Origin of the sequence: Lutimaribacter degradans, from assembly GCF_023703375.1 — a bacterium.
Lineage (GTDB): Bacteria > Pseudomonadota > Alphaproteobacteria > Rhodobacterales > Rhodobacteraceae > Lutimaribacter > Lutimaribacter degradans.
The window spans coordinates 53,508-109,349 of record NZ_JAMQGO010000002.1 but is presented as its reverse complement, the minus strand read 5'-3'; the positions used below and the strand labels follow the sequence as shown (position 1 = coordinate 109,349).

General features: G+C 65.0%; 55 protein-coding genes (2 of these 55 running past the window's edge). 31 read left to right on the top strand and 24 right to left on the bottom strand.

Going from position 1 to position 55,842, the window contains the following annotated elements; all coding sequences use genetic code 11:
* Together M8744_RS04975 and M8744_RS04970 are read left to right on the top strand one after the other, a co-directional pair.
* Positions 1–381 carry the 3' portion of a GNAT family N-acetyltransferase gene (locus M8744_RS04975; RefSeq protein ID WP_251410406.1) on the top strand. Its footprint begins 204 nt before the window's first position, so only the last 381 of its 585 coding nucleotides appear in the window; its start codon lies beyond the left edge, outside the window; the stop codon is at positions 379–381.
* A gap of 154 nt (positions 382–535) precedes the next feature.
* Positions 536–1,192, top strand: a complete 657-nt coding sequence (locus M8744_RS04970; protein WP_251410403.1) for a 50S ribosomal protein L25/general stress protein Ctc — start codon at positions 536–538, stop codon at positions 1,190–1,192.
* Positions 1,193–1,259: 67 nt separating this feature from the next.
* Here M8744_RS04970 and hmuQ read toward each other — a convergent pair whose 3' ends face one another.
* On the bottom strand, positions 1,260–1,583 hold the full coding sequence (gene hmuQ, locus M8744_RS04965; RefSeq protein ID WP_251410400.1) for a heme-degrading protein HmuQ: 324 nt from the start codon (positions 1,581–1,583) through the stop codon (positions 1,260–1,262).
* Positions 1,584–1,669: 86 nt separating this feature from the next.
* Here hmuQ and pth point away from each other — a divergent pair, with 86 nt between their 5' ends.
* The 3 genes from pth to M8744_RS04950 all read left to right on the top strand — a co-directional run bounded on the left by pth (position 1,670) and on the right by M8744_RS04950 (position 4,005).
* Positions 1,670–2,344: an aminoacyl-tRNA hydrolase gene (gene pth, locus M8744_RS04960; RefSeq protein WP_251410397.1), complete on the top strand. Its 675-nt coding sequence runs from the start codon at positions 1,670–1,672 to the stop codon at positions 2,342–2,344.
* Positions 2,345–2,463: 119 nt separating this feature from the next.
* A complete protein-coding gene (locus M8744_RS04955; RefSeq protein ID WP_251410394.1) occupies positions 2,464–3,627 on the top strand; it encodes a serine hydrolase domain-containing protein in 1,164 nt (387 codons plus the stop codon).
* Positions 3,628–4,005: a DUF2237 family protein gene (locus M8744_RS04950; RefSeq protein WP_251410391.1), complete on the top strand. Its 378-nt coding sequence runs from the start codon at positions 3,628–3,630 to the stop codon at positions 4,003–4,005. It begins immediately after the preceding gene.
* Positions 4,006–4,089: 84 nt separating this feature from the next.
* Here the strand turns inward: M8744_RS04950 and trpB are convergent, their stop codons facing one another.
* The 6 genes from trpB to M8744_RS04920 all read right to left on the bottom strand — a co-directional run bounded on the left by trpB (position 4,090) and on the right by M8744_RS04920 (position 10,219).
* Positions 4,090–5,343 carry a tryptophan synthase subunit beta gene (gene trpB, locus M8744_RS04945; RefSeq protein WP_251410388.1) on the bottom strand — a complete coding sequence of 418 codons (1,254 nt, stop codon included), beginning with the start codon at positions 5,341–5,343 and terminating at the stop codon, positions 4,090–4,092.
* Positions 5,344–5,451: 108 nt separating this feature from the next.
* A complete protein-coding gene (locus tag M8744_RS04940; protein WP_251410385.1) occupies positions 5,452–6,102 on the bottom strand; it encodes a phosphoribosylanthranilate isomerase in 651 nt (216 codons plus the stop codon).
* 7 nt (positions 6,103–6,109) lie between these two features.
* Positions 6,110–6,469, bottom strand: a complete 360-nt coding sequence (locus M8744_RS04935) for a lipopolysaccharide assembly protein LapA domain-containing protein (RefSeq protein WP_251410382.1) — start codon at positions 6,467–6,469, stop codon at positions 6,110–6,112.
* 3 nt (positions 6,470–6,472) lie between these two features.
* Entirely contained in the window at positions 6,473–6,754 is a 282-nt protein-coding gene (gene ihfB, locus M8744_RS04930; protein WP_251410380.1) for an integration host factor subunit beta, read from the bottom strand.
* A 278-nt stretch (positions 6,755–7,032) separates the two neighbouring features.
* The gene (rpsA, locus tag M8744_RS04925) at positions 7,033–8,715 is read right to left on the bottom strand and encodes a 30S ribosomal protein S1 (RefSeq protein ID WP_251410377.1); all 1,683 of its coding nucleotides are present in this window, start codon (positions 8,713–8,715) and stop codon (positions 7,033–7,035) included.
* Between the two features lie 214 nt (positions 8,716–8,929).
* The gene (locus M8744_RS04920; RefSeq protein WP_251411121.1) at positions 8,930–10,219 is read right to left on the bottom strand and encodes an MFS transporter; all 1,290 of its coding nucleotides are present in this window, start codon (positions 10,217–10,219) and stop codon (positions 8,930–8,932) included.
* A gap of 185 nt (positions 10,220–10,404) precedes the next feature.
* Between M8744_RS04920 and M8744_RS04915 the strand changes: the two genes are divergently transcribed.
* Positions 10,405–11,961 (top strand): AMP-binding protein, encoded by a 1,557-nt coding sequence (locus tag M8744_RS04915; protein ID WP_251410374.1) that lies wholly within the window; start codon positions 10,405–10,407, stop codon positions 11,959–11,961.
* Positions 11,962–12,127: 166 nt separating this feature from the next.
* On the opposite strand, the gene M8744_RS04910 is transcribed toward M8744_RS04915, so the two are convergent.
* The 4 genes from M8744_RS04910 to M8744_RS04895 all read right to left on the bottom strand — a co-directional run bounded on the left by M8744_RS04910 (position 12,128) and on the right by M8744_RS04895 (position 16,059).
* Entirely contained in the window at positions 12,128–13,126 is a 999-nt protein-coding gene (locus M8744_RS04910) for an aldo/keto reductase (protein WP_251410371.1), read from the bottom strand.
* Positions 13,123–13,743 (bottom strand): (d)CMP kinase, encoded by a 621-nt coding sequence (locus M8744_RS04905; RefSeq protein WP_251410368.1) that lies wholly within the window; start codon positions 13,741–13,743, stop codon positions 13,123–13,125. The genes M8744_RS04910 and M8744_RS04905 overlap by 4 nt, the downstream gene beginning before the upstream one ends.
* A gap of 110 nt (positions 13,744–13,853) precedes the next feature.
* Positions 13,854–15,197: a 3-phosphoshikimate 1-carboxyvinyltransferase gene (gene aroA, locus M8744_RS04900; RefSeq protein ID WP_251410365.1), complete on the bottom strand. Its 1,344-nt coding sequence runs from the start codon at positions 15,195–15,197 to the stop codon at positions 13,854–13,856.
* 172 nt (positions 15,198–15,369) lie between these two features.
* Complete coding sequence (locus M8744_RS04895; RefSeq protein ID WP_251410362.1) at positions 15,370–16,059, bottom strand: hypothetical protein; 690 nt, start codon at positions 16,057–16,059, stop codon at positions 15,370–15,372.
* Positions 16,060–16,198: 139 nt separating this feature from the next.
* Here M8744_RS04895 and M8744_RS04890 point away from each other — a divergent pair, with 139 nt between their 5' ends.
* The 8 genes from M8744_RS04890 to M8744_RS04855 all read left to right on the top strand — a co-directional run bounded on the left by M8744_RS04890 (position 16,199) and on the right by M8744_RS04855 (position 22,191).
* The gene (locus tag M8744_RS04890; protein ID WP_251410358.1) at positions 16,199–17,437 is read left to right on the top strand and encodes an NAD(P)/FAD-dependent oxidoreductase; all 1,239 of its coding nucleotides are present in this window, start codon (positions 16,199–16,201) and stop codon (positions 17,435–17,437) included.
* Entirely contained in the window at positions 17,434–18,357 is a 924-nt protein-coding gene (locus tag M8744_RS04885) for a hypothetical protein (RefSeq protein ID WP_251410355.1), read from the top strand. Before M8744_RS04890 ends, M8744_RS04885 begins: the two co-directional genes overlap by 4 nt.
* Positions 18,354–19,118, top strand: coding sequence for a LamB/YcsF family protein (locus M8744_RS04880; protein WP_251410354.1), 765 nt, complete (start codon positions 18,354–18,356; stop codon positions 19,116–19,118). Before M8744_RS04885 ends, M8744_RS04880 begins: the two co-directional genes overlap by 4 nt.
* Positions 19,119–19,197: 79 nt before the next feature.
* Entirely contained in the window at positions 19,198–20,094 is an 897-nt protein-coding gene (locus M8744_RS04875) for a carbon-nitrogen hydrolase family protein (RefSeq protein ID WP_251410351.1), read from the top strand.
* Positions 20,095–20,185: 91 nt separating this feature from the next.
* A complete protein-coding gene (infA, locus tag M8744_RS04870; protein ID WP_043918791.1) occupies positions 20,186–20,404 on the top strand; it encodes a translation initiation factor IF-1 in 219 nt (72 codons plus the stop codon).
* A gap of 1 nt (position 20,405) precedes the next feature.
* On the top strand, positions 20,406–20,981 hold the full coding sequence (locus M8744_RS04865) for a Maf family protein (RefSeq protein WP_251410348.1): 576 nt from the start codon (positions 20,406–20,408) through the stop codon (positions 20,979–20,981).
* A complete protein-coding gene (locus tag M8744_RS04860; RefSeq protein ID WP_251410346.1) occupies positions 20,978–22,000 on the top strand; it encodes a ribonuclease E/G in 1,023 nt (340 codons plus the stop codon). Before M8744_RS04865 ends, M8744_RS04860 begins: the two co-directional genes overlap by 4 nt.
* Complete coding sequence (locus M8744_RS04855) at positions 21,997–22,191, top strand: DNA gyrase inhibitor YacG (protein WP_251410343.1); 195 nt, start codon at positions 21,997–21,999, stop codon at positions 22,189–22,191. The genes M8744_RS04860 and M8744_RS04855 overlap by 4 nt, the downstream gene beginning before the upstream one ends.
* Positions 22,192–22,242: 51 nt before the next feature.
* On the opposite strand, the gene M8744_RS04850 is transcribed toward M8744_RS04855, so the two are convergent.
* The 5 genes from M8744_RS04850 to paaZ all read right to left on the bottom strand — a co-directional run bounded on the left by M8744_RS04850 (position 22,243) and on the right by paaZ (position 26,995).
* Positions 22,243–22,587, bottom strand: a complete 345-nt coding sequence (locus tag M8744_RS04850; RefSeq protein WP_251410340.1) for a DUF2794 domain-containing protein — start codon at positions 22,585–22,587, stop codon at positions 22,243–22,245.
* 27 nt (positions 22,588–22,614) lie between these two features.
* Positions 22,615–23,418, bottom strand: a complete 804-nt coding sequence (locus M8744_RS04845) for a PaaX family transcriptional regulator C-terminal domain-containing protein (RefSeq protein WP_251410337.1) — start codon at positions 23,416–23,418, stop codon at positions 22,615–22,617.
* Positions 23,419–23,554: 136 nt separating this feature from the next.
* Entirely contained in the window at positions 23,555–24,442 is an 888-nt protein-coding gene (locus M8744_RS04840) for a hypothetical protein (RefSeq protein WP_251410333.1), read from the bottom strand.
* Positions 24,400–24,624, bottom strand: coding sequence for a DUF6471 domain-containing protein (locus M8744_RS04835; RefSeq protein ID WP_251410330.1), 225 nt, complete (start codon positions 24,622–24,624; stop codon positions 24,400–24,402). Before M8744_RS04835 ends, M8744_RS04840 begins: the two co-directional genes overlap by 43 nt.
* Positions 24,625–24,982: 358 nt before the next feature.
* On the bottom strand, positions 24,983–26,995 hold the full coding sequence (paaZ, locus tag M8744_RS04830; protein ID WP_251410327.1) for a phenylacetic acid degradation bifunctional protein PaaZ: 2,013 nt from the start codon (positions 26,993–26,995) through the stop codon (positions 24,983–24,985).
* A gap of 119 nt (positions 26,996–27,114) precedes the next feature.
* On the opposite strand from paaZ, the gene paaI reads away from it, so the two are divergent.
* The 4 genes from paaI to M8744_RS04810 are packed head-to-tail and all read left to right on the top strand — an operon-like array spanning position 27,115 to position 30,621.
* Entirely contained in the window at positions 27,115–27,549 is a 435-nt protein-coding gene (gene paaI, locus M8744_RS04825) for a hydroxyphenylacetyl-CoA thioesterase PaaI (protein ID WP_251410324.1), read from the top strand.
* Positions 27,546–28,739: a 3-oxoadipyl-CoA thiolase gene (gene pcaF / locus M8744_RS04820; protein ID WP_251410321.1), complete on the top strand. Its 1,194-nt coding sequence runs from the start codon at positions 27,546–27,548 to the stop codon at positions 28,737–28,739. The genes paaI and pcaF overlap by 4 nt, the downstream gene beginning before the upstream one ends.
* Positions 28,739–30,049: a phenylacetate--CoA ligase PaaK gene (paaK, locus tag M8744_RS04815; protein WP_251410318.1), complete on the top strand. Its 1,311-nt coding sequence runs from the start codon at positions 28,739–28,741 to the stop codon at positions 30,047–30,049. Before pcaF ends, paaK begins: the two co-directional genes overlap by 1 nt.
* A complete protein-coding gene (locus M8744_RS04810) occupies positions 30,049–30,621 on the top strand; it encodes a TetR/AcrR family transcriptional regulator (RefSeq protein WP_251410315.1) in 573 nt (190 codons plus the stop codon). Before paaK ends, M8744_RS04810 begins: the two co-directional genes overlap by 1 nt.
* Positions 30,622–30,818: 197 nt before the next feature.
* On the opposite strand, the gene prpE is transcribed toward M8744_RS04810, so the two are convergent.
* Entirely contained in the window at positions 30,819–32,714 is a 1,896-nt protein-coding gene (gene prpE, locus M8744_RS04805) for a propionate-CoA ligase PrpE (RefSeq protein ID WP_251410312.1), read from the bottom strand.
* A 352-nt stretch (positions 32,715–33,066) separates the two neighbouring features.
* Positions 33,067–35,346, bottom strand: coding sequence for an NADP-dependent malic enzyme (locus tag M8744_RS04800; protein ID WP_251410309.1), 2,280 nt, complete (start codon positions 35,344–35,346; stop codon positions 33,067–33,069).
* 459 nt (positions 35,347–35,805) lie between these two features.
* Here M8744_RS04800 and M8744_RS04795 point away from each other — a divergent pair, with 459 nt between their 5' ends.
* The 6 genes from M8744_RS04795 (at position 35,806) to M8744_RS04770 (ending at position 41,875) form a co-directional block, all read left to right on the top strand.
* Positions 35,806–36,204 (top strand): cytidine deaminase, encoded by a 399-nt coding sequence (locus tag M8744_RS04795; protein WP_251410306.1) that lies wholly within the window; start codon positions 35,806–35,808, stop codon positions 36,202–36,204.
* A 5-nt stretch (positions 36,205–36,209) separates the two neighbouring features.
* Positions 36,210–37,517 (top strand): thymidine phosphorylase, encoded by a 1,308-nt coding sequence (locus tag M8744_RS04790; RefSeq protein ID WP_251410302.1) that lies wholly within the window; start codon positions 36,210–36,212, stop codon positions 37,515–37,517.
* Positions 37,514–38,722 carry a phosphopentomutase gene (locus M8744_RS04785; RefSeq protein ID WP_251410298.1) on the top strand — a complete coding sequence of 403 codons (1,209 nt, stop codon included), beginning with the start codon at positions 37,514–37,516 and terminating at the stop codon, positions 38,720–38,722. Before M8744_RS04790 ends, M8744_RS04785 begins: the two co-directional genes overlap by 4 nt.
* Positions 38,719–39,708, top strand: coding sequence for an adenosine deaminase (locus M8744_RS04780; RefSeq protein WP_251410295.1), 990 nt, complete (start codon positions 38,719–38,721; stop codon positions 39,706–39,708). The genes M8744_RS04785 and M8744_RS04780 overlap by 4 nt, the downstream gene beginning before the upstream one ends.
* 86 nt (positions 39,709–39,794) lie before the next feature.
* On the top strand, positions 39,795–40,427 hold the full coding sequence (gene upp / locus M8744_RS04775; RefSeq protein ID WP_251410292.1) for a uracil phosphoribosyltransferase: 633 nt from the start codon (positions 39,795–39,797) through the stop codon (positions 40,425–40,427).
* Between the two features lie 158 nt (positions 40,428–40,585).
* Entirely contained in the window at positions 40,586–41,875 is a 1,290-nt protein-coding gene (locus M8744_RS04770; protein WP_251410289.1) for an SPOR domain-containing protein, read from the top strand.
* Positions 41,876–41,953: 78 nt separating this feature from the next.
* Here M8744_RS04770 and M8744_RS04765 read toward each other — a convergent pair whose 3' ends face one another.
* A complete protein-coding gene (locus M8744_RS04765; protein ID WP_251410286.1) occupies positions 41,954–42,985 on the bottom strand; it encodes a serine/threonine-protein kinase in 1,032 nt (343 codons plus the stop codon).
* A 179-nt stretch (positions 42,986–43,164) separates the two neighbouring features.
* Here M8744_RS04765 and M8744_RS04760 point away from each other — a divergent pair, with 179 nt between their 5' ends.
* The 3 genes from M8744_RS04760 (at position 43,165) to M8744_RS04750 (ending at position 46,003) form a co-directional block, all read left to right on the top strand.
* A complete protein-coding gene (locus M8744_RS04760) occupies positions 43,165–44,580 on the top strand; it encodes a YcjX family GTP-binding protein (RefSeq protein WP_251410283.1) in 1,416 nt (471 codons plus the stop codon).
* Positions 44,581–44,690: 110 nt separating this feature from the next.
* Positions 44,691–45,014 (top strand): GNAT family N-acetyltransferase, encoded by a 324-nt coding sequence (locus tag M8744_RS04755; protein WP_251410280.1) that lies wholly within the window; start codon positions 44,691–44,693, stop codon positions 45,012–45,014.
* Positions 45,011–46,003 (top strand): YcjF family protein, encoded by a 993-nt coding sequence (locus M8744_RS04750; protein ID WP_251410278.1) that lies wholly within the window; start codon positions 45,011–45,013, stop codon positions 46,001–46,003. Before M8744_RS04755 ends, M8744_RS04750 begins: the two co-directional genes overlap by 4 nt.
* Before the next feature lie 33 nt (positions 46,004–46,036).
* Here the strand turns inward: M8744_RS04750 and phaZ are convergent, their stop codons facing one another.
* The gene (phaZ, locus tag M8744_RS04745; protein WP_251410275.1) at positions 46,037–47,314 is read right to left on the bottom strand and encodes a polyhydroxyalkanoate depolymerase; all 1,278 of its coding nucleotides are present in this window, start codon (positions 47,312–47,314) and stop codon (positions 46,037–46,039) included.
* Positions 47,315–47,429: 115 nt separating this feature from the next.
* Here phaZ and M8744_RS04740 point away from each other — a divergent pair, with 115 nt between their 5' ends.
* From M8744_RS04740 to M8744_RS04725, 4 genes are all read left to right on the top strand, one after another.
* Positions 47,430–49,235 (top strand): PHA/PHB synthase family protein, encoded by a 1,806-nt coding sequence (locus M8744_RS04740; protein ID WP_251410272.1) that lies wholly within the window; start codon positions 47,430–47,432, stop codon positions 49,233–49,235.
* Positions 49,236–49,370: 135 nt separating this feature from the next.
* Positions 49,371–49,817 (top strand): phasin family protein, encoded by a 447-nt coding sequence (locus tag M8744_RS04735; protein WP_251410269.1) that lies wholly within the window; start codon positions 49,371–49,373, stop codon positions 49,815–49,817.
* A 136-nt stretch (positions 49,818–49,953) separates the two neighbouring features.
* Complete coding sequence (gene phaR / locus M8744_RS04730; protein ID WP_251410266.1) at positions 49,954–50,523, top strand: polyhydroxyalkanoate synthesis repressor PhaR; 570 nt, start codon at positions 49,954–49,956, stop codon at positions 50,521–50,523.
* A gap of 6 nt (positions 50,524–50,529) precedes the next feature.
* Positions 50,530–51,495: a LysR family transcriptional regulator gene (locus M8744_RS04725; RefSeq protein WP_251410264.1), complete on the top strand. Its 966-nt coding sequence runs from the start codon at positions 50,530–50,532 to the stop codon at positions 51,493–51,495.
* A 48-nt stretch (positions 51,496–51,543) separates the two neighbouring features.
* Here the strand turns inward: M8744_RS04725 and M8744_RS04720 are convergent, their stop codons facing one another.
* The 4 genes from M8744_RS04720 to M8744_RS04705 all read right to left on the bottom strand — a co-directional run.
* On the bottom strand, positions 51,544–52,446 hold the full coding sequence (locus M8744_RS04720; protein ID WP_251410261.1) for an aminotransferase class IV: 903 nt from the start codon (positions 52,444–52,446) through the stop codon (positions 51,544–51,546).
* A 60-nt stretch (positions 52,447–52,506) separates the two neighbouring features.
* The gene (locus M8744_RS04715) at positions 52,507–53,706 is read right to left on the bottom strand and encodes a DegT/DnrJ/EryC1/StrS family aminotransferase (RefSeq protein ID WP_251410258.1); all 1,200 of its coding nucleotides are present in this window, start codon (positions 53,704–53,706) and stop codon (positions 52,507–52,509) included.
* Positions 53,707–53,830: 124 nt separating this feature from the next.
* On the bottom strand, positions 53,831–55,135 hold the full coding sequence (locus M8744_RS04710; protein ID WP_251410255.1) for an NAD(P)/FAD-dependent oxidoreductase: 1,305 nt from the start codon (positions 55,133–55,135) through the stop codon (positions 53,831–53,833).
* Between the two features lie 92 nt (positions 55,136–55,227).
* Positions 55,228–55,842, bottom strand: the 3' end of a protein-coding gene (locus tag M8744_RS04705; RefSeq protein ID WP_251410253.1) for a glutamine synthetase family protein. Its footprint extends 744 nt past the window's final position; only the last 615 of its 1,359 coding nucleotides appear in the window; its start codon lies off the right edge, out of view; it ends in the stop codon at positions 55,228–55,230.

The window sequence follows — 55,842 nt, the reverse complement described above, 5'->3', positions numbered from 1 at the left end:
GCCACCGGCACACCGATGGAGGATCACGCCGATGATTTCGCCGCGGCCTTCGACGGCATGGTGCTGGATTTGACATCCATCTTTTATTGCGCCGAATCCGTCCTCTTGCCCGAGTATCGCGGGCAAGGGGTCGGGCATCGTTTTTTCGATCTGCGCGAGAACCATGCCCGCGAGATGGGCCGTGCGACATCGGCCTTTTGTGGCGTGGTGCGGCCCGACGACCATCCGCTGAAACCGGCCGGTTACGTCCCGCTCGATGCCTTCTGGCGCAAGCGCGGCTATGAAAAGCTGCCCGGCGCGGTGGCACATTTCGGCTGGAAAGACATCGACCGGGCGGAAGAGACGAAAAAGCCGCTGCAATTCTGGACGCGGGAATTGTAAGGCCTGTTCCGGCGCGGCTTGTCCCGCTGCCGCGCGCCATGGCCGCCTATCGGTGTTTTACCTCTTTCCAAACCGCCCCATCCGGTCTATACGCGCGACTTCACGCGGGGTGACAGCCTTGGAGGCACCCCGCCCTAGCTTATGGAGAATTCAAATGGCTGGAGAAATTCCTGATCTTCACGCCCAAGTCCGGACGGGGACAGGCAAGGGCGCCGCTCGTCAGGCACGGCGCGACGGCATGGTACCGGGTATCGTTTTCGGCGGCGACGTCGATCCGCTACCCATCAATATTCCCTTCAACGCGCTGCTCAAGCAGTTGAAGGCTGGTCGCTTCAAGTCGACGCTGTTCAACCTGAAGGTCGAAGGCCATGACGACGTGCGCGTGATCTGCCGCGACGTGCAGCGCGACGTGGTAAAAGACCTGCCCACGCACCTGGACCTGATGCGCCTGCGCCGCACGTCCAAGATCAACCTCTTCATCCCGGTCGAGTTCCTGAACGAGGAAGAGGCACCGGGCATCAAGAAGGGCGGCGTTCTGACCGTTGTCCGCCCCGAGGTCGAACTGATGGTGACAGCGGGCGATATTCCCGAAAAGATCACCATCGACCTGGCCGACATGGAAATCGGTGACACCGCGACGATCTCGATGGTGGACCTGCCGCAAGGTGCCAAGCCCACGATCGACCGTGATTTCGTGATCGCCAACATCTCGGCCCCGTCGGGCCTGCGCGCCGCCGAAGACGAGGAAGACGGCGAAGAGACCGCAGCTGACGAAGTGCCCGCCACCGAGCAGGACGAAGACGAAAACTGATCTTTCCCATCTCGAGGGACAGTCTTGAACGGCGCGGGGCAATCCATCCCCGCGCCGTTTTTCAGTGTCAGGCCCCCTGGTGCAGCACCGTTTCGAACCCTTCGAAATCGGGCGGTCCGTCGATCACGCCCTCCATACGGTTGCGGCCCGCGTTCTTGTGGCTGCCGCGAAACTGGCTGGATGTCAGCCAGCCGCGAAAATCTTCTTCGCTGGCCCATGTCGCGTGCGAGATATAAAGGCGATGCCCGTCCTTCTCGGGCCCTTTCAACATTCTGAATTCCACGAATCCCGGCATTTCCGACAGCTTGCTTTCGCGTTCGCGCCAGATGGTTTCGAATGTTTCCTCCTGTCCGGGCAGCACCCGAAAGCGGTTCATCGCGATATAAGCCATGCAGCCCCCATTGTTGTGCCGCAGTTCATTGAAAACCCGCGCGCGCGTCAATATCCTTCACCGCGACAAAACGGCAGGAGCGCGCGATGCAGCTTTGGGTGGGTCTGGGTAATCCGGGCACGAAATACAGCCATAACCGGCACAATATCGGCTTCATGGCCCTCGAGCGCGTGGCCGAAGATCACGGATTCGCACCCTGGCGCTCGAAATTCCAGGGCCTGTTGACCGAGGGGCGGTTGGGCGCGGAAAAGGTGCTGCTGCTCAAACCCGAGACCTTCATGAATCTCTCGGGCCAGGCCGTCGGCGAGGCGATGCGCTTTTACAAGCTGACGCCTGCCGACGTGACGGTGTTTCACGACGAGCTTGACCTGGCCCCGGGCAAGGTGCGGCTGAAACAGGGCGGGGGCCATGCAGGCCATAACGGGTTGCGTTCGGTCCACGGCCATATCGGCGCCGACTATGCGCGGGTGCGGCTGGGCATTGGGCATCCCGGCCACAAGGACCGCGTGGCCAGCTACGTGCTGTCGGATTTCGCCAAGGCCGATCAGGACTGGCTGGAGGATCTGTTGCGCGGCATCGGGCGTGGCGCGCCCGACCTGGCGGCTGGGGAGGGGCCGAAATTCCTCAACGCTATCGCGCAGGCCCGGCCCGCACCGCAGAAAACCGCGCCCAAACCCAAACCCGAAAAGCCCGACGCGCCGGTCGCGGAACCGCAAGACACCCGGAACCCCATGCAAAAGCTGTTGGACAAGTTCAAGTAAGGCGACCCGCAGGTTCTTGCAGGACGCCCACCGGGCGGATGGCGCGCGCAAGGCCGCTTGGCCCCTTGCCTGATCTTGCGCGACGTGCTGCACTCTGGCGCATATCGAGGGGATGGATCATGCGCGCATTTCTGCGGATCATCGTTTTGCTGGTGCTGGCCGCCGTGCTGGTGGGGCTTTGGAAACGAGACGACCTGACGCGGCTCTGGGCGGTCAACTCGCTCTTTGCCGAGGGTCGCATCGTGCAGAATTTCTCGTCCATGGACAGGATGTTTCACAGCGCACCCCTCCCACGCGGTGATGGGCCGGTTTCGCCCCTGCCTCAGGGCACGGCGATGGTCCTGCCCGAGGGGGCCGAGGATTGGGTCGCAGATCGTGCCGTCACCTCGCTACTGGTGCTGCATGATGGCGATATCGTGCATGAAAGCTATAATCTTGGCACCGGCCCGGATGACCTGCGCATTTCCTGGTCGATGGCGAAAAGTTTCCTGTCGGTGCTGACAGGCATCCTGGTGGACCAGGGCGAAATCGATGACCTTGACGCGCCGGTGACGTATTACGCCCCCGAATTGGCGGGCAGCGCTTATGACGGGGCCAGCTTGCGTGACGTGTTGCAAATGGCCAGTGGTGTGGAGTTTGACGAGGATTACCTGGAATTCTCGTCCGATATCAATCGCATGGGCCGCGTTCTGGCCCTTGGTGGTTCAATGGATGGGTTTGCCCAGTCGCTGCAGGGGCGTCTGCGGCCGCCGGGCGAGCGCTGGCAATACGTCTCGATCGATACCCATGTTCTGGGCATGGCGCTGCGCGGTGCGACCGGGCGGCGTGTCACCGACATGATGGCCGAATACCTGATCGCGCCGTTGGGCCTGCAGGCAGACCCCTATTATGTTACCGATGCCTTCGGCACCGCCTTTGTCCTGGGCGGTCTGAACCTGACCACGCGCGATTATGCCCGTTTTGGCCAGATGGTGATGCAAGACGGCCAGTGGCAGGGCCGGCAGATCGTTTCCGCCGACTGGCTTGCGACAAGCACCGTGCCCTCGGCGCCGACCGCGCCGGGCGCCGAGCAATACGGATACCAGTGGTGGATCCCCGCCGACGCGGACGAGGGCGAGGTTTATGGACGCGGCGTTTACGAGCAATACCTGTATCTTGACCGGGCGCGCGGCGTGGTGATCGTCGTCACCGGCGCCGACGGCGCGTTTCGCGACGAGGGCCGGCATGATGCCAATATCGCCATGTTGCGCCGCATCGCCCGGGCCGCGACAGGAGGAGACTGAATGACGATCCGGAAAGAGCCACCCGTGAACGTGCTGAACGGCACGCTTGAACCATGTTCGACAGCTCCGCTGACAGGCTTTTTCCGCGACGGGCATTGCAACACCTGCGCCGAGGATACCGGCAGCCACACGGTCTGCGCCGAGGTGACGGCCGAGTTCCTGGCCTATTCGAAATATGTCGGGAATGACCTGTCGACCCCGCGCCCGGAATTCGGGTTCGAGGGGCTGAAACCCGGCGACCGTTGGTGCCTTTGCGCCGCGCGGTTCCTGCAAGCCCATGACGAGGGCTGCGCGCCCCGCGTTGACCTCTCTGCAACGCATATGCGTGCGCTGGAAATCGTGCCGCTTGAGATATTGGAACTTTACGCGACAGGCTGATCGGGCAACCTGCCCGCCCCGGGCCCATCATGCGGGAATTGGCAACAGCCGGCCCGGATCGATCCGGGCCGTTGTGGTGGCGTGTCAGTCGGCTTTGCGCCCTTCGGTGTCTGACATGTCAAAGCCCAGGAAATTGGCAACGGTCTGCACATCCTTGTCGCCGCGCCCGCACATGTTCATCACGATGATATGGTCGGCGGGCAGGTCCGGGGCGATCTTGGCCACATGGGCCAGGGCATGGCTGGGCTCCAGCGCGGGAATGATGCCCTCCATCGCGCAGCACAGCTGGAACGCCTCCAGCGCCTCCTTGTCGGTGATGCTGACATATTGCGCGCGGCCCGTGTCGTGCAGCCATGCGTGTTCCGGGCCGATACCCGGGTAGTCGAGGCCGGCCGAAATGCTGAACCCTTCGAGGATCTGGCCGTCATCATCCTGCAACAGGTAGGTGCGGTTGCCATGCAGCACGCCGGGCCGGCCGCCTGTCAGGCTGGCGCAATGCTCCATCTTCTCGTCCACGCCCTTTCCACCGGCTTCGACGCCGATGATGTTCACCGTCGGATCGTCGAGGAACGGATAGAACAGGCCCATCGCGTTCGAACCGCCGCCGATTGCCGCGATCACCGTGTCGGGCAGGCGTCCCTCGCCCTCTTGCGTGGCCAGTTGCGTGCGCACTTCCTTGCCGATGATCGACTGGAAATCGCGCACCATGGCCGGGTAGGGGTGCGGGCCGGCCACCGTTCCGATGCAATAGAACGTGTCGGCCACGTTCGTCACCCAATCGCGCAGCGCGTCGTTCATCGCGTCTTTCAACGTGCCCCGCCCGGATGTCACCGGGATAACCTCGGCACCCAGCAGGCGCATGCGGAACACGTTGGGCGCTTGCCGTTCGACATCGTGCTTGCCCATGTAGACCACGCATTGCAGGCCGAACTTGGCGCAAACGGTGGCCGTGGCCACGCCGTGCTGGCCGGCGCCGGTTTCGGCGATGATGCGTTTCTTGCCCATGCGGCGGGCCAGCAGGATCTGGCCCAGCACGTTGTTGATCTTGTGCGCGCCGGTGTGGTTCAGCTCGTCACGCTTCATATAGATCTTGGCCCCGCCCAGGTGCTGGGTCAGCCGCTCGGCGTAATACAGCGGGCTGGGGCGGCCCACGTAATGTTCCCAAAGGTCGTCCATCTCGGCCCAGAAGGTCGGATCGGTCTTGGCGCGGTCATATTCTTCCTGCAGCGACAGGATCAGGGGCATCAGCGTCTCCGAAACGAACCGCCCGCCGAAATCGCCGAACCGGCCCTTTTCGTCGGGGCCGTTCATGAAGGAATTGAAAAGATCGTCGGCCATCGTGGCGCTCTCCCACCTGCTAGGGCTGTCGTTATGTCGTTGGTTTAAAGGTAGGGTGCGTCCGGCGCAAGACGACCGTGAAACGCGGGCGCCACGCCCAGGCGCGGGCTATGCCTCGCCGCGTGCCGCCGCGACAAACCGCCGGATCAGCGCGGCATCCTTGACGCCCGGCGCGCTTTCCACGCCGCTGGCCACATCGACCTGTCGCGCACCTGTCAGGCGCACCGCCTCGGCCGCGTTTTCGGGCGTCAGGCCGCCCGCCAGCATCCACGGCTTCTGCCAATACTTGCGCCCCTGCAAGAGCCGCCAGTCAAAGGCCAGCCCGTTGCCCCCCGGCAGCACCGCGTCTTTGGGTGGCTTTGCGTCGATCAGCAACTGGTCGGCCACCGGGGCGTAGCTGTCGATCTTGGCCAGGTCGGCGGCCTCGGCGATGCCGATCGCCTTCATCACCGGCAGTCCGTAGCGGGCGCGGACCTGGGCGACGCGTTCGGGGCTTTCGCGGCCGTGAAGCTGGATCATGTCCAGGGCCACGTCGGCCACGATCTCGTCGAGCGTGGCATCATCGGCATCTACCACCAGCGCGACCTTGGCCAGCCCCACCGGGGCGCGCAGCGCAAGGGCGGCGGCGGAATCCGGCGCGACGTAGCGCGGGCTTTTGGGAAAGAAGTTGAAACCCAGGTAGGTGGCCCCGCCACTGGCACAGGCGTCCACGTCTTCGGGCCGGGTAATCCCGCAGATCTTTACGCGAATATCGGGCATTCCAGGTTCAGCCGGTCTTGTCGAGCATGGCCAGAACTTCGTCCTTGCCCTCGTCGGCCTTGGCCTGGCTGCGTCGCAGCTCGCGCTCCAGCTTCTTGATCTCGGCTTGTTTGCGCGCGGCGTCGGCGCGCTGCTTGTGCTCGCGTACCCATTCCCAGACAAAGCCCAGCAGCAGACCGGCCAGCACACCGCCAAATAGTACGATGAACAGCGGCACCTCGACCGAGTGTTCGAGGATAGCCATGCCAGGCACCCTGGCCAGGCCCTCGGGCAGGGTCGTCAATGTCACCATCGTACGATTGGCCAGTGCCAGAACGATCAGCACCGCGGCGATGACAGCCAGGATGGCATAGCGGATATAGCGCATGGTTTACTTTCCGTTCAGCCGGTCACGAAGCAACTTGCCCGTCTTGAAGAAGGGCACGTGCTTTTCCTCGACATACACGGATTCGCCGGTTCGTGGGTTGCGGCCTGTCCGCGCATCGCGATGTTTCACCGAAAAGGCACCGAACCCCCGCAGCTCGACCCGGTCGCCGCGCGCCATGGCATTGGTGATTTCTTCGAAAATCGTGTTCACGATCTTTTCTACATCGCGTTGATACAAGTGCGGATTTTCGTCTGCGATCTTCTGGATCAGTTCTGACCTGATCATGGAAATTCCCCCCGCGCATGACTGTGTCGCAGTTTCTAAGTTCCCCGACTATAGGCAGAAACGTGGCTCACGGAAATAGCTGCGCTGGGCCCTTTCGGGGGAATCTTGGGCCTTTGGCGCGATTTGGCCACCGCGGTGCCGATGCTTTGGGCAGCATTGCCACCCCGTCGTCGGCCAGCCCGAATGATGATTCGGCCCGCCCCACCCACGAAAAAGGCCCCGCGCGGAATGCACGGGGCCTTTCTTTATCTTGCAGCGGGCGCAAGGGCGCCCGGGGCTTACTTCTCGTCGTCGCCCTTCAGCGCGGCGCCAAGGATGTCGCCCAGCGATGCACCCGAGGCGGACGAGCCATACTGCTGCACGGCCTCTTTCTCTTCGGCGATCTCGCGCGCCTTGATCGACAGACCCAGGCGGCGGGTCTTGCTGTCCACGTTGGTCACGCGCACGTCGATCTTGTCACCCACCTGGAAACGCTCGGGGCGCTGCTCGGCACGGTCACGCGACAGGTCGGAGCGGCGGATAAAGGATTTCATGCCTTCGTATTCCACCTCGATGCCGCCATCCTCGATCGCGGTCACTTCGACTGTGATGATCGAGCCGCGCTTCACGCCACCCACGGCCTCGGCGAACTTGTCACCGCCCAGGGCCTTGATCGACAGGCTGATGCGCTCTTTCTCGACATCGGTTTCGGTCACGACGGCCTGGACCACGTCACCTTTCTTGTACTCCTGGATGGCTTCCTCGCCGCGCTGATCCCAGCTCAGGTCGGACAGGTGAACCATGCCGTCGATGTCGCCCTCGAGGCCGATGAACAGGCCGAACTCGGTGATGTTCTTGACCTCGCCCTCGACCTGCGTGCCCTCGGGGTGGGTTTCTGCGAACACTTCCCACGGGTTGCGCATGGTCTGCTTCAGGCCCAGCGACACGCGGCGCTTGGCCGGGTCGATTTCCAGAACCATGACCTCTACTTCCTGGCTGGTCGACACGATCTTGCCGGGATGCACGTTCTTCTTGGTCCACGACATTTCCGAAACGTGCACCAGGCCCTCGACGCCCGGCTCCAGTTCGACGAACGCACCGTAATCGGTGATGTTGGTCACGCGGCCGGTGTGCACCGAACCCAGCGGGTACTTGGCGCCCACCAGATCCCACGGATCGTCCTCGAGCTGCTTCATGCCAAGGCTGATACGGTGGGTTTCCTTATTGATCTTGATGACCTGCACCTTGATCGTCTCGCCGATCGACAGGATCTCGGACGGGTGGTTCACCCGGCGCCAGGCCATGTCGGTCACGTGCAGCAGGCCGTCGACACCGCCCAGGTCCACGAAGGCGCCGTACTCGGTGATGTTCTTCACCACGCCGTCCACCGTGTCGCCCTCGTTCAGCTTGCCGATCACCTCGGCGCGCTGCTCGGCGCGGGATTCTTCCAGGATGGCACGACGCGAGACAACGATGTTGCCGCGGCGGCGATCCATCTTCAGGATCTGGAAGGGCTGCTTGAGGCCCATCAGCGGGCCGGCGTCGCGCACGGGGCGCACATCGACCTGGGAGCCGGGCAGGAAGGCCACGGCGCCGCCGAGATCGACGGTAAAGCCGCCCTTGACGCGGCCAAAGATTGCGCCTTCGACGCGCTGATCGTCGGCATAGGCTTTTTCCAGGCGGTCCCATGCTTCTTCGCGGCGGGCCATCTCGCGCGAGATGACGGCTTCACCGCGGGAGTTCTCGGCCGCGCGCAGGTAGACTTCAACCTCGTCACCGACCTCGATTTCGGGCACTTCGCCTGGATTTGCGAATTCTTTCAGCTCGACGCGGCCTTCCATCTTGTAGCCGACGTCGATGATGGCCTGGCCCGCCTCGATGGCGATAACCTTGCCTTTGACAACCGAACCTTCGTCCGGGGTGTCCATTTCGAAGCTTTCGTTAAGGAGGGCTTCGAATTCCTCCATCGATGCGTTTGCCATGTGGCGTTTCGTTCCTTTGCGTATCGATTTCACTGGCCGCGCGGTTGTCTCCGCCGGTCTTGGGGTTTCGTTGGTCAGACGGCTCACAAAGCAAAGAGGGCCGGAGGACGCCCGACCCTGCTCGTCTCTTTGGTTCGTGGCGTTGCCCGCCTTGTCGACGCGCGCGTTTTAGGCGTAAACGCGCCGCGACGCAAGGGGTTTGGCCTGTATTGCCTCAGCTCCGGGCCTCCGCCTCGGCCTCGGCTTCTGCAACGGCTTCCGCTTCGGCCTCGGCCTGCTCGGCCGCCCAGACGCCCGCCGCCTCGATGGTGACGGGGCTGGCGGTGGGCAGAACGCCGACATAGCTGTCGGTGTCTTCGACCGGCAGGGGCGGGCGCTGCGTGGTGCGGTAAAGGGCATAAAGCACGATCGCGCTGAACGTGCTGCCCAGCACCAGCCAAAAAGCTTCCGGCCCCAGAACCTGCATCGCCCAGCCCGTCAGCATCGGGCCGGCGATGGCGCCCAGCCCGAAGGTGAACACCAAGCCGCCCGAGGCGGCGGGCATGTCCTCGGCCGGCAGAAAGTCATTGGCATAGGCCAGGATCAGCGCGTAAAGCGGCGTTGTCACACCGCCCGCGAAAAAGGCCGCCGCCATAAGCGCCCGGATGTCGCCACCCGTCATCCAGCCCACCGCGCACGAACTTGCCCCCAAGGCCGCCATGCCCAGGATCAGCATCCGGCGATCGACCCGGTCCGACAGCCAGCCCACCGGGAATTGCAGCACCAGCGCCCCGGCAAACAGCATCGCGACGAACAGCGCCACCTGCGACGCGGTCATGCCCGTTTCAGAGCCGAACACCGCCCCCATGCCCGATTGCGTTGCATAGACGCTGCCCAGCAGGAAAATGCCGACGGTGCCCAGGGGCGAGTTGGCAAGCAACTGGCGCAGGGACATCGGGCGGGCGACCACGACCGCCGGGGCAGGGGTGACCGACAGCAGGATCGGCGCAAAGGACACCGACACCAGGATCGAGGCTCCGATGAACAGCGCCGCGTTGCCCGCGTCGCCCAGCGTCAGCAGCCCTTGCGCGCCGATGATCCCCAGGGTCTGCGCGGTCATGTAGGTCGCCAGCAGCTTGCCGCGCGTCTCGTTCGTGGCGGCGTTGTTCAACCAGCTTTCGGCCGCCACGTAGATGCCGGACATGGAAAACCCGATCAGGATGCGCAGGATCGTCCAGGCCCAGGGCTCGGCCAGCAGGGTAAAGGCGATCAGCCCCGCCGACATGAAACTGCCAAGCGCCGCGAAGACCCGCACATGCCCCACCCGCTGGATCAGAAGTGGCGTGATACGCGCCCCCGACAGGAAGCCCAGGAAATAGCCCGAGGTCACGACCGACAGTTCCCCCGCCGAGAACCCCTCGATCCCGCCGCGCAGGCCGATCAGGGTGAAATGCATGCCGTTGCCCAGCATGATCAGAACGATGCCCAAAAGCAGCGCCCAGACATTGGTCAGAACCGAGATCATGGCGTGCATTCCCCGATGATGTTTGCGCAAACGTGTCTCATCCACCCCTTGGCACGCCGCATGGCATGTTTCGCGGCTGGTAACGCCGCATTGCAGCATTTTCGCGACATGCCGACATGCGCGAGAATCGGGTTGCCAATCGCACGGGCCATGCCAACCTGCCCCAACGCAGGGAGGAGACTGCAATGACCATTTACAAAAGCCCCTTTCCCGACGTGCCGCTGACGGAGCTGACGGTCACGCAACGCGTCTTCGCGGGGATAGATCCGGCGATGACACTCCTGGTCGACGGGCCCTCGGGCCGGGCCATGACCGGCGCACAATTCGTGGCGGCCGTTCAATCGCTGGCCGGCGGGCTGACGGCGCGCGGCTTTGGCGCGGGCCGCACCGTGGCGCTGATGGCCCCCAATATCCCCGAATACTGCGTGGTCTTCCACGCCAGCGCCTGGGCCGGCGGCACGGTGACCACGATCAACCCCACCTATACCGCGCACGAAGTGGCGCACCAGTTGAAGGATGCCGGCGCCGACCTGCTGGTGACCGTTCCGATGTTCGCAGACACCGCCCGCGCGGCCGCGCAGGGCACGGATGTGCGCGAGATCGTCGTGATCGGCGACGCGCCCGCCGGGTTCACGCCGCTGTCTGACCTGATGGGCGCGCCGCTGACCCGGCAGGCGCCGGTGGACGTGGCCGACCATGTCGTGGCGCTGCCCTATTCCTCGGGCACCACGGGGCTGCCCAAGGGGGTGATGCTGACCCATCGCAACCTTGTCGTGAATATCGACCAATGCCTGGAACCTGCGGGCCTGCGACCGGGCGAGATGACGGTGGCGTTCCTGCCATTCTTCCACATTTACGGGCTGCAAATCCTGCAAAACGTCTATCTCGCGGCGGGGGGCGGCCTGGTGACGATGCCGCGTTTCGACCTTGGCCTGTACCTGGAGCTTTTGCAGAAACACCGCACGCCCCGCCTGTGGATCGTGCCGCCCGTCGCCCTTGCGCTGGCAAAGCACCCGATGGTGGAGGGCGCGGATTTTTCCCATGTCGTACAGGTCAATTCCGCTGCCGCGCCGCTGGGCGCCGACGTGGCCGAGGCGATGGGCCAGCGGCTGGGCACCGCGGCCACGCAAGGCTATGGCATGACCGAACTCAGTCCCACGTCGCATATCTCGCCCGGTGGGCGGGGGCGGCCCGGGGCCTCGGGCGTCACCACCTCGAACACCGAATGCCGCATCGTCGACCCCGAAACCCATGACGATCTGCCCCCGGGCCGGGATGGCGAATTGTGGGTGCGCGGCCCGCAGGTGATGAAGGGATACCTCAACAACCCGAAGGCCACCGCCGAAACCATCGTCGAGGGCGGCTGGCTACGCACCGGCGATATCGGCCATTTCGACGAGGACGGATATCTTTACCTGACCGACCGGCTGAAAGAACTGATCAAGGTCAAGGGGTTCCAGGTCGCCCCGGCGGAGCTGGAGGCCGAGCTGCTGACCCATGCCGACGTCGCCGATGTGGCGGTGATCGGCGTGCCCGACCCTGACGCGGGCGAGGTGCCGATGGCATTTGTCGTGCCCCGTACCGGCGCCGCGCCGCCGAGCCTGCAAGCCCTGCAAACGCATCTCGACGCGCGGCTGGCCCATTACAAGCAGGTTCACCGCCTTGAAGTGGTCGAGGAGGTTCCCAAATCGGCCAGCGGCAAGATACTGCGCCGCGTCCTGCGTGACCGGGTCGGCGCCTAGCGCCGAATCGCCCGGCGTGATGGTGCAACCATCGGCCCTGGCCTTCGCCCGCCGAAACCAATCGCTAGGCCCGGCTTCAACCCGGCAACCAAACCACGCCCAAGATGTCGGCCGGGTTTCAGCCCGGCAACCAGGCAACCAGGCAATCCGGCCCCCGCCAACCCTGTCAGCCGTACCGCTCCGGCCCCACCCATTGCGCCTCGGAATAGCGGTCGCCATGCGCCCATCCGACCGGCAGCACCGCCTCGATCCGGGCAATGTCGTCGGCGGAAAGCTCCAGTCGCGCGCCCTGCACCAGTTCGCGGAAATGGCTGACCGATCGCGTGCCCGGAATCGGCAGCAGGTGGTCGCCCTGCGCCAGCACCCAGCCAATCGCCAGCGCGGCCGCAGGCACGCCCATCTCGGCGGCCAGCGCGCGAAAGCGGTCGGTCGCGGCCAGGTTGGCGGCGAAATTCGGCGCTTGGAAACGCGGGTTCACCTTCAGGAAATCAAGGCGCGCCACCGCCTCGGCAGTCAGCGGATGGTCGGTCAGCAGCGAGCGGCCAACGGGTGAGAACGCCACCAGCGCCACGCCCAGCTCGGCGCAGCTCTGCACCAGCCCAAGCTCGGGCTGGCGGGTGGCCAGCGAATATTCCGACTGCACCGCCGCGACCGGGTGCACCGCGTGGGCACGGCGTAACGAGCTTGGCGCGATCTCGGAAAAGCCGATGGATTTCGCCTTGCCCTTCTTCACCAGCGCGCCCAGCGCCTCGGTCGCCTCTTCGATGGGCATGGCCGCATCGCGCCTGTGGGCGTAATACAGGTCCACACAGTCGATCCCCATCCGCGCCAGGCTCTGGTCCAGCTCGGCCTCCAGGTGTTGCAGCGAATTGTCGAACCGCCGCTTGCCGTCGGCATCGCGGGTGATCCCGCCCTTGGTCGCGATATGCAGATCGTCGCGCACCCCCGGATTGGCCGCCAGCCAGGCGCCGATGGCGCGCTCGGACCGGCCCATGCCATAGACGTTCGAGGTGTCGATATGGTGCACCCCCAACTCCATCGCCGCATCCAGGATGGCGTAAGAGTTTTCCTCGGTCGTCGGCCCGTAGAACTCGGCGAAACTCATCGCCCCGATCCCCAGGGCCGAGGTGCTGGCCTCGCCGATCTTGCGCTTGGGCAGGTTCATTCCGTCTTCTCCTTCACTGCCGTTTCGACCGCCGCGATGGCCGTGGCCACCGCCGTATCGATATCCATGTGCGAGGTGTCTATCTCCACCGCGTCCTCGGCCGCGCGCAAGGGCGCGTCGGCCCGGCTCATGTCGCGCGCGTCTCGTTCCCTGACGTCGGCAAGAACGGTGGCGAAATCCGTCTGTACCCCCTTGTCGGTCAACTCGCGATGCCGCCGCTCGGCCCGCACCTCGGCGCTGGCGGTGACGAACAGCTTGGCCTCGGCCTCGGGGCAGATCACCGTGCCGATGTCGCGCCCGTCCAGAACCGCGCCGCCCGCGCGCCGGGCAAAGGCACGCTGGAAATCCACCAGCGCCGCGCGCACCGCGCCGATTGCGGCCACCTTGCTGGCTGCCTGCGCTACCTCGGGGGTACGCAGCGCGTCGTCTTCCAGGTCTTCGGCGCGCAGCGTCCGCGCGGCCTCAACCGGCTCTATCCCCGCCAGCATCCGCGCGCCGACCGCACGGTACAGCAACCCGGTATCCAGGTGGGCGAACCCGAAATGCGCGGCCACCGCGCGCGATACCGTGCCCTTGCCGGCCGCGGCCGGCCCGTCGATTGCAATGGTGAAGGCCATCGGCCACTCTCCTCGCGCTTCGCACCGGCCGTGGGGCGGTGCCGTCATGTCATTCCGGGCGCCCTTGTTCGCACAAAACCGGGCGGCTTCCAACAGCATCGGCGCCGGGTTCAGCCCTCGATCACTGCGCCCAGCTCGGCCATCAACGGGCCGAATACCGGGAAAGACGTGGCAATCGGCCCGCCGTCATCCACGGTCATCGGCGCGGTGCTGGCCAGCCCCAGCACCAGGAACGACATCGCGATGCGATGATCGAGATGGGTCTGCACGGTCACGCCGCCGGGCACCGCCCCGTGGCCACGGCCATGCACCGTCCACCAATCCTCGCCCTCGTCCACCGCGATACCCGCGGCGCGCAGGCCCGTGGCCATCGCGTCGATCCGGTCGGATTCCTTGACGCGCAGCTCCTTGACGCCCGGCATGTGGGTCTTGCCCGTGGCAAAGGCCGCCACCACCGACAGCACCGGGTATTCGTCGATCATGCTGGCCGCGCGTTCGGCGGGCACTTCGACCCCAGCCAGCGCGGGCGAGTAGCGCGCGCGCAGGTCTGCCACCGGCTCGCCGCCTTCCTCGCGCATGTTCTCGAAGGCCAGGTCGGCGCCCATTTCCTGCAAGGTGAAGAACAGCCCCGCCCGCGTCGGGTTCAGCCCGATATTGGGCACCAGCACATCCGACCCGGGTACGATCAACGCCGCGCAGACCGGGAAGGCCGCCGAACTCGGGTCACGTGGCACGACGATGGTCTGCGGGCGCAGTTCGGGCCGCCCTGTCAGGGTGATCACGCGGCCCTCGTCTGTCTTTTCGGTCACGATCTCGGCGCCAAATCCCGCCAGCATCCGCTCGGTGTGGTCGCGCGTCGCCTCGCGCTCGATCACCACGGTCTGGCCCGGCGCGTTCAGCCCGGCCAGCAACACCGCCGATTTCACCTGCGCCGAAGGCACCGGCACCGCGTAGCGCACCGGCACCGGGTTTTCGGCGCCCCGGATCGTCATCGGCAACCGCCCGCCCGCGCGCCCCACCGTCTGCGCCCCGAACAGCGCCAGCGGATCGGTCACCCGCGCCATCGGGCGCTTGTTCAGGCTGGCATCGCCGGTGAATGTCGCGGTGATCGGGCAGGTGGCCATCGCCCCCATGATCAGCCGCACGCCGGTGCCCGAGTTGCCGCAATCGATCACCCGGGCCGGTTCGGCGAAGCCGCCCACGCCCACCCCGTGCACGCGCCACGTGCCATCGTCATCGCGCGTCGCCTCGGCGCCCAGGGCGCGCATCGCGGCGGCCGTGTCCAGCACGTCCTGGCCCTCCAGCAGGCCGGTCACAACGGTCTCGCCCACGCTCAACGCGCCCAGGATCAGCGCGCGATGGCTGATCGACTTGTCGCCGGGCACATGGGCCACACCGCTAAGCGCGCCGCCCGCGCGCGAGGTCAGGGGAACTGCCGGACCATGAGAGGACATCGCACACCTCGTTCATCGTGTCGCGAAACCCTCTAGCGTGGCGCGGCCACGGCGTCCATTGCCCGTTGCGTCATCTTTCCGAAATTCACTCTGCCCGCGGCCAGCCGCGCGACCGCGCGGCACAGGGCCGAAGCCGCGCGAGGTTTGCATATTTACGGCGCCCATGAATATATCAGCGCAGGCGGATCACGTCCGGGCTGATCGTCAACATGTAGCCCTCGCGTGAGACATGGCGGATAAGAAGCTGGCTCAACAACTGGTTGCCCAGGTGGTCGCGCAGCCGCTTGATCCGCGTGGCGCCGGCCGCCTCTTCGCATTCCTCGGCCCGCCGCCCCGAGATTGCGGCCTCGAGTTCGACGCCGCTAATGATCTCGTCATCCAGCCGCGCTTCGCAAAGAACCGATAATGTTTCCAAGGCGTTATCGGTCAGTGAAAATTCCATGCTGTTGATCGACACCAGCTTTTGCGCGCGGTTCAGTTCCAGCGCGGTGATGTGCAGCCCGGCCCGCTCGATCTGCAAAAGGTGCTGGTTGAGCGCGGCGTTGGTCATCAGGAAATATAGCGATGACAGCAGCAGGCAAAAGGCCAGCACCAGCAGCACGAGGATGATCAGCCGGTAGGATGACAGGACCTCGGCAAAGGTGGTGCCGGATTGACCGAGAACCATCAACAGGTTGATTTCATTTGGGTTTACCAGCGCGTCATTCTCGGCGAAGATCTGCGCTACGCGATCGTTGAACACGTTGGCGTCGGGCAGGCTGACAAACATCACGACAGCCGCCACGACCAGCACCAGCAAAACGAAGCCACCCCCGGCCATCACCAGCCTGCCGGGCTGCGCCAGTGTTTTCTTTTCCGCCATGCTGCTGTTCCCTGCTTGCCGCTCGCAATCAACATACCGGCGCTTGCCCATTGCGTGCAATCGGTGTGACGCCACCGGCCGGGGCTTGGCAATTGCGCGCCCAAGAGCGAGTTTGGGCCGGAACAGGGGGCATGAGTCGATGCAAAAACACGTGATCGTCGTAGGCGCGGGCATTGTCGGGGTGGCCACGGCGCTTTGGTTGCAGCGCGGTGGCGCGGCGGTCACGCTGGTTGATCGCGATGGTCCGGCCGCTGGCGCAAGCCAGGGAAATGCGGGGCTTTTGGCGGCGGCAGCCGTGTTGCCCAATTCCGAACCCGGGCTGATCCGGCGCGCGCCCTTCATGGCGTTGAACCCGGACGCGCCCCTGTTTCTGCGCTGGTCCTACCTGCCGTTCATGATGCACTGGCTGGCCGGTTTCGCGCGGCGCTGCACCACGCGCGAGACCGCGCGCATCGCACAGGCGTTGGCGCCGCTGGTACTGGACAGTCTCGACCAGCACCGGGCCCTGGCCGCTGGAACCGGCGCCGAGAGGCACCTGGCTCCCTGTGATTACATTTATGCCTACAGCGACCGCGCCGCGTTGGAGGCCGCCGCGCCGGGGTGGGCCCTGCGGCGCGATCTGGGGGGTGCGAGCGACCGGCTGGAGGGCGCGGCGCTGGCCGAGTATGACCCGCTGCTGGCGCGTTTTGCCTGCGCGATGCGCATGGGCGGGCATGGGCGCATCAGCGACCCGCAGGCCTATGTCACCGAGTTGGCCCGGCATTTTGAATCTCAGGGCGGGCGCATTCTGCGGGCCGAGGCCACAGGCATCGCGCGCGAGGGCGCGCGTGTGGCCGGCCTGCGCACGGGCGAAACCGTGCTGGCCTGCGATGACCTGGTGCTATGCGCCGGGGCATGGTCAGGGCCATTGATGCGCGACATGGGGCTGCGTGTTCCGCTGGAAAGCGAGCGTGGCTATCATCTTGAGCTGTGGGGCGCCTCAACGGCCCCGCGTGCGCCCACGATGGTGGCGGCGGGGCAATTCGTCGTGACGCCCATGACGGGGCGTGTGCGCCTTGCCGGGATCGTCGAGCTGGGCGGGCTGCGCGCCGGTCCCTCCCGCGCGCCGCTCTCCATGCTGCGCCGCGCGCTGGCGCGCAATTTCCCCGAGCTGCGCTGGGACAGGCAGACCACGTGGATGGGCCATCGCCCCTCGACCCCAGACAGCCTGCCGGTGATCGGCCCCGTGCTAGGCCTGGCCGGGGCATGGGTGGGCGTGGGCCATCAGCATGTCGGGCTGACATCCGGGCCGGTCACCGGGCGCTGGCTGGCGCAGATGGTGCTGGGGCAGCGGCCCAATGTCGACATGGCGGCCTATGCGCCCGGGCGTTTCGCATGATCGCGGTGCTGCATTTCATTGCTGCGCATGGGCGTTGGGCGCTGGTCATGGGGTTGGCGGGCGGGCTGCTGTTGCCCGGGCTGTCCGCGCTGATAAAACCGTTTCTTCCACATCTCGTGGCGCTGCTGCTGTACCTGAACGCGCTGCGGATCGGGCGGCGCGCGGCGCTGGGGCGGCTGGCCGAGGCGCGGCAATCCCTGTGGCTGGTGCTGCTGCTGCAACTGGCCTTGCCGCTGGCGGCCTTGGTCGTGCTGGCCTCGGCGGGGTTGATGCATCATGGCTATGCCTTGGCGTTCCTTCTTATGCTGTCGGCGCCCGCGGTTACCGGGTCGGTCAACTTCACGATCATGCTTGGCCATGATCCGGCCCCGGCCTTGCGGCTGCTGGTTCTGGGCACGGCGCTGTTGCCGCTGACGGTGCTTCCGATCCTGTGGTTGGGGCCGGATGTGGGGGCGGGCGCGCAGGCGGGCGCGGCGAGCCTGCGCCTGCTTCTTGTCATCTTTGCCGCCGCCGCGGCTGGGTTTGCCACGCGCGAATGGCTGTGGCGCGCGCCCGACCCGCGCACGCTTGACGGGCTGAACGCCGTGGCGCTGGCGGTGATCGTTGTCGGGCTGATGGCGGCGCTGGGGCCGGCATTGCAGGCTGATCCGGGGCCGGTTCTGGCGCTGATCGCGGCTGTCATGGCGGTCAATTTCGCACTTCAGATCGCGGGGTTTGCCTTGTTTTCCGCGCTGCACCTGCCCGATCCGGTGGGCCCGGCCATCGTGGCGGGCAACCGCAATGCCGCGCTGTTCTTGATGGCGTTGCCGCCACAGGTGACCGAGCCCTTGCTGATCCTGCTGGGCTGTTATCAACTGCCGATGTACCTGACACCCATACTGATGACCCGAATTTACGGGCGGAAAGGAGCCTCACCATGACGCGCAGCGTGGATCTCAACGCCGATATGGGCGAAAGTTTCGGGGCCTGGAACATGGGCGATGACGCGGCGTTGCTTGAAACCGTGACCTCGGCGAACATCGCCTGCGGCTTTCATGCCGGCGATCCGGACGTGATGGCCGCCACCATGGCGCGGGCCCATGAAAAGGGCGTGGGGATCGGCGCGCATCCCGGTTTTCGCGATCTGGCCGGGTTCGGGCGCAACCGGATGCAGGTGCCGCACGCGACGCTGGCCAACGAGGTGCGGTACCAATTGGGGGCGGCGCTGGGCATGGCGGCCTCGGTCGGGGCGCGGGTGCGCCACCTGAAGCTGCATGGTGCGCTGGCCAACATGTGTACCGAGGATGAGGCGCTGGCGCGTGCCTGCTACCAGGCGGCGCTGTCGGTTGTGCCAGAGCTGACGATCATGGCGATCACGGGCACAGCGCAACAGCGTGCGGTCGAGGCGTTGGGCTGCAACTGGGTGGGCGAGATTTTCGCCGACCGCGCCTATAACGACGATGCAACGCTGGTGGATCGCCGGCAGCCCGACGCGGTGATCCACGACGCCGGCGAGGCCGCGGCGCGGGTCGTCGCGATGGTGCAGGAAGGCGCGATCATTGCCGCGAGCGGCAGGCGGATCGGGGCAAGGATCGACACGATCTGCCTGCATGGCGACACGCCCGAGGCGGTCGCGATCGCGCGTGCCGTGCGTGCGGGCCTGGAAGACGCGGGCATCGTGGTAGAGCGGTTCGCGATATGATACGGGGCGCGGGCAGGCTGGGGGCGTAAACCGCCAGCCCCCGAAATTGCTTGGCACGGTTGAGAAAAGAGGCGTTCGAATGACAAATAAAGCGCAAGTCAAGGTTGCCACGGCGGCCTACCCGCTGGACTGGTTCGCGGATTGGCGCGAGTTCGAGGCAAAGCAACGCGCTTGGGTGGCCGAGGCGGCCGAGGCCGGAGCCGATCTGCTGGTGTTTCCCGAGTACGGCGCGATGGAGCTGGCCTCGCTCGGGGGCGACAACGTGGCCGGCGACGTGCAGGGCTCGATCCGGGCGGTGTCCGAACGGGTTGACGAGATGAATGCGCTGCATGGCCGCCTGGCCAACGAGTTCGGCGTGCATATCCTGGGCGGCTCGGCCCCGGTCGAGGACGGCGCGCGGGTGGTCAACCGGGCACATCTTTTCGCCCCCTCCGGTGCCGTGGGCCACCAGGACAAGCAGATCATGACCCGGTTCGAGCGCGACGAATGGGGCGTTTCGGGCGGCGGGCCCTTGCGTGTCTTCGACACCCCGCTGGGGCGTATCGCGATCCTGATCTGTTACGACAGCGAGTTCCCGTTGCTGGCGCGCAGCCTGGTCGAAGCGGGGGCAGAGATCCTGCTGGTGCCCAGTTGCACCGAAGCGCTTGAGGGGTACTGGCGCGTGCGCATCGGCGCGATGGCCCGCGCGCTTGAATGCCAATGCGTCAGCGTCATGGCCTCGCTGGTGGGCGATCAGCCGCGCATCTACGCGGTCGAGGAGAACACCGGCCTGGGCGGCGTGTTCGGCCCACCCGACATGGGCTTTCCACCAACCGGCGTCCTGGCCGAGGGCAAGCTGGATGCGCCGGGCTGGACCTATGCCATGATCGACCGTGCCGCCATAGAGGCCGTGCGGGCCGATGGTCATGTGCTGAACATGACCCATTGGACCGAGCAGGCCGAGCGCCTGCCGCATATCGAGCGGATCACGCTGTAGGCATGCGTTTTTCCCTTGAAAATCGCCGCGAATGCGCCCATTTACTCGCTCGTCCCGCATCACAGGCGGGTCGCGCAATGAAGGAGAGACCATGGCCAAGGAAGAAATGCTCGAATTTCCCGGTGTCGTGAAGGAACTCCTGCCGAACGCGACATTCAGGGTCGAGCTGGACAACGGCCATGAGATCATCGCGCACACGGCAGGCAAGATGCGGAAAAACCGTATCCGTGTTCTGGCTGGCGATCGGGTTCAGGTGGAAATGACACCTTACGATCTGACCAAGGGTCGGATCAACTATCGCTTCAAGTAACGTGCGCCTGATCCTCGGGTCAGGCAGCCCGCGCCGACGCGAATTATTGGCGCAGATCGGGGTGGTGGCGGATGACATCCGCCCGCCCGATATTGATGAGACCCCGCACAAGCAGGAAGTGCCGCGCCCCTATTGCGCGCGCATCGCGCGCGAAAAGGCGCAAGCCGTGCCAGCGGCACCCGATGAACTGGTGCTGTGCGCGGATACCACGGTGGCGATGGGCCGGCGCATCCTGGGCAAACCCGCCGACGCGGCCGAGGCGGCAGTGTTCCTGCGCGCGCTCTCGGGGCGGCGGCATCGCGTGATCACCGCGGTTGCCTTGCGCCTGGGCGCGCGACTGTGGGAACGTGACGTGGTGACCACCGTGCAGATGAAACGCCTGTCGGACGAGGAGTTACGGGGCTATATCGCCACCGGCGATTGGCAGGGCAAGGCAGGCGGCTACGGTATCCAGGGCCCGGCCGGCGCGCTGATCCCGTGGATCAATGGCAGCTTTACCGGCGTCGTGGGTCTGCCGCTGGCGGAGACATCCGGGCTGTTGCAGGCGGCGGGCTACCCGCTATGGAAGGGCGCATGAAGGGACGGCAGATCATACTCGACACGCTCGACGGGCGCGAGGCCGCGGCCCTGATGGTCGACGGGCGGCTTGACGACCTCCTGGTCGATGGTGACGGGCCGCGCGTGGGCGCGATCTATCGCGCCGTGGCCGAACGCCCGATGAAGGGGCAGGGCGGGCTGTTCCTGTCCACGCCCGATGGCAAGGTCTTCCTGCGCCAGGTCCGGGGCGTGTCGCCCGGACAACGGGTACTGGTGCAGGCGACCGGCCATGCCGAGCCGGGCAAGGCCATGCCGGTGACACAGAAGATCCTGTTCAAAAGCCGCTATGCTATCGTCACCCCCGGCGCGCCGGGCCTGAATATCAGCCGCAAGATCCGGGATGATTCAATACGCGACCAATTGCTGGAAATCGCGCATGAGGTGATGGACGGCGAGGCGATGGGCCTGATCCTGCGGTCGTCTTGCGTGGACGCCGCGCCAGACGATATCGCTGCCGATATCGCGGCAATGGCCGACCTGGCGCGTGCTGTCATGGCCGATGACGCCGGCGAGATGGAGACACTGGTCGAAGGTGACGGGCCCCACGCGCTGGCCTGGCGCGACTGGACAGACCCTGCCGAGGTGATAACAGAGTCCGGCGGATTCGCCACTCACGGCGTGCTGGAACGCATCGATGCCGCGCGCAGCCCCCACGTGTCGCTGGCCGGGGGCGGGTCGCTTTACATCGAACCCACCCGCGCCCTTGTGGCGGTGGATGTGAACACCGGCACCGACACCACGCCGGCTGCCGCGCTCAAGGCCAATATCGCCGCCGCCCGCGACCTTCCGCGCCAACTGCGGGTGCGGGGCCTGGGTGGGCAGGTCACGCTGGACGTGGCGCCGATGCCCAAGAAAGATCGCCGCGCGTTCGAGACCGCCTTGCGCGCCGCCTTTCGCGCCGACGCGGTGGAAACCACGCTGGCCGGCTGGACACCGCTGGGCCATTACGAACTGCAACGCAAGCGCGAACGCCGCCCGCTCTCCGAGGTGCTGTCATGAGCTGCCCGATCTGCGGCAAGGACACCGCGCCGAAATTTCGCCCCTTCTGTTCGAAACGCTGCGCCGATATCGACCTGTCGAAATGGTTCAGCGGCTCTTACGCCATCCCCTCGGAAGATCCCGAAGACGTCGAGCGCGCCATCGAGGAAATCGAACACGAGATGGAACGCGCATCGCAAAAGCCGCATTGAGGCTGGACGCGGCGGGAAAAAGTCGGGTGCAGCGGTCAGCGGTCAGGGCCGTCAATCCACCGCGCGGATCAGCTTGCGTTCCAGCACGCGCAGCACGGTTTTCAACTCGTGCCCGCGCTTGAGCACCTGGCCGTCCATGCCGACCACCGTGTATTGGCCCTGCCTTTGTCGCAGCTTGGGGCGTTTCTCGATGCGGTAGATCGGATGTTCGGCGGTGCGGCGGAAGACGGAAAACACCGCCACGTCGCGCAGATGGGAAATGCCGTAATCACGCCATTCGCCCGCGGCCACCATGCGCCCGTAAAGGCCCAGGATCACGCCCAACTCGCGGCGGTCGAAAGCCACCTGCTCGGGGGCCGTTCGTGGCGGCATCGGTGGAGGGGTCTGAAAAGTCATGACGCCAGATTTGCGCCGCTGGCCGGATTAATCAAGCCCCTTGCCGCCAAAGCGCCGCATCAGCGCCCCGTCGGCAGGCGGCATCGGCGGCAGGTTCGGGCCGGGCTGGTCCCACCAGGCCTCGGCTTGCGGGGTCAGCCGGTGCCAGGCCCGCGCGACGGCGGCGCGCGGCGCCATGTCCCAACCGGGCAGCAATAGCGGCGCGGGAAGGTCCGGTAAACGCAGCACGATACGCCGCCAGCGATGAATCAACAGGGTGCGCGCCGCCGCGGCATCGAGCGGGGCCAGTTCTGGCGTCATCACCGCCTCGAGGTCGGCGCCAAGGGCGCCCAACGCGTCGCGATGCTCGGCCGAAGCAATGTCCGCCCCGATGCCCGGTGCCAGCGCCTCAAGCCGGCCCACAAGCCGCAGGCGCGCGGGCGGCGCGGGCCCGTCCGCCGGGCGCAGCGCCAGCCCGCCCACCTGCAGGGCCATCGGATCCTGGCTGTCCTCCAGGCTCAGCGCCCAGTCCGCCACCGGGTCCGGCGGCGGGGCATAGATCCGATGCGTCGCATCAGTGAATTTCGCACGACCCTCCGCGGTCAGCCGGTAATGGCTCAACCGGCCATCGCGCTCGCTTTCCACCCAACCATCGCGGCCCAGCCGCGACAGCGCGGTGCGCAGCGCACCGGGTTCCACGCCGATACGTCCCAGCAGCCGGTTCAGCCGGGCGGTCGATACCCGCCCGCCACGCGGCTGCACGCTGTCGCCGAACACGGTGATAACCAGCGACCAGACGCGCAAACGGCCATCGGCTTCAAGCGTTTTCAAAAGGGGGGCAAGCGGGTCCATGCCCCTGATTACACCGCGAAACATGCGGGGAAAAGATGCGTGTCCCCCCAGGGTTCCTCTTGCCGGAAATACCTAGCCTTATGTCGCAAACGCACCAGCCGGAGGCTGAGCGGTGATTAAAGCGTTGTTTTCAGCATTATGCTTGTTTTCCTCGGCTGTGTGCGCACAAGTTCCCTCTCAGGCCGCTGCTATCTCTGGTAGGTCGGCCACCGTCGCTCCACAGAAAAACATTGATGCTCTGGTGCGAACCAAACACGTCGCTCCAAACCAGTGTGCCCTCTATGTGAAAAGCTCCGCGCCCGGATATGATGGCGACTGTAGCATCAGGGCCAATGATATCTGCATCCCAGTGAAGAAATGTATCGTCTACTCCAGAAGCGGGAACCATACCCCAAGAGTTCCTTGCCTCCGGAGTGACGCGCTGCACTGTATCATCGGGATACCTCGGGGGTGTGGCGGGTGTAGCCAAATGAGCGGTTCCTTTGATAGCCACGTCCCTACCCGGAGACTGACCATAATTCCGAAAATAGACACGCACTTTCAGCCCACGAGGACCAATCTCATATTCCCCGTGCGTAGGAGAGATATACGCCCTGACCTGCGCCTCACCGATCTCCCTGGCGTCTCTGGCCATGGCTTGGGTGGCCAGTAGGGTGCGCCAGACAAAAAATACACCAAAAAGAGTAATCACAGTCAGCCAAACAGTCGCGACAAGCATCCCGAACGCCCACGCAGCCATATCTTGCTGAGCCTTCAGGTCATACTCGGACTGCTTTACGCTGCCGTCAGCGCTTATATTGTCGGCCAAACAAGTAAGCCAGTCGAGCACGCCCGTTTCAGCCACGATGGACCGGCAGGCTCTTGGGCCATGCTGGGTGGTATCGGAGTAATATTGGGCAGCGGTGGCGCGTTCATCGGCGTGGCGTTGTTGGTAGGCCGAGAACACGCTCCACGAGAACCAAAGCCCAGAAATAAATACGGCTAATCCAAGTGTAACTGAGATGATCCAACTGCGCTTAAACATGCCAACATAAACGCCGCTGAAAACTTCCCACGGGACAGCTTGTTGCGAACGTTTACCTCCTTTTCGCTGATTCCAATATCAGCAAGCCTTTCAACAAGTTGAGCGTAAGTCACTCCCTTACATTTCAACTCGGCCTTGAGTAAGTTCGCAGATCTTGCTTCCCAGACTGTATGTTCCGGCATGCGCCGCCTCCTATAATAAAAGTACTATATGCGTTACTTGTGTCCCTGCTCTCAGTACGCCAGCGTACTTTCTTCTCTCCGAGGGAGCCGATCAATGCCCCGCGCCGCCAGCAGCCTTTCGGCCAACTCCTGGACTTCCCCGCCTTGCTTTCGCAGCGCCAGAAGCGCGTTGTTGATTGTCTTGTCCTGCATCCCAACATTATGATTCACATGCGGAATCCATGCACATACTTTATTGGTGCGTTTGCTGCATAAGGCCGGAAATACCCTTGGGGAGGCGCGCCGGGGGCGGAGCCCCCATGCCGCCGCGGCCTTCGGGGCGCGGCTGAAAATGCGTCGCGTCAGCGACACCATCGGATCACGGCCTGTCGTAGGCAACCATGGTCAGCAATTCGTATTCCGCCACCTGCTCGCCATCCTGGTTGGTCAGGGTCGCGTTCCAGGCAACCTCGCCATAGCTGTCGGTACGCCCGGTCTTGCGTTTGCAGGTCAGGCGTACGGCCACGCTGTCGCCGGGGCTGACGGGTTTCTGGAAGCTCAACCCGTTCAGCCCGGTATTGGCCAGAACCGGCCCCGGATCGGGCTGCACGAACAGCCCCGCTGCAAAGGACAGCAACAGGTATCCATGCGCGACGCGGCCGGGGAAGAACGGGTTGGCCCTGGCCGCCGCCTCGTCCATGTGGGCATAGAAGGTGTCACCGGTGAAATGCGCGAAATGCTCGATATCGTCGAGCGAAACCGTGCGCGTGTCGGTGTGGATGGTTTCGCCGATCTCGATCTCGCGGAAGGTGCGCTGGAACGGGTGTTTCGGGCCGGTTTTCTCGGCGCTGCCCTTTACCCATGTGCCGGTGATCGCGCTCAGCATGTCGGGGCTGCCCTGAATGGCGGTGCGTTGCATGTAATGCAGCACGCCGCGCACGCCGCCCAACTCCTCGCCTCCGCCCGCACGGCCCGGTCCGCCGTGGATCATGTGGGGAAGTGGCGAGCCGTGGCCCGTCGCCTCGTCGGCGCTGTCGCGGTTCATGATGTAAAGGCGGCCGTGATGCGCCGCGCTTGCCAGAGTCACGTCGCGTGCCACCCCCGCGTCATGCGAAAACAGCGAGGCCACCAGCGAGCCCCCGCCCGCATTGGCCAGCCGCGCGGCATGGGCCGTGTCGTCATAGGGCATCAGCGTGGACACGGGGCCGAACGCCTCGATCTCGTGCACCGCTTGCGCGCCATCGGGGTCGTCGCAGGCCAGCAGCGTCGGCGCCAGGAAGGCCCCAGGCCCGTCTGGCGCGGTATCGCCGCAGATCACCCGCGCCTCGGCCTTGAGCTGCGCCAGCTTTGCCTGCACGTCTGCCTTTTGATCAAGCGAAGCCAGCGCCCCCATGCGCGTGGCCTTGTCGGCCGGATCGCCGATCTTCACGTCTTCCAACTTGGCCGCCAGCGCCTGTGCCACCGCGTCCAGCTGCGCGCGCGGCACGATCAGGCGGCGCATCGCGGTGCATTTCTGGCCCGCCTTGGTGGTGATCTCGGCCAGGGCCTCTTTCACGAACAGGTCGAACTCGGGGCTGTCGGGGGCTGCATCCGGCCCCAGGATCGCGGCGTTGAGGCTGTCCTGTTCGCTGGTGAAGCGCACCGAGTTGCGCAAGAGGTTGTGGTTGCCCCGCAGTTTCATCGCCGTGTCGGCCGACCCGGTAAAGGCCACCACGTCCTGGGCGCCCAGCCGGTCCAGCAGGTCGCCGGTGCGCCCGATGATCAACTGCACTGCACCCTCGGGCAAGATCCCGGACTCGACGATCATGCGAAAACACGCCTCGGTCAGATAGCAGGTTTGCGTGGCCGGCTTGACGATGCAGGGCATCCCCGCCAGCAGGGCGGGAGCCATTTTTTCCAGCATCCCCCAGACCGGGAAGTTGAAGGCGTTGATATGCACCGCCACGCCTTGCAGGGGCACCGCGATGTGTTGGCCCAGGAAGGTGCCGTTGCGCGAAAGCTGTTCGATCTCGCCGTCGATATAGACCTGCCCTTCGGGCATTTCGCGCCGCCCCTTCGACGCGAACAGGAACATGGTGCCGATACCGCCGTCGATATCCACCCAGCCGTCGCGGCGGGTGGCGCCGGTCATCGGGTTCAGGGCATAAAGCTCTTCCTTGCGGGAATCGAGGTAGCCCGCCAGCGCCTTGAGCATCTTGGCGCGCTGGTGAAACGTGATCTCGCGCAGGGCAGGGCCGCCGCGCGTTTTTGCCCACTCCAGCATGGCCGCGAAATCAAGTGCCGCGTCGCCCGCGCGGGCGATCGGTGTGCCCGTCACCGGGCCGATGATCTGTTGCGCGCCCGCGCCCGGTGCGATCCACTGCCCGCAGGCAAAGCTTTCGGGTGTCAGCATCTGGTCCCCTCCTTCGGATTTGCGCGCAGCATGGCGCATCGGGGGCATGTGCGCAATACTCTTGACCGCCCGGTCGGTTTTGTGCAGGCTCATTTGGTGAACAGGAGGGAGGGGCTGGAATGACGCCGCAGGAACGGGCCGAACGCTCGGCGCAAGCCATGTGGGCCGACGACCGCGCCAGCAAATGGCTGGGCGCGCGCATTGACGAAATTGGCCCGGGGCGGGCCATTCTGTCGATGGAGGTGGCCGAGCATCACTTGAACGGGCACAGCATATGTCATGGCGGCTATATCTTCACGCTGGCTGACAGTGCCTTTGCCTTTGCCTGCAACAGCCACAACAAGATGGTCGTGGCGCAGGAAAATTCCATCACCTTCATCAGCCCCGGCAAGCATGGTGAGCGGTTGACCGCCACGGCGCAAGAGATCAGCCTGTCCGGCCGGACAGGCGTTTATGACGTGGTCGTGACAGGCGAGGACGGGCGCAAGGTGGCGCTGTTCCGGGGGCTTTCACGCCAGGTTTCAGGACAGCATTTCGAGGAGGACGACGCATGAGAGAGGCATTCATCTGCGAGGGGTGGCGCACACCGATCGGCCGTTACGGGGGCGCGTTGGCCCATGTTCGGCCCGACGACATGCTGGCCGGTGTCATCCGCGAGCTGGTCGCCCCGTTCAAGGGGCTGCAGGTCGATGAATGCCTGATCGGCTGCGCCAACCAGGCTGGTGAGGATAACCGTAACGTCGCGCGTATGGCCACGCTGCTGGCCGGGCTGGGCGAGGATGTGCCCGGTGCCACGATCAACCGGCTGTGCGGCTCGGGGCTGGACGCGGTGGGCAGCGCGGCGCGTGCGGTCAAGCTGGGCGAAGCCGAGGTGGTGATCGCCGGCGGTGTCGAGTCGATGAGCCGCGCACCGCTGGTCATGCCCAAGGCCGATGCCGCCTTCAGCCGCAAGGCCGAGATCTATGACACCACCATCGGCTGGCGTTTCGTCAACCGCGCCATGCACAAGCAGTTCGGCACGGATTCGATGCCCGAGACCGCCGAGAACGTGGCCGAAGATTTCAATATCGGCCGCGAGGACCAGGACAAGTTCGCCCTGCGCAGCCAGGAGCGCGCGGCAGCCGCCATCGCGTCGGGGCGCATGTCGCGCGAGATCAAGCCGGTGACGATCCCGCAGCGCAAGGGCGATCCGATCGTCGTGGATACCGACGAACACCCCCGTGCCACCACCCTGGAAAAGCTGGCCAAGTTGCCCGCGCCCTTCCGCGAGGGCGGCAGCGTGACCGCGGGCAATGCAAGCGGCGTGAATGATGGCGCCGCGGCGCTGATCGTGGCAAGCGAAGCGGCGGTCCGGAAATACGGGCTGACACCCATCGCGCGCGTCACCTCGATGGCCACGGTGGGTGTGCCGCCGCGGATCATGGGAATCGGGCCTGCGCCCGCTACCCAGGCGCTGTTGGATCGGCATGACCTGAAAATCGGTGATATCGACTTCATCGAGCTGAACGAAGCCTTCGCCGCGCAGGGCTTGGCGACGATGCGCCAGCTTGGCCTGCCCGATGACGCCGAGCATGTGAACCCGCATGGCGGTGCCATCGCTCTGGGCCATCCGCTGGGCATGTCCGGCGCGCGGCTGGCACTGACGAATGCAATCACGATGTCCGAAAACGATGCGAAGCGCGCGATCTGCACCATGTGCATTGGCGTGGGCCAAGGGATCGCGCTGTTGATGGAGGCCGTGTGATGGAAGACCTGTCGCCCAAACCCGGCGATCTTGAGCAGATCGAAACCGCCAGCCGCGACGAGATTTCGGCGCTGCAACTGGAGCGGATGAAATGGTCTCTGCGCCATGCCTATGACAACGTGCCGTTCTACAAGAACAGTTTCGACAAGGCGGGCCTGCATCCCGACGATCTGAAATCCTTGTCGGATCTTGCGAAATTCCCCTTCACCGCGAAAACCGACCTGCGCGACAATTACCCCTTCGGAATGTTCGCCGTGCCGCGCGGCGATGTGCAGCGTATTCATGCCTCGTCTGGCACGACCGGCCAGCCCACGGTGGTGGGGTATACCGCGCATGACCTCGATGTATGGGCGACGGTGGTGGCCCGCTCGTTGCGCGCGGCGGGCCTGCGCGCGGGTGATCTGCTGCACAATGCCTACGGTTACGGGCTGTTCACGGGGGGGCTGGGCATCCACCTGGGCGCCGACAAGCTGGGCCTGTCGACGGTGCCCATTTCTGGCGGGATGACGCCGCGCCAGGTGCGCCTGATCGAAGATTTCCAGGCCACGGGCATCACGGTGACGCCGTCCTACGCGCTGTCGATCCTGGATGAATACGCCGCGCAGGGCCTGGACCCGCGCAAGTCGCCCCTCAAGGTGGGCATCTTTGGCGCCGAGCCCTGGACCAACGCCATGCGGCGCGAGATCGAAGAGGCGTTCGACATGCACGCCGTCGACATCTACGGCCTCTCCGAGGTGATGGGCCCGGGCGTGGCCAATGAATGCGTTGAAACCAAGGACGGTCTGCACGTCTGGGAGGATCATTTCTACCCCGAGATCATCGACCCGCAGACGGGCGAGGTGCTGCCGGATGGCGAATTGGGCGAGCTGGTGTTCACCTCGCTCACGAAAGAGGCCTTCCCGATCATCCGCTACCGCACCCGAGACCTGACCCGCCTGCTGCCGGGCACCGCGCGCACGATGCGGCGCATGGAAAAGGTGACGGGCCGCAGTGACGACATGATCATCCTGCGCGGCGTCAATGTCTTTCCGACCCAGATCGAGGAAGTGTTGATGCAGGTGCGCGACCTTGCCCCGCATTTCCAGATTGAGCTGCACCGCAAGGGCCGGATGGATGCCATGCGCGTGCTGTGCGAGGCATGCGAGGGCGTAGGCCCCTCGGCGCGCGATGCGGCGGCACGCGACATGGGCCACCGTGTCAAGCAGACGATCGGCGTCAGCGTGGAAATCCATGTCTCTGACCCGGGTGGCGTGGCGCGCAGCCAGGGCAAGGCCGTGCGGATCATCGACAACCGCTCCAAGGGCGATTGATGGCCCGCGGTCTGGCGCGCGACCATGACGCGAAGCGCGCAGCCCTGCGCAAGGGGGCTGCGCAGTATTTCGCGCGCCACGGGTTCGATCGCGCCAGCATGACGGGTGCGGCGAAATCCTGTGGCGTGTCCAAGGCGCTGCTCTATCACTATTACCCGTCAAAAGAGGATCTGCTGTTCGATATCCTCGATGATCACCTGGGCGATCTTGTGGCCGTGGTCGAAGCCACTCGTGAGCAGGGCATGCGTGGCCTGATCCGGGCGATCCTTTCCGCCTACGAGAACGCCGACGCCGAACACAAGCTGCAACTGGACGCCTTGACGGTGTTGCCGGCGGCCAAGCAGGCCCCGTTGGTCGCCCATCAACGGCGCCTGGTTGCCATAATGGCCGACGCCGTGGCGGCCGAGGCACCCGGCCTGACGCCCGACCGGCTGCGTGCTGCCACGATGACCGTGTTCGGGATCCTGAACTGGTTCTACATGTGGCACCGCCCCGGCAAGGGGATGAGCCGGGCCGAATATGCCGACCTGGCGGGCGATTTCGTTATGGGCGGCTTGCGCAGCCTTGCGTGATCGGGCGGTGTCGCTGGCGCGACGCCCTGATATCTCGGGCCCTTTCGGGCCCTCGGACAGGGGGCGCTGCCCCCGTCTGCCTGCGGCAGCCTCCCCCGGGGTATTTCCGGCAAGAGGAAGCTGTGTGGATTTCCCGTCTTCCTCTTGCTTGAAATACCCCGGGGAGCGCGAGGGGCTGGCCCCTCGCTGCCTGACGATCAGGACTTGGGATAGCCCAGGGTTTTCAGCGCCTCGGTTATTTCATCGAGGATGGCCGGGTCATCAATAGTGGCAGGCATCTTGAACGCGTCACCATCGGCGATCTTGACCATGGTGGCCCGAAGAATCTTGCCCGAGCGGGTCTTCGGCAGGCGATCGACCACGACAGCCTGTTTGAAGGCGGCAACCGGGCCGATCTGGTCGCGCACCATGGCCACGCATTCGGAGGTGATTTCCTCGTGCGGGCGGTTGACCCCGTTGGTCAGGCAGACGAAGCCAACCGGGCTTTGGCCCTTGAGCGTGTCAGACACGCCGATCACGGCGCATTCGGCAACGTCGGGGTGGTTGGCCAGTACTTCCTCCATCGCGCCGGTGGACAGGCGGTGGCCGGCCACGTTGATCACGTCATCGGTGCGCGCCATGATATAGAGATAGCCATCTTCGTCGATCATGCCGGCATCGCCGGTTTCGTAATAGCCAGGGAAGTGGTCGAGATAGGATTTGCGAAACCGTGTCTCGGCATTCCACAGCGTGGGCAGCGTACCGGGGGGTAGCGGCAGTTTCACGGCGATGGCGCCCAGCTCGCCCGGGGGCATCGGGTGGCCGGCCTCGTCGAGGATCTGCACGTCGTAGCCGGGCATCGGAACCGTGGGGCTGCCGACCTTGACGGGCAGGGCCTCGATCCCGGCGGGCATGCCCGCGATGGTCCAGCCGGTTTCGGTTTGCCACCAGTGGTCATAGATCGGTTTGCCCAGCACGTCGGCGGCCCAGTTGATCGTGTCCGGGTCGGCGCGTTCGCCCGCCAGATAGACCGCGCGAAGGCCGGACAGGTCGTATTTCCGGACGAATTCCCCCTTGGGGTCGTCGCGCTTGACCGCCCGGAAGGCGGTTGGCGCGGTGAAGAAGGATTTCACGTCATGCTCGGCGATGACCCGCCAGAAGGTGCCGGCATCGGGGGTGCCCACGGGTTTGCCCTCGAACACGATCGTCGTGTTGCCGTGGATGAGCGGCGCGTAGCAGATATAGCTGTGGCCCACGACCCAGCCCACGTCGGAGGCCGCCCAGAAGACTTCGCCGGGATCGACGTTGTAGATGTTCTTCATCGACCAGTTCAGCGCGACCAGGTGGCCGGCGGTATGGCGCACGACGCCCTTGGGCTGGCCCGTGGTACCCGAGGTATAGAGGATGTAGCACGGGTGATTGCCCTCGACCGGCACACATTCGGCCGGTTCAACCCCGTATTGAAAGGCGTGCCAGTCGACATCTCGCCCCTCGTTCAGCCTGGCGACCTCTTGTTCGCGCTGGAAGATCACGCAGAATTCGGGCTTGTGGCTGGATTGTTCGATGGCCCCGTCGAGCAGCGGTTTGTAATGCACCACGCGGCCCGGCTCCAACCCGCAACTGGCGGCAATGATCGCCTTGGGCTGCGCGTCATCGATGCGCACCGCCAGTTCATGCGCGGCGAACCCGCCGAACACGACCGAGTGGATCGCACCGATGCGGCCACAGGCCAGCATCGCCTCGAGCGCCTCGGGCACCATAGGCATGTAGATGATGACACGGTCGCCCTTTTCCACGCCTTTGGCGCGCAGCGCGCCGGCCAGCGTGGCCACGCGGTTGCGCAGTTCGGCATAGGTGATCTTGCGCACGGTGCCGGTAATCGGGCTGTCATGGATGATGGCAACCTGGCTGCCGCGCCCTTGCTCGACATGACGGTCGACCGCGTTCCAGCAAGTGTTCACCCGGCCATCGGCGAACCATTCATACATGTGGTCGCCCAGGTCGAACAGCGCCTTGGATGGCTTTTCGTCCCAGTCGATCGCCTCGGCCGCTTTCATCCAGAAAGCGTCTGGGTCGTCCTGCCAGCTTTTGTAAACGTCTGCATAGGTGGTCATGGTCTTGTCCTCCGTCCCTCGGCGCCCGGCTTGCGTGGTGCCGCCTTGCGCTGGGGATAGGGGACAGGGTGCCGTTGGGGCAAGCCTGTTACCGCCCAAACGGACAGATGGCCGCAGAAAATTTGCAGATGAAGGGGCGCTTCTTTTGCAAAATTTGGCAAACCCTCGGGTTTCTGCCGCTTCGCTGCGAAATGCGCAAATATTTGCAAAGTTGCAAATTGCCCTCTGCGAAGTAGGGGAATCGGCCATTGCAGGGAGGAAACGGTGCTTCTGCACCGGGCCAAGGTCAAGGAAGTGGGCCTTGGCGGGCTGGACCCCGCGCCAAGGGCTGTGCCGGGCGTGGCGCGGCGGATCAGCCGTAATGGGCCACAGGTGTTCCGGCAATCGCCGCCATGTTCAGCAACCCCCGCGCCGTGATACCGGGGGCCACCACATGGGCGCGGTTGCCCATGCCCATGAGGATCGGACCGACCTCAAGCCCGTCGGCCTTCATCTTGAGGATGTTGCGCACCCCCGAGGCCGCATCGGCATGGCCGAAGACCAGCACATTCGCCGCCCCCTGCATCCGGTTGCCGGGCAGCAGGCGCTCGCGCAACTCGGGGTCAAGCGCGGCATCGACATTCATCTCGCCCTCGTAGGCGAAATCGCGCGGTGCGCTGTCAAGAATGGCGATGGCCTCGCGCAGGCGCCGGCCCGAGCCTTCGGCCTGGTTGCCGAACTGGCTTTGCGAGCATAGGGCGATATTGGGCTCCAACCCGAAACGGCGCACGTGGCGTGCTGCACCCACCGCGATCTCGGCCAGGTTCTCGGGGGTGGGCAGCGAATAGACATGGGTGTCGGCGACGAACAGCGGCCCGTCTTCGAGGATCATCATCGACAACGCCCCATGCGGGCGCAGATCGCCCCGCCCAAGAACCTGGCTGACATAGTTCAAATGCCAGCGGTATTCGCCGAAGGTGCCGCAAATCAGGCTGTCGGCCTCGCCGCGGTGCACCATCACCGCGCCGATGGCGGTGGTGTTGGTGCGCATGATCGCGCGGGCGAGGTCGGGGGTGACGCCTCGGCGGGCCATCAACTCGTGATAGGTGCGCCAGTAATCGCGGTAGCGCGGGTCGCTTTCGGGGTTCACGATAGCCAGGTCGCGGCCAGGGCGCACGGTCAGGCCAAAGCGTTCGCAGCGTTTCTCGATCACCTCGGGGCGGCCGATCAGGATGGGTTGCTCGGTGGTTTCCTCGAGAATTGCCTGCGCGGCGCGCAGGACGCGCTCATCCTCGCCCTCGGCAAAGACGATGCGGCGGGCGGCCGTCGCGGCGGCCTCGAACACCGGGCGCATCAGCAGGGCGGATTTGAAAACGCTGGCATTGAGCGTTTGACGGTAGGTGTCGAAATCGGCGATCGGGCGGGTGCCCACGCCCGTTTCCATCGCGGCGCGTGCCACGGCCGTCGACACGACACCCGACAGGCGCGGGTCGAACGGCTTGGGGATCAGGTAATCAGCCCCGAATGTCAGTTGCTCGCCGCGATAGGCGGCGGCGGCCTCGGCGCTGGTTGTCTGGCGGGCAAGCTCGGCGATGCCGTCGATACAGGCCAGTTGCATGGCGTCGTTAATCTCGGTCGCGCCGACATCGAGCGCGCCGCGAAAGATGAACGGAAAGCACAGCACGTTGTTGACCTGGTTGGGAAAATCGCTGCGCCCGGTGGCGATGATGGCGTCGGGCGCCACTTCGCGCACCTCGTCGGGCAGGATTTCGGGCGTCGGGTTGGCCAGCGCGAACACGATGGGACGCTTGGCCATCCGTGTGACCATGTCACGGCTCAATACACGGGGGCCCGACAGCCCGAGGAACAGGTCCGCGCCGTCGATCACTTCGTCCAGCGTCCGCAGGGAGGTGTCCTGTGCAAAGGTGGCCTTTTGCTCGGTCATGTCCTCGGTGCGGCCCTCGTAGACCAGCCCGTGAATGTCGCACAGCCAGACGTTTTCCCGCTTCACGCCCAGTTTCAGCAGCATGTTCAGGCAGGCGATACCCGCCGCGCCACCGCCGGTGCTGACCACCTTGATGTCTTCGAACCGCTTGCCCGCCACGTGCAGCGCGTTCTTTGCCGCAGCGCCAACCACGATGGCGGTGCCATGCTGGTCGTCATGAAAGACGGGGATGTTCATCCGCTCGCGGCAGATCTTTTCGACGATGAAGCAATCGGGCGACTTGATATCTTCAAGATTGATCGCGCCAAAGGTCGGGCCAAGCGCGCAAACGATCTCGGCCAGTTTCTCGGGGTCGGATTCGTCCAGTTCCAGGTCGAAGCAATCGATGCCGGCGAATTTCTTGAACAGGACGGCCTTGCCCTCCATCACCGGCTTGGAGGCCAGGGCCCCGATATTGCCCAGCCCCAGAACCGCCGAACCGTTCGAGACCACCGCAACGAGATTGCCCCGCGCGGTATAGCGGCTGGCATTGGCCGGGTCTGCCACGATCTCGGTGCAGGCTTCGGCCACGCCGGGCGAATAGGCGCGCGCCAGGTCGCGGCCATTGGCCAGCGGCTTGGTGGCGCGGATTTCCAGTTTTCCGGGCTTTGGATGCTCGTGGTAGAACAGCGCCGCCTCGCGCAGCAGGTCTTTGGGGGTATCGGTCATGGGGGCCTCCTGCGTAATTGTTTAGTATTAAACTATTGCCTGGATCAATAGAAAAGCCAAATGCCGCGCCGCCGGTTCCGAATGCCTCGAAACGGCCTGGCGCCGCACGGCCGGGTGACTTGCCGCGTTGCGATGGTCTGCTGTCCGGCGGCTTGGGTCAAGCCGCAGCCGAGGGGCGCGCGGACTGGCAGCGTGCCCGGGCGTCCGGCCGCGGGCTGGCGCTTGCAAAGGGCGGGCCGAGGCGACAGGATCGGGCGACGGTTCAGCCACGAGGGCGATCATGAAAACCATCCGCGCGGAAATGTCGGTAAATTCGTCTCGTTGCACGGGCCAAAAGGCGCCGCCTGATGCGTTCATCATTCTCGGGGGGATGAAAACGCGCTATGCGGATCTGGCCGGGCCCCTGGACCTGACAAGGACCATGCCCGGCATGGTCACAACGATGCTGGAGACTGCCCGATGAGCCTTCTTGATACAGCGCGCGTGGTGCGCGAAAACGCCTATGCCCCTTATTCGCAATTCAAGGTCGGGGCCGCCGTGCGCGGGGCCTCGGGCCAGATCTATGCCGGGTGCAACGTGGAAAACGTGGCCTACCCTGAAGGCACCTGTGCCGAGGCGGGCGCGATCGCCGCGATGGTGGCGGCCGGCGAGACCGAGATTGTCGAGGTTTGCGTGATCGCCGATAGCCCGACGCCCGCCTCGCCCTGCGGGGGCTGCCGGCAAAAGCTGGCCGAGTTCGCGCGCGGCGAGGTGACGGTGCGGCTGGCCACGGTGAACGGGCCGGAACAGGTGGTCACCGTGGCCGACCTGTTGCCTGGGGCCTTTGCCACGTCGCACATGGGTGGCGGAAAGGACTGACCCGCATGGATGCCCGCGCCATCATCGCCCGCTTGCGCGATCGTCAGCGCGTGGATGCGGACGCGTTGCGCTGGTTCGCGCAGGGCCTGTCCGATCGGGGGGTCAGCGATGCGCAGGCCGGGGCATTTGCCATGGCGGTTCTGCTGAACGGGCTGGACGCGGCAGACCGCGTCGCCCTGACGCTGGCGATGCGGGACTCGGGCGATGTGCTGCACTGGTCGCTGGATCGCCCGGTGATCGACAAACATTCCACGGGTGGTGTGGGCGATTGTGTCAGCCTCGTGCTGGCCCCGGCGCTTGCGGCCTGTGGCGCGGCGGTTCCGATGATCTCGGGCCGGGGGTTGGGCCACACGGGTGGCACGCTCGACAAGCTCGAGGCGATTCCGGGCTTTGCCACCGAGTTGGACGAGGCGCGGCTGCGCACGGTGGTAACCGAGGCGGGGTGCGCCATCGTGGCAGCCAGCCACCGTATCGCGCCCGCCGACAAGCGGCTTTATGCCGTGCGCGACGTGACGGCGACGGTGGAAAGCCTGGACCTGATCACCGCCTCGATCCTGTCCAAGAAACTGGCCGCGGGCCTGCAGGGGCTGGTGCTTGACGTGAAAACCGGGTCGGGCGCCTTCATGAAAACGGTCGAGGAGGCCCGCGCGCTGGCGCATGCGCTGGTTGAAACGGCAAACAGCGCGGGCTGCCCGACATCGGCGCTGATTACCGACATGACGCAACCGCTTGCCCCGGCATTGGGTAACGCGCTTGAGGTTGCGGCGGCGATGCGGGTGCTGACCGGCGCCGCGCGGGGGCGGCTTTTCGATCTGAGCGTGGCGCTGGGGGCCGAGGCGCTGGTGCAGGGCGGCCTTGCGACCGACGCGACCGAAGGTGCCGCGCAGGTGGCGCAGGCCATCGACACCGGGGCCGCGGCCGACACGATGGGGCGCATGGTGGCCGCGCAAGGCGGGCCGTTGGCTTTTGTCGGGGAATGGGCTCGCTTCCTGCCCGAGGCCCCGGTTATCCGCGAGGTCCCCGCACCGATGGCAGGCCATGTCACCGCGATGGATGGCGAGGCGTTGGGCCTGGCGGTGGTTGCGCTGGGTGGGGGGCGGCAGGTCGAAACCGACCGTGTTGATCCGGCGGTGGGCCTTTCGGATGTCGTGTCGCTGGGTGATCGGGTGGACAGGGGCCAACCGCTGGCGCGCATCCACGCCGCCCGCGAAGATGCCGCCGAGGCGTCCTTGCGCGCGGTGCAGGCTGCGATCACGCTGGGCCACGGCGCGCCTGGCGACCGGCCATTGGTTCTCGAAAGGGTCGGGCCATGAGCCGTGCTTTCCTGGTCGTGCTGGATTCCGTTGGCATTGGCGGCGCGCCGGATGCGGCGCGTTTCTTCAACGGCGACCGGCCCGATGCCGGCGCCAACACGCTGGCGCATATCGCCCGCGCCTGTGCCGACGGCCTGGCCGAAGACGGGCGCAGCGGCCCGTTATACCTGCCGTTCCTCGATGGTCTTGGGCTGGGCGCGGCGTTGCATCTGGCCAGTGGCGCCGATGCACCGGGCCTTGGCGTCACACCTCGGGGGCTGTGGGGCGCGGCGACCGAAACAAGCCCCGGCAAGGATACGCCCTCGGGCCATTGGGAACTGGCCGGCGTGCCGGTGCCCTGGGATTGGCATTATTTCCCCGACACGCAGCCCGCTTTTCCGCCCGATCTGTCGGCAACCGTGGCGCGCGCGGCGGGCACTGATGGCATTTTGGGTGACTGCCACGCCAGCGGCACCGAGATCGTGGCGCGGTTGGGCGCCGAGCATCTGCGCAGCGGCTGGCCGATCTGCTATACTTCGGCCGATAGCGTGTTCCAGATCGCCGCGCATGAAGAGGCGTTCGGCCTGGACCGCCTGCTGGATTTGTGCCGCACCGTTGCGCCCCTGCTGCACGAGATGCGGGTTGGGCGCGTCATCGCCCGCCCCTTTGTCGGTGAGCCGGGGAATTTCACACGCACCGGCAACCGCCGCGATTTCGCCATCGCGCCGCCTTCGCCCACGTTGTGCGACTGGGTGGCGGGTGCGGGGCGCGCGGTGCATGCGGTTGGCAAGATCGGCGACATCTTCTCGATGCGCGGGATAACCGACGTGGTGAAGGGCAGCGATGCCGAATTGATGGATCACCTCGACGGGCTGGTGGATACCGCGACGGATGGCAGCCTGACCTTTGCCAATTTCGTCGAGTTCGACAGCCTTTACGGCCATCGCCGAGATGCGGTTGGCTATGCCCGCCACCTGGAATGGGCCGATGCGCGGCTGGCCGCGCTGGCCCGTCGTCTTGGCCCTGATGACCTGATGCTGGTCACGGCCGATCACGGCAATGACCCGACCTGGAGCGGCACCGACCACACGCGCGAACGCGTGCCGGTGCTGGGTGTCGGGCGGGCATCATGCGCGGTGGGGCAAGTGGCCTTTGCCGATGTGGCCGCCAGCGTGGCCGCCCATCTGGGCGTGCCCGCACAGGGACCGGGACGGAGCTTTGCATGAGTTGGCAGGATTTTCCCAAGCTTGAACTGCACCTGCACCTGGAGGGGGCAGCGCCCCCTGACTTCATCCGCCGCCTGGGACAGGAAAAATCGGTCAACCTGTCGGGCGTGTTTGATGAGCGGGGCCAATATGCATTTCGCGACTTCGCGCATTTTCTGCAGGTTTACGAGGCCGCGACGGCCGTGCTGCGCAGCCCCGACGATTACGCACGCCTCATATCCGAGGTGCTGGCCCGCGCGGCCGAGAATGGCGTGATCTACACCGAAATCTTCCTGTCGCCCGATTTTTGCGGTGCGCGCGATTTGTCGGCTTGGCGCGACTACATGGCCGCGATGCAGGATGCCGCCGCCCGGGCCGAGGCGCGGCTTGGAATCGTGATGCGCGGCATCGTCACCTGTATTCGCCATTTCGGCCCTGAAAAGGCCCGCGAAACGGCCCTTTGCGCGGCCGAAACCGCCGGTGACTGGATCGTGGGTTTCGGTATGGGCGGTGATGAAACACGCGGGCGGCAGGGTGATTTCGCCTGGGCCTTTGACTGCGCGCGCGAGGCGGGGCTGCGGCTGACGACCCATGCGGGCGAGTTCGCCGGGCCCGCCTCGATCCGCGAGGCGCTGGATGACCTGCGCGTTGACCGCATCGGCCATGGCGTGCGGGCCATCGAAGAGCCCGCGCTGGTCAGCCGACTGGTGGCGCAGGGAACGGTGCTTGAGCTGTGCCCGGGCTCGAACCTTGCACTGGGGCTTTATCCCGACATGCGGGCCCACCCGGTCGAGCGGCTGCGCGCGGCGGGCGTGAAGATTACGATCAACACCGATGACCCGCCCTTCTTCCACACCGATATGAGCCGCGAATTTGCCGCGCTGGAGCGCGCGCACGGCTGGGATGGCGAGCGGTTCATGCAGGTTGCGCATACCGCGCTTGACGCGGCCTTTTGTGACGATGCGACGCGGGCCGCATTGGCCAAGCGACTGGAGACGCCGGGATGAGGGTGCTTTTGCCCCTGCTCGTGCGGACGGTTTGCAAAAGCCCAGGCCCGCGTTATCACTGGCCCATGCCCTGACAGGAGCCCGGAATGAGCGACCACCTGACGATCGTCGACCACCCGCTTGTCCAGCACAAGCTGACCCTCATGCGCGACATGCGAACGCCCTCGGCGCAGTTTCGGCAGTTGCTGCGGGAAATCAGCCTGTTCCTGACCTACGAGGCCACGCGCGACCTGCCCCTGACGACCAAGATCATCGAAACACCGATGACCGAGATGGAGGCGCCCACGCTGAAGGGCAAGAAGCTGGCGCTGGTCAGCATCCTGCGCGCGGGCAACGGGATGCTGGACGGGGTGCTTGATTGCATCCCCTCGGCGCGGGTGGGCTTTGTCGGGCTTTACCGCGACGAGGCGACGCTGACGCCGGTTCAATATTACTCCAAGCTGCCGCAGGGGATGGACGGGCGGGCCGCGCTTGTCGTCGACCCGATGCTTGCCACGGGCAATTCTTCGGCCGCGGCGATCGACCTGGTCAAGCAATCGGGCTGCCGCGACATCCGTTTCGTCTGCCTGTTGGCCGCGCCCGAAGGGGTGGCCCGGATGCGTCAGGCGCATCCCGATGTGCGCATCTTTACCGGGGCGCTGGACACAAAATTGAACGAACAGGGGTATATCGTGCCGGGACTAGGTGATGCGGGTGATCGCATGTTCGGCACGAAATAAGGTAGATTGAAGGCACCCCGCTCTTTACTCGCGCCCGTGATCCATGCAATTTGTACAGGTAAAGTTGCGTGGGGGCGCATATGAAGATTGTCAGAGTTCTGTCTGTTGCCGTTTTGATGGGGCATGTCGGCCTTGGGGGCGCAAACGCCCAGTCACAAATGAAAACCCAGATACCGGCGAATTTCCCGCCCAGCTCTTACGCGGGCAAGCAGTTTGTCGATAACCGCGGCTGCATCTATGTGCGCGCGGGGATTGATGGCAATGTCACCTGGGTGCCGCGCATGACCCGCGCGCGCAAGCATATCTGCAACGCCCAGCCGACCTTTGCCAATGCGCCCGCGCCCGAGCCTGCAGCACGGCAGACGGCCGCGGCCGAGCCAAAGATGCTGCCGCCGCCCGCCGATGCCCCCAAGGCGCGCGCGCCCGAGCGGCAGGCCAAGGCTGCAACGTCGAGCAGCGCGGCGCCGAAACCGACGGTCCGCCGCGTGGCCCAGCCGGTTCGTGTGACCGCCTCACAGCCGCGCCGTGTCACGGTGGCGCCGTCGCCAGCCGCGCCCAAGCCGCGCCAGATGGCCACGCCCGCGCGCAAGGTCGTGAAAAAACGTGCGCCCGTCCTGCGCGGTTCCGAGGGGGGATGCCGCTGGGCCTCGCCGCAAAGCGCCCAGTACATGCGTGGCGAAGGCGTGCGCTGCGGCCCGCAAAACATCTCGCCGCTGGCAGGGGTCCAAACGCCGCAGCGCGGCCAGGCCCCGGTGCGCGAAGCGGCGGGTGTGCGGCGCGTCGCTGCTGCTCCTGCGGCGGCTCGTGTCACGCCGGCAACCCGAATCGCGCCCCTGCACGTGGCAAAGGCGCAGGCCCAGGTGGTGGGTGTCGGGCGCGTGCCGCCTGGGTATCGCCGAGTGTGGGAAGATGACCGCCTGAACCCCAGGCGTGCCCATCAGACCCTGGCCGGCAAGCAGCAGATGGACCGGCGCTGGACGCGCGAGGTGCCCCGCCGCCTGATCGACATCAGCAGCGGCATGGACGTGACCGCCTTCAACCCCGATCTCGTCTATCCGTACACCTCGATGCAAGAACAGCGCGCCGCCCCTCGTTCGCGTGGCGGGTATCTTTCGACCAGCGGCAGAACGCACGAGACCACGCAAAAGCCGACGGTATCGACACGGTCGGCCCCCAAGGCGCCGGTTGCCGCTGACACCAAGGCCGTGCGCGTTGCTGTCAGTCACCGCTTTGTGCAGGTGGGTCGTTACCCGTCTGGTGACGCCGCGCGACGCGATGCGGCACGGCTGAAGCGGGCCGGGCTGACGGTGCGTATGGGCACGCTGCGCGGAAATGACGGGCAGGCGCGCGTTCTGCTGGCAGGGCCTTACAGCTCGCCGCAGGCGCTGGGCAACGCGTTGTACGCCGCCCGCAAGGCCGGCTTTTCCGGGGCCTTTACCCACAAGTAAAGCCAACCGTGTTGCGCTGAAAACCAAAGGGGCCGGCACCGGGCATCGGGCCGGCGCCTTGGCGTAGGGGCCGGGTGGTCAGTTTCCGCAGATCGCTTGCAGGCGCAGCCAGTCATTGTCGCTCAATACCGCGGGGGGCGGCGGTCCGCTGGCAAAGGGGTCGGCCTCGATCAGGCCAAGGACGGTTTCGCCCGTTACGTCGCGCGCATAGGCATAGGGGCCCGAACGCACACCCGCATCGGCAAACGCGGCCAGCAGGCGATCATCGGGCACCGGCACGGGCGTGGCGGCTGGCAAGGTTTCGGAATGGCGTTGCAGGATTGTGTCGGGCACAGCGCCCGTCGTCAGCAAACGGAACGAGGCGCGCACGCCGGTTTCGCGCAACAGCCGGTCCAGCGGATCGGAGAGGGCCGCGCGCTCTTGCGCGGCGATGATGTAGCCGGCCACCACGTCGGGCTCTTCGTGATCTTCGATCAAACGGGCGCGCAACAGGATGCGCCCGCCGGGCAGCGCCAGGGCATCGCGCACCCCGTCGCGCACCACGTGCAAACGGGGTCTCGCGCCGTCCGGGCCGGGCAGCCGCGCGGCCAGCCGCCCAAGTGCCGCAAGCCCCTGCGGCTCGGTGCAGGCAGGGCCGGTGACGCGTTGCAACTGCGTCATCAGGGCGGCGCCGATATCGTCGCGCTTGGCGGCAGGAACCACCTTTACCGCGTGTTCACGCAGCACCTCGGGCAGCCAGAACAGCGCCAACCCGGCCACCGCGGCGGCGCTGAGCCCGAACATCAGCAGGCGCAGGCGCCCAGGGTGCGGGCGGCCGCGGTCAATCGCACTGCGCAGTTTTTCGATCGCCTTGATCATTTCTTCGGCGTCGGGGGCCAGTTCCAGCAATTCGCCGGGGTCGCCGTCGGGGTGGAACAACGCGGGGCTTTCGCCGGGGTTGGCGCGCTCGATCGCGGCCAGTGACCAATGGGTAAGCGGCCGGTCTTGCATATCCGCGATAACCAGTGTCGCATCGCCGATGGAAACAACCACCTCGCGCCGCTGGGCCTCGGGGCTTTCGCGCCAAAGACCGGTCGCTTCAAGCCGCTGGTACTGCTTCAATGCTGTCATTTTCTTGGGCCTGCTCTGCCTTGTGCTTCAGTCTAGCATGTTGCACGAAGCGGCGGCAATCACTGCGCAACAGGGGGAAAGCTGCCCGGCTTTTCCCCGTATCCATGCGGCGGGGCCTGCACTGGTAACGCGCGGCACGGCGGACTATCTTCGGTGTATCGGAATATCGGGGGCAGGGTTTGGTCATTTCAAGCATCGCAGACGGCATCACGCGCACGGTCGAAGGGATCGGTGACAGCGTGTCGGGTGCGTTTTTCGAACCTGTCATCCGGCTGGGCGTGACGGGGCTGGCGCGCTCGGGCAAGACGGTTTTTATTACCTCGCTCGTCGCCAACCTGATGGACCGGGGGCGCATGCCACAACTGGTTGCCGCGGCCGACGGGCGCATCGTGGCCGCGTTCTTGCAGCCGCAACCCGACGACACCGTGCCCCGTTTCGATTACGAGGCGCATTACGCCGCGCTGACCGCCGATCAACCGCGCTGGCCCGACAGCACCCGCGCGGTATCCGAACTGCGCCTGTCCTTGCGGGTGCAGCCCACCGGATTGCTTGGGGGCTTGCAGGGGCCGCGCACCGTGCATCTGGATATCGTCGATTACCCCGGTGAATGGCTGCTGGACCTGGCGTTGCTGGACAAGGATTACGCCCAATGGTCGGCCGAGGTGCTGGCACGTATCGACACGCGCCCGCAGGCGGCCGATTTCCTGCTGCAGGCGCGGGCCACCGATGGCACGGCGCCGCATGACGAGCCCACGGCCCGGGCCCTGGCCGACAGTTTCACAAGCTACCTGCATGCGGCACGGGGCGCGGGGTTCTATGACTGTACGCCGGGGCGGTTCCTGCTGCCCGGCGATCTGGCGGGCAGCCCCGCGATCACCTTTGCGCCCTTGCCGAACGGGGGCGATGCCCCGCGCCGCTCGCTTGCGCGCGAGATGGCGCGGCGGTTCGAGGCGTACAAGCGCGAAGTGGTGAAACCGTTCTTCCGCGATCACTTTTCCCGCATCGACCGGCAGGTGGTGCTGGTTGACGCGCTGGGGGCGATCAATGCGGGGCCAAAGGCGGTCGAGGACATGCGCCTTGCCATGGCCGATATCCTGTCGGCCTTTCGCCCTGGGCGCAACGCCTTCCTGTCACAGCTTTTGCTGGGCAAACGGGTGGAAAAGATCCTGTTCGCGGCCACCAAGGCCGACCACCTGCATCACGCGCAACATGCCCGGCTGACCGCCATCATGGAGGCGCTGACCCGCGACGCGCGCGACCGGGCCGATTTTGCCGGTGCCCGAACGCAGGCCATGGCCATCGCCGCCCTGCGCGCCACCACCGAAGATACGATCACCCATGACGGGCGCGCGCTGGATTGCGTGCGCGGCACGTTGCTGGATGGCGGCAAACGCGCCGCCTTCTACCCGGGCGAGTTGCCCGAAGACCCCAACCGTCTGTTGTCGCCTGCGCGCGACGGCGCCACGACCTGGCTGGATGCGGATTACAAGATCATGCGCTTTGCGCCCGCGCGGCTTAGCCTGAAACCGGGCGAGGGGCCGCCGCACATCCGGCTGGATCGTGCCGCGCAATTCCTGATCGGGGACAGGCTGTGATCGACCCGGCGCCATGCCGCGCGCGGGTTTGGCATGCGCCGTGCCTGCTGCGAATACTATGGGCGCACGAGGATGCCTCTGACCGGCCGCGCCGAACCGATGCGGCGTTGATGTTTCGGTTGATCCGGCAGCGCGCGATACGTGTCATTCAGCTCGGGCGCCGCCCGGTCGGGTTCATCGCGCGCAACGGTTCGATCATCCTGGCGCTTTACGTGCACCCGCGGGGGCAGGGCCGGGGCTATGGCAGCATGCTTTTGGCCGATGCCAAGGCATGCCACCCGCAGTTGGAGCTATGGACGCTGCGCGACAACCTGCCGGCCCGGCGCTTTTACGCCGCGCATGGTTTCGTCGAGGTGGCGCGCGGAATGGGGCTGGGCAACGATGGCGGCCTGCCTGACATCCACCTGGCCTGGCAAAAGGAGGCTGCGACATGACCAATGGCCCGGTTCTGATTGATCTTGAGGACGACGATTCCGCGCCGGGACCCGATGCTGCGCCGCCGGTGCCCGACCCGGATCTGCCCCCGCCGCAAGGCCGCGCCATGAAGACCGTAGCGACGCTGGGCGCGCGTCGCCCGTCGTGGTTGGCGCGCTGGTTCTGGGGGCTTTTGCTGGCGGTACTGGGGGCGGTACTTTCCGTCGCGGCGTGGGATTTCGCCACCGGCCTGATCGCGCGGATGCCGTTGCTGGGCTATGCCGTCACGGTGCTTATCGGGGCATTGGTGCTGGTGGCGCTGCTGGCGGGGCTGCGTGAAATGGCTGCCTTTGCCCGGCTTGCCCGCATGGACAAGCTGCAAGGCCGGGCCGAGGCCGCGTTGTCCGAGGCATCGCTGCCCAAGGCGCGCGCAGTCGTGGCCGAGCTTGAGCGGCTTTATGCTCGCCGGCCGGAGCTGGATTGGAATCGCGCGCGGTTTACCGATCGCAGGGATGAACAGTTCGATGCCAACGCGCTTTTCGCCCTGACCGAGGCCGAGATGCTGGCACCGCTGGACGCCGCCGCACGCGTCCAGGTCGAGGCGGCCGCGCGGCAGGTTGCCACCGTCACCGCGATCGTGCCGCTGGCACTGGCCGATGTGGCCGTGGCATTGAGCGCCAACTTGCGCATGATCCGCCGGATCGCCGAAATTTATGGTGGTCGGTCGGGCGTTCTGGGGTCATGGCGATTGACGCGGGCGGTGATGACGCACCTTGTGGCCACCGGCGCCGTGGCGGTGGGCGATGACCTGATAAGTTCGGTCGCGGGCGGTAACGTGCTGTCGAAACTGTCGCGCCGCTTTGGCGAGGGGATCGTGAATGGCGCGTTGACCGCGCGGGTGGGCATCGCCGCAATGGAGGTCTGCCGCCCGCTGCCCTTTGGCCGCGCGGCGCGTCCCTCGGTGTCGGGCACGGTGAAACGTGCCCTGGCGGGGTTGTTCGGCGGCTGAACGCGCTGCCGGCCCCACCTGCGCGCATACCGCTCAGCGGGCGGCGGCGTTCTTGTTCGCGGGCTTTTTCTTGGCCGGGGCGGGGCTGTTGGCGTTCATGAATTCCAGCACCAGCGGCCGGATGTTGTTGCGCCAGCTTTTGCCGGCAAAGATGCCGTAATGGCCTGCGCCCGGTTCGACATGGCTGGCTTTCATGCTGTCTGGCAGGCCGGTGCACAGATCAAGCGCCGCCACGCATTGGCCGGGGGCCGAGATGTCGTCATTCGCGCCTTCGACCGTCTTGACGGCCACATTGGTGATCTTGCCGATATCGACGCGTTTGCCCGCCACGGTAAAGACGTTGCGCGCGATCTCGCGCTCCTTGAAGATGCGCTCGACGGTGGAAAGGTAGAACTCGGCCGTCATGTCCATCACCGCCAGGTACTCGTCGTAAAAGCGGTTATGCGCGTCATGTTCCGACGCCTCTTCACGCATCACCCGTGCGATCTGGTTCTGGAATGCCTCGGAATGGCGGTCGGCGTTCATCGAGATGAAAGACGCCAGTTGCAGCAGGCCGGGATAGACCATGCGGCCCACGCCCTTGTATTTGAAACCGACGCGCTGGATCATCATTTCCTCGAGCTGGCCCATCGTGACCCGGTTGCCGAAATCGGTCACGTCGGTGGGCGTGGCGTCGGGGTCGATCGGGCCACCGATCAGCGTCAGCGTGCGGGGTTGGGCGTCGGGCTCTTCCTCGGCCAGGTAGGCGGTGGCGGCCAGTGCCAGCGGTGCGGGTTGGCACACGGCGATCACATGGGTGTCGGGGCCCATTTCCTTCATGAAATCGACAAGGTAAAGCGTGTAATCCTCGACATCGAACTTGCCTTCGGACACGGAGATGTCGCGCGCGTTATGCCAGTCGGTGATATACACCTCGTTGTCGACGATCAGCGATTTCACGGTCGAGCGCAGAAGCGTGGCGTAATGCCCCGACATCGGCGCCACCAGCAGCACCTTGCGCGGCTGTTCCTCGCGCCCGGCGACATTGAAATGCAACAGGTTGCCGAAGGGGCGTTCGACCACTGTTTCGATGTTGACCAAGTGGTCCTTGCCGTCCTCGCAGGTGAAGGTGCGAATACCCCAGTCGGGTTTGGCCACCATGCGCTGGAACGTGCGTTCCGTCACCTCGCCCCAAGCTGCCAACCATTGCAGCGCAGGGTTTGGCACCATCGAAAAAAGCGGATACGATGCAAAGGACAGGGCGGAGGCACCCAGCCATTGATTGGTATTGCGCATCGATTCCATCAGGTCATAGGTGGCCATGTAGCGCATAAGCGGTCTTTCCTTTCTAAGGGCGGATCGCCCCGGTTCGATGTCGGTCGCGCTGCTCCTCCGTGCTGGCGATCGTCATGCTGCATAGCAGCGAAGATACGAGGAAAAACTGAATATGACAACTAAAGACGATGTCGCGGACAAGGCCACAGCCGAAAATCTCGAACGGCTCAACAGCAATCTTGCGAAGGTCGAAGAGTTGTCGCAACGCCTGGTTGCGGCCGTGTCGCGCCGAAACCAGGCCAACCCCACGCTGAACGCGCCGGGGTCGGACCTGCTGGTGAAGGCCACGCAATCCTATTGGCAAGAAATAATGCAAAACCCTGCGCGCATCTTCGAAAGCCAGGTGGAATACTGGGGCAAGTCGGTCAAGCATTTCCTCGAGGCGCAACAGGCGCTGGCCCAGGGCAAGCTGGAAGCCCCCGAGGATGAAACGCCCAGCGACCGGCGCTTTGCCAACCCGTTGTGGCAAAAGCACCCGTATTTTAATTACGTCAAGCAGCAGTACATGCTGAACGCGCAGGCGATCCGCGATGCGGTTTCCGCCGCCGACGACCTTGAGCCGAAAGAACGCAGGCGGCTTGAATATTTCTCGAACCAGATCATCGACATGATGGCGCCCACCAATTTCCTGCCGACCAACCCCGACGCGCTCGAACGCGCGATCGAAACAGATGGCGATAGCCTGGTGAAGGGGCTTGAGAACCTTGTCTCCGATCTCGAGGCAAATAACGGTGAAATGCTGGTGCGGCTTTCGGATGAAAACGCCTTTCGCCTGGGCGAGAACATCGCCACCACGCCGGGACAGGTCGTTTATCGCAACCGCATGATGGAATTGATCCAGTTCTCGCCCGCGACCGACCAGGTCCATGCGACGCCGCTGGTGATCTTTCCGCCATGGATCAACAAATATTATATCCTCGACCTGAAAGAGCAGAACAGCCTGATAAAGTGGATCACCGAACAAGGCTTTACCCTGTTCGTGGTCAGTTGGGTCAACCCGGATGCGACCTATCGCGATGTCGGTATGGAGGATTACATCGAAGACGGTTACCTGGCCGCCTTCCGCGAGATCAAGACGATCACCGGGCAAAAGCAGGTGAACGCCGTCGGTTACTGCATCGCGGGCAGCACGCTGTCGATGGTGTTGGCGCTGCTGAAACGCCGCGGGGACAAGTCGGTGAAGTCGGCCACCTTCTTTACCACGCTCACCGATTTTTCCGACCAGGGTGAATTTACGCCCTTCCTGCAAGACGATTTCATAGACGGGATCGAGCAGGAGGTACGCGAACAGGGGTATCTGCGCAGTTTCATCCTGTCGCGCACCTTCAGTTTCCTGCGGTCGAACGACCTGATCTATGGCCCCGCGATCCGCTCTTACATGCTGGGAGAAACGCCCCCCGCCTTTGACCTGCTGTATTGGAACGGTGACGGCACGAACCTTCCGGGGCGCATGGCGGTGGAATACCTGCGCGGCCTTTGCCAGCGAAACGAATTCGTCGAGGGCGGAATCGAAATGTGCCACGAGCGGCTGGCGGTCGAGGACGTGGAACTGCCCTGTTGTTTCGTCGCCAGCGAAAACGATCACATCGCGCCGTGGAAAGACAGCTATCGCGGGGCGCAGAAATTCGGGTCGAAAGACCGTACCTTCATCGTTGCGCAATCAGGCCATATCGCGGGCATCGTGAACCCGCCCAGCAAAAAGAAATATGGCCATTACACCAATACCGACATGACCCTTTCAGCCGATGATTGGCTGGATGGCGCCAAGTTCCACGGAGGGTCGTGGTGGCCGCGCTGGGGCAAGTGGTTGGCGCGCAGGTCGGGCAAGATGGTGCCCGCGCGCGAACCGGGTGATTCGACCCATCCGCCGCTTTGCCCGGCGCCGGGCACCTACGTGCGGCGTTCTGAAAACCGTTGATTTACCTAGGGTAGGCAAAATTTTGCTGCAATGCAGCGAAAAAACTTGAAATGCTGCGCTGCAGCATGCATATTCGTTGCGTAAAGACACGGCCGGGACTGACCCGGTGCACTGCAAACGCAAAGGATCAAGACCATGGCTAAGACCCAAGATTACACCGCGATGATGAAAGACATGATGGGCGCATTCCCCGTTGACACCAAGGCGATGGAAGACGCGTTCAAGACGCAGGCCACGCTGAACGAAAAGCTGACCGGCGTGACGCTGGAAGCCGTTGAAAAGTCATCGGAAATTTCAGCCAAATGGACCAAGGACACGCTGGCCAAGGTGGCAGAGATGTCCAAGGCGAAAACCGAGCCTGCGGATTACGCCAAGGCAATGACCGATTTCGCGTCGGCCCAGGCTGAAGTCGCCGCCGAGAACATGGCCGCTTTCGCCGAAATCGCCAAGAAGGTTCAGATGGACACCGTCGAACTGATGATGGCCGCCGGCAAGGACATGACCGAAGAAGCTTCGGCCAACGTTCAGAAGATGACAAAGGACGCCACCACGGCGGCCAAGAAGGCCACCGCCGCCAAGTAAGGCGCCGGGTGACATAATCTGCATCCACTCCTCCTCCCTCGGTATGCAGGTTACGGGCGGGCAATTTGCCCGCCCTTTCTTTTTGCTTCGGCCTGTCCTAGTGTTCCGCTGCATTGCTGCATCGGAGGGACTGCCAGTGGCCGAAGACAAGAAACCGTTGCTGATCAAGCGCTATGCAAGCCGCCGGCTCTACAACACCGAGACCAGCGATTACGTGACGCTTGAAGATATCGCCGGCTTCATCCGCGAAGGGCGCGAGGTTCAGATCGTCGATCTGAAATCGGGTGACGACCTTACGCGCCAATACCTGCTGCAAATCATCGCCGAACATGAAAGCCGCGGTGAAACCATGCTGCCAGTCAACGTGTTGACCGACCTCGTGCGCTCTTACACCGATCAGGCCAATTCGATGGTGCCGCAATTCCTGCAGGCGTCATTCGAGATGCTGCGCGATGGCCAGTCGAAGATGATGAAAAACATGGCCAAGGTGCACCCGATGGCGCAAATGCCCGGGTTCGAGGCGATGCAGGCGCAACAACAGGCGTTTCTCAAGGCGATGACAAGCGGTATGCCGCCACAATGGCCCGGCAATGAAACGGGCGATGAAAGCCGTGCCGACGCGCGCCCATCGGGCGATGACAACCTTGATGACATCAAGCGGCAACTGGCCGAGTTGCAAGCCAAACTGTCGAAGATGGACAAGTAACGCCCGATGGTGGACAGCCCCGGCCGGATCACGCTTTGGGGCGTCGAGGTGTTTGTCGCCACCGCGGAAGAAGGCAGCATCTCGGCTGCGGCACGGCGTCTGGATGCCAGCCCCTCGACGATCAGCCAGCAATTGACCAACCTGGAAAGCGCGATCGGCACCACGTTGTTGCACCGCAACACACGCCCGGTTCTGTTGACCCCGGCGGGCGAGGTGTTCCGCCGCCGAGCCGGTAACATCCTCAACGAGGCCGCGCTGGCGCGGGCCGAGCTGGCCATGGGTGACATGTCCAACCTCACGCGGTTTCGCCTGGGCATGATCGAGGATTTCGAGGCCGACGTGACACCCCGCCTGCTGACGCGGTTGGCCGGTGATCTGAAGGGGTGCCAGTTCCTGCTGGAAACCGGCGCAAGCCACTATCTGCAAGACCTGCTGGATGCTCGTGCGCTCGACATGATCGTGGCCGCCGAGATGGGCGCCGAAGCCGACTGGATGGAGCTGCACCCGATCCTGACCGAGGGCTTCGTCGTGGCCGCGCCCCGTGGCACCGTGGCCCCCGGTGGCGATGTTCTGGCCCAACTCAAGGCGCTGCCGCTGGTGCAATACACCACCCGGCATCACATGGGCCGGCTGCTGACCGCGCACCTGGCACGCCAGAACCTGACCTTGTCGCCCCGGTTCGAACTGGACAGTTACCACGCGATCCTGGCCATGGTGGGGCAGGGGGCAGGCTGGACGATCCTGACACCGCTTGCGCTGATGCGGGCGCGGCGTTTCGCCGATCAACTGGATGTGCTGCCTCTGCCCTTTGCGCCGTTGTCGCGCACGATCACCCTGACCGCGCGCAAGGGCATCTTGCAGGACATGCCGGCCCGTGTCGCGGACGAGTTGAAACCGCTACTGAAAGAAGTGGTGATCGAACCGGCAGTGGCCGCTTACCCCTTCATGGAAGACGTGTTGACCATGCATTGAGGCCCAAGCGCGGCCCAGTTTCAAGACCCTGTACCGCGCCTTTCCCGTCTAACCATAGGTGATTTCTGTTCGAAACTGCGGCGCCTCCAGCCAGTCGAAATAGGTCTGGCGTAGCCGGCGCGCGACCGGGCCGGGTGCGCCATTGGCGAATACCCGGTCGCCCACGCGCACCAAGGGTGTCACACCCCCGCCCGACGATGACAGGAATACCTCGTCGGCTTGCAGAAACTCGTCCAGCGGCAATGGCCGTTCCTCGGGCATCATGCCTTGCTCGGCTGCCATTTCCATCACCGTTCGCCGGGTGATACCGCCCAGAACCCCGTGCCCGCTGGTGATCAGGCGTTGGTCCTTGACCGCGAAAACGTTGAAACCCGGCCCCTCGGTCACGTTGCCCGCATGATCCAGCAGGATCACGGTGTCGAAACCGCCTTCCTTGGCCTGGAACAGCCCTTCGGTGAAATCGCCCCAGTGATAATTCTTGGCGCGCGGGTTCACGCTGGTTTCGGGGATGCGGCGGGGGCTGTCAGGGATCAGCGCGCTGGCGCCCTTCTCGGCCACGTCAAAGGGGATGACGTGAACGTAAGGCACGCACCAGGCGTAGAAATGGTTGCCACATTCACGCGGGTCGCGGGTGCCGGGGATCAGCGGCGTGCCGCGCGCGCAGACCATGGCGCAATAGGCGTCTTGCAAGCCGCTGGCGGCCATCATGTCACTCAGTGCCTGAGCTATTTGCGCACGCGTCAGCCCTGGATCAAGCCGCGTTGCCGCCAGGCTTTCGAGGAAACGATCGAGGTAATCATCGAGCCGGAAAAATCCGCCCTTCCAGACCGGCACCACGTCATAGGTGATATCGGAATGGGTCAGGCCCCAATCCGTTACCCCGATCGTGGCCTCGGAAATCGGTCGTATTTCCCCTGCCATCCACGCCGCGCCCTTGGATAAATCCGCCATCTTGCCCTCCTGTTTTCGGGGCAGGATGGGGGGCAGGGCGCGGCTTGGCAAGCGTCGGCGTCAGGTTCCGGTGGCGCGCAGGTTGCCCTTGATGTCCTGTGCCGCGCGGATCAGCGCATCGGCCACGAAATCGCAGTCTTCAAGCGTCAGGCGGGCGGGCAGGCGCACGTCGCAGGCGCGCATCAGCATCGCACGAGTCCGGGGCAGGTCGGGCAGATCGGCCAGGAATTGCCAGTTCCAATAGGCGCGCGCGTTGTCCTTGCTCAGCCCGAACACCTGCACCTTGACGCCGCGTGCGGCGGCCGCATCGGCAAAAGCGCGAATCTCGCCCTCGTCCATGCCGCAAAGGTTGAACTGGATCGAATCCGGTGCGCGTTCTTCGCGGGGCAGCTTGTCGGGCACCTCGATCCACGGACTCAGGTTCAGCTGGGTTGCCACGTGATCGTGGTTGCGCCGCCCGTCACGCACGCGGCGCGCGACCTCGGCCAACTGCGCGCGCACCACCGCCGCAGACAGGTTACCCAGCCGCAGATTGTAAAGCGGAAGCTGGTTCTGATGCCGGGCAAAAGCGGCATCCAGTTCTGGGTCGGTGCCGTGCTTGCGCCAGTTGTGTTCATAGGCGCCCGACATGATGACGGCCCGGGCCAGGATATCAGGGTCATCCGTGATCAGAATACCGCCCTCACCGCTGTTCAACAGCTTGTAGGATTGAAAGCTGAAACATCCGATCTTGCCGATGGTGCCGATATTCCGCCCGCGCCAGGTGGTGCCCAGGGAATGGGCGGCATCCTCGATCACCGGCAGGCCGTGCTGCGCGGCAGCCTCCATGATGGCATCCATATCGCTGGTATGGCCGCGCATGTGACTGATCATCACCGCGTCGGCCTGGCCGATCTTGGCGTGAAAATCGTCAAGGTCGATTCGGTAATTGTCACCCACCTCGCACAAGAGCGGAATGCAATCGGCATGCACGATAGACGAGGGCACCGCGGCAAAGGTAAAGGCCGGGATCAGAACCTTGGCATCGCGCGGCAGGTTCAGCGCCTTGAGCGACAGGAACAACGCCGCCGAACAAGACGACACCGCAAGCGCGTATTTCGCGCCCAACATAGCGGCGAATTCATGTTCCAACAGCGAAACCGGCGCATCCTCGGGCGCAGTATAGCGGAACAGGTCACCCGATTGCAGCAAGCGCTCGATCTCGGCGCGGGCGGCGGCAGGGATGGGTTCGGCGTCGTAGACATTGGGGGCAAGCGACATGCTTTCGACTTTCCTGAATGTTCTTTTCAGGTTTTCTAAATGACTTGCGCAAAAAAACAAGCCCCCGCTGCCCGCGCCGCCAAGCCGGGCAGGAAGTCGCAAGGTGATGCAAGGTTGGGTTGGCCTAGACGCCCAGCCGGTCGCGCAGGGCAAACCATGTCATAGCCAGCGCCAGCAGGGGGCTGCGAAAGGCCGGCCCACCCGGAAAGCGCGGCGCAGGCAATCGTGCCATCATGTCGAACCCGGCGCCCTGGCCAAGAATGGCCTTCGCCATCAGTAGCCCGGCATGGGTTGCCGTGCCCACGCCATGGCCCGAATAGCCCGACGAACTCAGGATGCTGTCGCCCACGCGCGACAGGTAGGGCAGGCGCTTCATCGTGATTGCAAGGGTGCCGCCCCAGGCATGGTCGATCCGCACGTCCGTCAAGTGGGGAAATATCTCCTGCAACGGTTTGCGCACCTTGGCGGCGATATCATCGGGAAAGCGGTAGCCATAGCTTTCGCCGCCGCCGAACAGCAACCGCTTGTCATGGCTGAGGCGAAAGTAATTGACCACGAACTTGCTGTCGGCCACCGCGACGTCGCGTGTCAGCACCTCGGCCGCGCGGTCACCCAAGGGCTCGGTCGCCACGACGAAATTGTTGATCGGCATGACCCGTGCGGCCACCTTGCGGTTGAGCCCGCCCAGGTATCCATTGCCGGCCAGCACGACCGTTTCGGCCCGCACCAACCCATGGTCGCAGCGCACGGTGGCTGGGCGGCCATCTTCAACAGAATGGACATGGGTGCGTTCATGGATGCGCACGCCGGCCGCCTTGGCCGCACGAGCCAGGCCCAGTGCGAAATTCAACGGGTGCAGGTGGCCGGCACCCATGTCCAGGATGCCGCCCTTGTAGGCGGGAGAGGGGCACAGCGCATGGCAGGCATCGCCATCCAGACGTTCAATCTGGGTATAGCCGTATTCGCGTTCCAGCAGATCGGCATAGCCGTGCATCTCGCGCGTTTCGGCCTCGCTGAAGGCGGTCCAGGCGACGCCGGGCCGGTAGTCGCAGTCGATGCCATGCGTGTCGATCAGCCCGCGCACGAGTTGCTTTGCCTCTTCCGCCAGCAGCCAAAGGTGACGCGCATCATCGCGCCCCATCATCTGGATCAGGGCCTTCTGGTCCTGCCGTTGGCCGCTGCCCAACTGTCCGCCATTGCGCCCCGAGGCGCCAAACCCCACGCGATGTGCATCGAGCAGAACGACGTCGACCCCGCGCTGGGCCAGGTGCAACGCCGTTGAAAGCCCGGTAAACCCCGCGCCCACCACGCAGACATCGGCCTTTACCTCGCCCTGCAGCCCGGGATGTTCGGGCGCCTCGTGGGCGGTGGCGGCATACCAGCTTTGGGGGTATGCTCCCTTGCGGTCATTGGAAAAAAGCAGATCCATCACGGCCTTCCCATCAGTGCCAACCGCTTGCCGCGCTTTCTTTTTCCAGGAAAGCGCGCCGAAACCCTGCGGCAGGGTTTCGGCGGCGACGGTCAGACGTTCATCAGCAGGTGTTCACGTTCCCAGGGCGAAATCACTTGCAGGAACTCTTCGTACTCGGTTCTTTTCACGATGCCGTAGACGCGCGCGAACTCCTCGCCCAGCACGTCATGCATCTCTTTCGCGGTTTCGAACAGGTCCAGCGCCTGCCCCAGAACGCGGGGAATATCCTCTTCGCGTTCATAAGCGTCGCCCTTGAACTGCTTGTCGGGCCATTCCTCGTTCATCAGGCCCAGGTAGCCGCAGGCAAGGCTGGCGGCGATGCCGAGGTAAGGGTTGCAATCCATCCCGGCCAGGCGGTTTTCGATCCTGCGGCTTTCGGGCGTCGACAGCGGTACGCGCAGCCCGGTGGTGCGGTTGTCGCGCCCCCATGACAGGTTGATCGGCGCGGCATGGTCCCGCACGTAGCGGCGATAGCTGTTCACGTAAGGCGCCAGGACCGCGATGCTCGAGGGCAGGTGTTTCTGCATGCCACCCAGGAAGTTGAAAAACGCATCGGTTTCGCCGCCTTGCGGACCGGAAAAGATGTTCTGCCCGGTCTCGATATCCAGAACCGAATGGTGGATATGCATGGCGCTGCCCGGCTCATCCTCGATCGGCTTGGCCAT

Coding starts and splice junctions, on each gene's coding strand:
- M8744_RS04970 (WP_251410403.1), top strand. CDS start 536: ATGGCTGGAGAAATTCCTGATCTTCACGCCCAAGTCCGGACGGGGACA.
- hmuQ (WP_251410400.1), bottom strand. CDS start 1,583: ATGGCTTATATCGCGATGAACCGCTTTCGGGTGCTGCCCGGACAGGAG.
- pth (WP_251410397.1), top strand. CDS start 1,670: ATGCAGCTTTGGGTGGGTCTGGGTAATCCGGGCACGAAATACAGCCAT.
- M8744_RS04955 (WP_251410394.1), top strand. CDS start 2,464: ATGCGCGCATTTCTGCGGATCATCGTTTTGCTGGTGCTGGCCGCCGTG.
- M8744_RS04950 (WP_251410391.1), top strand. CDS start 3,628: ATGACGATCCGGAAAGAGCCACCCGTGAACGTGCTGAACGGCACGCTT.
- trpB (WP_251410388.1), bottom strand. CDS start 5,343: ATGGCCGACGATCTTTTCAATTCCTTCATGAACGGCCCCGACGAAAAG.
- M8744_RS04940 (WP_251410385.1), bottom strand. CDS start 6,102: ATGCCCGATATTCGCGTAAAGATCTGCGGGATTACCCGGCCCGAAGAC.
- M8744_RS04935 (WP_251410382.1), bottom strand. CDS start 6,469: ATGCGCTATATCCGCTATGCCATCCTGGCTGTCATCGCCGCGGTGCTG.
- ihfB (WP_251410380.1), bottom strand. CDS start 6,754: ATGATCAGGTCAGAACTGATCCAGAAGATCGCAGACGAAAATCCGCAC.
- rpsA (WP_251410377.1), bottom strand. CDS start 8,715: ATGGCAAACGCATCGATGGAGGAATTCGAAGCCCTCCTTAACGAAAGC.
- M8744_RS04920 (WP_251411121.1), bottom strand. CDS start 10,219: ATGATCTCGGTTCTGACCAATGTCTGGGCGCTGCTTTTGGGCATCGTT.
- M8744_RS04915 (WP_251410374.1), top strand. CDS start 10,405: ATGACCATTTACAAAAGCCCCTTTCCCGACGTGCCGCTGACGGAGCTG.
- M8744_RS04910 (WP_251410371.1), bottom strand. CDS start 13,126: ATGAACCTGCCCAAGCGCAAGATCGGCGAGGCCAGCACCTCGGCCCTG.
- M8744_RS04905 (WP_251410368.1), bottom strand. CDS start 13,743: ATGGCCTTCACCATTGCAATCGACGGGCCGGCCGCGGCCGGCAAGGGC.
- aroA (WP_251410365.1), bottom strand. CDS start 15,197: ATGTCCTCTCATGGTCCGGCAGTTCCCCTGACCTCGCGCGCGGGCGGC.
- M8744_RS04895 (WP_251410362.1), bottom strand. CDS start 16,059: ATGGCGGAAAAGAAAACACTGGCGCAGCCCGGCAGGCTGGTGATGGCC.
- M8744_RS04890 (WP_251410358.1), top strand. CDS start 16,199: ATGCAAAAACACGTGATCGTCGTAGGCGCGGGCATTGTCGGGGTGGCC.
- M8744_RS04885 (WP_251410355.1), top strand. CDS start 17,434: ATGATCGCGGTGCTGCATTTCATTGCTGCGCATGGGCGTTGGGCGCTG.
- M8744_RS04880 (WP_251410354.1), top strand. CDS start 18,354: ATGACGCGCAGCGTGGATCTCAACGCCGATATGGGCGAAAGTTTCGGG.
- M8744_RS04875 (WP_251410351.1), top strand. CDS start 19,198: ATGACAAATAAAGCGCAAGTCAAGGTTGCCACGGCGGCCTACCCGCTG.
- infA (WP_043918791.1), top strand. CDS start 20,186: ATGGCCAAGGAAGAAATGCTCGAATTTCCCGGTGTCGTGAAGGAACTC.
- M8744_RS04860 (WP_251410346.1), top strand. CDS start 20,978: ATGAAGGGACGGCAGATCATACTCGACACGCTCGACGGGCGCGAGGCC.
- M8744_RS04855 (WP_251410343.1), top strand. CDS start 21,997: ATGAGCTGCCCGATCTGCGGCAAGGACACCGCGCCGAAATTTCGCCCC.
- M8744_RS04850 (WP_251410340.1), bottom strand. CDS start 22,587: ATGACTTTTCAGACCCCTCCACCGATGCCGCCACGAACGGCCCCCGAG.
- M8744_RS04845 (WP_251410337.1), bottom strand. CDS start 23,418: ATGGACCCGCTTGCCCCCCTTTTGAAAACGCTTGAAGCCGATGGCCGT.
- M8744_RS04840 (WP_251410333.1), bottom strand. CDS start 24,442: ATGTTTAAGCGCAGTTGGATCATCTCAGTTACACTTGGATTAGCCGTA.
- M8744_RS04835 (WP_251410330.1), bottom strand. CDS start 24,624: ATGCCGGAACATACAGTCTGGGAAGCAAGATCTGCGAACTTACTCAAG.
- paaZ (WP_251410327.1), bottom strand. CDS start 26,995: ATGCTGACACCCGAAAGCTTTGCCTGCGGGCAGTGGATCGCACCGGGC.
- paaI (WP_251410324.1), top strand. CDS start 27,115: ATGACGCCGCAGGAACGGGCCGAACGCTCGGCGCAAGCCATGTGGGCC.
- pcaF (WP_251410321.1), top strand. CDS start 27,546: ATGAGAGAGGCATTCATCTGCGAGGGGTGGCGCACACCGATCGGCCGT.
- paaK (WP_251410318.1), top strand. CDS start 28,739: ATGGAAGACCTGTCGCCCAAACCCGGCGATCTTGAGCAGATCGAAACC.
- M8744_RS04810 (WP_251410315.1), top strand. CDS start 30,049: ATGGCCCGCGGTCTGGCGCGCGACCATGACGCGAAGCGCGCAGCCCTG.
- prpE (WP_251410312.1), bottom strand. CDS start 32,714: ATGACCACCTATGCAGACGTTTACAAAAGCTGGCAGGACGACCCAGAC.
- M8744_RS04800 (WP_251410309.1), bottom strand. CDS start 35,346: ATGACCGATACCCCCAAAGACCTGCTGCGCGAGGCGGCGCTGTTCTAC.
- M8744_RS04795 (WP_251410306.1), top strand. CDS start 35,806: ATGAGCCTTCTTGATACAGCGCGCGTGGTGCGCGAAAACGCCTATGCC.
- M8744_RS04790 (WP_251410302.1), top strand. CDS start 36,210: ATGGATGCCCGCGCCATCATCGCCCGCTTGCGCGATCGTCAGCGCGTG.
- M8744_RS04785 (WP_251410298.1), top strand. CDS start 37,514: ATGAGCCGTGCTTTCCTGGTCGTGCTGGATTCCGTTGGCATTGGCGGC.
- M8744_RS04780 (WP_251410295.1), top strand. CDS start 38,719: ATGAGTTGGCAGGATTTTCCCAAGCTTGAACTGCACCTGCACCTGGAG.
- upp (WP_251410292.1), top strand. CDS start 39,795: ATGAGCGACCACCTGACGATCGTCGACCACCCGCTTGTCCAGCACAAG.
- M8744_RS04770 (WP_251410289.1), top strand. CDS start 40,586: ATGAAAACCCAGATACCGGCGAATTTCCCGCCCAGCTCTTACGCGGGC.
- M8744_RS04765 (WP_251410286.1), bottom strand. CDS start 42,985: ATGACAGCATTGAAGCAGTACCAGCGGCTTGAAGCGACCGGTCTTTGG.
- M8744_RS04755 (WP_251410280.1), top strand. CDS start 44,691: ATGTTTCGGTTGATCCGGCAGCGCGCGATACGTGTCATTCAGCTCGGG.
- M8744_RS04750 (WP_251410278.1), top strand. CDS start 45,011: ATGACCAATGGCCCGGTTCTGATTGATCTTGAGGACGACGATTCCGCG.
- phaZ (WP_251410275.1), bottom strand. CDS start 47,314: ATGCGCTACATGGCCACCTATGACCTGATGGAATCGATGCGCAATACC.
- M8744_RS04740 (WP_251410272.1), top strand. CDS start 47,430: ATGACAACTAAAGACGATGTCGCGGACAAGGCCACAGCCGAAAATCTC.
- M8744_RS04735 (WP_251410269.1), top strand. CDS start 49,371: ATGGCTAAGACCCAAGATTACACCGCGATGATGAAAGACATGATGGGC.
- M8744_RS04725 (WP_251410264.1), top strand. CDS start 50,530: ATGGTGGACAGCCCCGGCCGGATCACGCTTTGGGGCGTCGAGGTGTTT.
- M8744_RS04720 (WP_251410261.1), bottom strand. CDS start 52,446: ATGGCGGATTTATCCAAGGGCGCGGCGTGGATGGCAGGGGAAATACGA.
- M8744_RS04715 (WP_251410258.1), bottom strand. CDS start 53,706: ATGTCGCTTGCCCCCAATGTCTACGACGCCGAACCCATCCCTGCCGCC.
- M8744_RS04710 (WP_251410255.1), bottom strand. CDS start 55,135: ATGGATCTGCTTTTTTCCAATGACCGCAAGGGAGCATACCCCCAAAGC.